The organism is Bifidobacterium dolichotidis (assembly GCF_003951975.1).
GTDB lineage: Bacteria > Actinomycetota > Actinomycetes > Actinomycetales > Bifidobacteriaceae > Bifidobacterium > Bifidobacterium dolichotidis.
This window is the reverse complement of record NZ_QXGM01000002.1, coordinates 173014-230684: the sequence shown is the minus strand read 5'-3', so window position 1 is coordinate 230684 and position 57671 is coordinate 173014. Positions and strand designations below refer to the sequence as shown.

40 protein-coding genes and 1 tRNA gene are annotated in these 57671 nt (G+C 49.7%); 32 read left to right on the top strand and 9 right to left on the bottom strand.

Going from position 1 to position 57671, the window contains the following annotated elements:
- The first annotated feature begins 490 nt into the window (after nucleotides 1-490).
- The 6 genes from ettA (at nucleotide 491) to D2E26_RS04765 (ending at nucleotide 11018) form a co-directional block, all read left to right on the top strand.
- Nucleotides 491-2167, top strand: coding sequence for an energy-dependent translational throttle protein EttA (gene ettA, locus D2E26_RS04790; protein WP_125963915.1), 1677 nt, complete (start codon nucleotides 491-493; stop codon nucleotides 2165-2167).
- A gap of 521 nt (nucleotides 2168-2688) precedes the next feature.
- Entirely contained in the window at nucleotides 2689-3975 is a 1287-nt protein-coding gene (locus tag D2E26_RS04785; protein ID WP_125963569.1) for an O-acetylhomoserine aminocarboxypropyltransferase/cysteine synthase family protein, read from the top strand.
- 196 nt (nucleotides 3976-4171) lie between these two features.
- Nucleotides 4172-4600 carry a peptide deformylase gene (locus tag D2E26_RS04780; RefSeq protein ID WP_125963568.1) on the top strand — a complete coding sequence of 143 codons (429 nt, stop codon included), beginning with the start codon at nucleotides 4172-4174 and terminating at the stop codon, nucleotides 4598-4600.
- A gap of 1150 nt (nucleotides 4601-5750) precedes the next feature.
- Nucleotides 5751-7817, top strand: a complete 2067-nt coding sequence (locus D2E26_RS04775; RefSeq protein ID WP_206432070.1) for a sialate O-acetylesterase — start codon at nucleotides 5751-5753, stop codon at nucleotides 7815-7817.
- Nucleotides 7818-8904: 1087 nt separating this feature from the next.
- The gene (locus tag D2E26_RS04770; protein WP_241218879.1) at nucleotides 8905-9993 is read left to right on the top strand and encodes an ROK family protein; all 1089 of its coding nucleotides are present in this window, start codon (nucleotides 8905-8907) and stop codon (nucleotides 9991-9993) included.
- Between the two features lie 335 nt (nucleotides 9994-10328).
- Complete coding sequence (locus D2E26_RS04765; RefSeq protein WP_125963565.1) at nucleotides 10329-11018, top strand: ECF transporter S component; 690 nt, start codon at nucleotides 10329-10331, stop codon at nucleotides 11016-11018.
- 348 nt (nucleotides 11019-11366) lie between these two features.
- On the opposite strand, the gene D2E26_RS04760 is transcribed toward D2E26_RS04765, so the two are convergent.
- From D2E26_RS04760 to D2E26_RS04735, 6 genes are all read right to left on the bottom strand, one after another.
- Entirely contained in the window at nucleotides 11367-12848 is a 1482-nt protein-coding gene (locus D2E26_RS04760) for an MFS transporter (RefSeq protein WP_164515877.1), read from the bottom strand.
- Between the two features lie 831 nt (nucleotides 12849-13679).
- Nucleotides 13680-14984: a pyrimidine-nucleoside phosphorylase gene (locus tag D2E26_RS04755; protein WP_125963563.1), complete on the bottom strand. Its 1305-nt coding sequence runs from the start codon at nucleotides 14982-14984 to the stop codon at nucleotides 13680-13682.
- A 178-nt stretch (nucleotides 14985-15162) separates the two neighbouring features.
- Nucleotides 15163-15870 (bottom strand): purine-nucleoside phosphorylase, encoded by a 708-nt coding sequence (gene deoD / locus D2E26_RS04750; protein WP_125963562.1) that lies wholly within the window; start codon nucleotides 15868-15870, stop codon nucleotides 15163-15165.
- A gap of 593 nt (nucleotides 15871-16463) precedes the next feature.
- The gene (locus tag D2E26_RS04745) at nucleotides 16464-17675 is read right to left on the bottom strand and encodes a phosphopentomutase (protein ID WP_241218878.1); all 1212 of its coding nucleotides are present in this window, start codon (nucleotides 17673-17675) and stop codon (nucleotides 16464-16466) included.
- A gap of 420 nt (nucleotides 17676-18095) precedes the next feature.
- Nucleotides 18096-18770 (bottom strand): deoxyribose-phosphate aldolase, encoded by a 675-nt coding sequence (gene deoC / locus D2E26_RS04740; protein ID WP_125963560.1) that lies wholly within the window; start codon nucleotides 18768-18770, stop codon nucleotides 18096-18098.
- Nucleotides 18771-19100: 330 nt separating this feature from the next.
- Entirely contained in the window at nucleotides 19101-20426 is a 1326-nt protein-coding gene (locus tag D2E26_RS04735) for a NupC/NupG family nucleoside CNT transporter (RefSeq protein WP_241218877.1), read from the bottom strand.
- Nucleotides 20427-20885: 459 nt separating this feature from the next.
- On the opposite strand from D2E26_RS04735, the gene D2E26_RS04730 reads away from it, so the two are divergent.
- From D2E26_RS04730 to D2E26_RS04665, 14 genes are all read left to right on the top strand, one after another.
- Nucleotides 20886-22544 (top strand): hypothetical protein, encoded by a 1659-nt coding sequence (locus D2E26_RS04730; protein ID WP_125963559.1) that lies wholly within the window; start codon nucleotides 20886-20888, stop codon nucleotides 22542-22544.
- 425 nt (nucleotides 22545-22969) lie between these two features.
- Nucleotides 22970-23043: transfer RNA gene (locus tag D2E26_RS04725), tRNA-Ile, on the top strand.
- Nucleotides 23044-23466: 423 nt separating this feature from the next.
- The gene (gene rpmE, locus D2E26_RS04720) at nucleotides 23467-23679 is read left to right on the top strand and encodes a 50S ribosomal protein L31 (protein WP_125963558.1); all 213 of its coding nucleotides are present in this window, start codon (nucleotides 23467-23469) and stop codon (nucleotides 23677-23679) included.
- A gap of 320 nt (nucleotides 23680-23999) precedes the next feature.
- Nucleotides 24000-25091: a peptide chain release factor 1 gene (prfA, locus tag D2E26_RS04715; RefSeq protein ID WP_125963557.1), complete on the top strand. Its 1092-nt coding sequence runs from the start codon at nucleotides 24000-24002 to the stop codon at nucleotides 25089-25091.
- A 123-nt stretch (nucleotides 25092-25214) separates the two neighbouring features.
- Nucleotides 25215-26213 carry a peptide chain release factor N(5)-glutamine methyltransferase gene (prmC, locus tag D2E26_RS04710; RefSeq protein WP_125963913.1) on the top strand — a complete coding sequence of 333 codons (999 nt, stop codon included), beginning with the start codon at nucleotides 25215-25217 and terminating at the stop codon, nucleotides 26211-26213.
- 66 nt (nucleotides 26214-26279) lie between these two features.
- A complete protein-coding gene (locus tag D2E26_RS04705) occupies nucleotides 26280-26945 on the top strand; it encodes an L-threonylcarbamoyladenylate synthase (protein WP_125963556.1) in 666 nt (221 codons plus the stop codon).
- A 48-nt stretch (nucleotides 26946-26993) separates the two neighbouring features.
- Entirely contained in the window at nucleotides 26994-28157 is a 1164-nt protein-coding gene (locus tag D2E26_RS04700) for an MraY family glycosyltransferase (protein WP_125963555.1), read from the top strand.
- Nucleotides 28158-28783: 626 nt separating this feature from the next.
- Nucleotides 28784-30322, top strand: a complete 1539-nt coding sequence (gene guaB / locus D2E26_RS04695) for an IMP dehydrogenase (protein ID WP_125963554.1) — start codon at nucleotides 28784-28786, stop codon at nucleotides 30320-30322.
- Between the two features lie 394 nt (nucleotides 30323-30716).
- Nucleotides 30717-31367 carry an oligoribonuclease gene (gene orn, locus D2E26_RS04690; protein ID WP_125963553.1) on the top strand — a complete coding sequence of 217 codons (651 nt, stop codon included), beginning with the start codon at nucleotides 30717-30719 and terminating at the stop codon, nucleotides 31365-31367.
- 334 nt (nucleotides 31368-31701) lie between these two features.
- Entirely contained in the window at nucleotides 31702-32595 is an 894-nt protein-coding gene (locus D2E26_RS04685) for an HAD family hydrolase (protein WP_125963552.1), read from the top strand.
- Nucleotides 32596-32699: 104 nt separating this feature from the next.
- Entirely contained in the window at nucleotides 32700-34133 is a 1434-nt protein-coding gene (locus D2E26_RS04680; protein WP_125963551.1) for a PIF1 family DEAD/DEAH box helicase, read from the top strand.
- A 219-nt stretch (nucleotides 34134-34352) separates the two neighbouring features.
- Nucleotides 34353-34784 carry a permease gene (locus D2E26_RS04675; RefSeq protein ID WP_125963550.1) on the top strand — a complete coding sequence of 144 codons (432 nt, stop codon included), beginning with the start codon at nucleotides 34353-34355 and terminating at the stop codon, nucleotides 34782-34784.
- A gap of 375 nt (nucleotides 34785-35159) precedes the next feature.
- Complete coding sequence (locus D2E26_RS04670; protein ID WP_206432069.1) at nucleotides 35160-36968, top strand: proline--tRNA ligase; 1809 nt, start codon at nucleotides 35160-35162, stop codon at nucleotides 36966-36968.
- Nucleotides 36969-37482: 514 nt separating this feature from the next.
- Nucleotides 37483-38454, top strand: a complete 972-nt coding sequence (locus D2E26_RS04665) for a single-stranded DNA-binding protein (protein ID WP_164515876.1) — start codon at nucleotides 37483-37485, stop codon at nucleotides 38452-38454.
- Nucleotides 38455-38559: 105 nt separating this feature from the next.
- Here the strand turns inward: D2E26_RS04665 and D2E26_RS04660 are convergent, their stop codons facing one another.
- Entirely contained in the window at nucleotides 38560-40638 is a 2079-nt protein-coding gene (locus D2E26_RS04660; protein WP_125963548.1) for a M13 family metallopeptidase, read from the bottom strand.
- A gap of 219 nt (nucleotides 40639-40857) precedes the next feature.
- On the opposite strand from D2E26_RS04660, the gene D2E26_RS04655 reads away from it, so the two are divergent.
- The 3 genes from D2E26_RS04655 to D2E26_RS04645 all read left to right on the top strand — a co-directional run bounded on the left by D2E26_RS04655 (nucleotide 40858) and on the right by D2E26_RS04645 (nucleotide 44371).
- Nucleotides 40858-41490 carry an HdeD family acid-resistance protein gene (locus tag D2E26_RS04655; protein WP_241218876.1) on the top strand — a complete coding sequence of 211 codons (633 nt, stop codon included), beginning with the start codon at nucleotides 40858-40860 and terminating at the stop codon, nucleotides 41488-41490.
- A 406-nt stretch (nucleotides 41491-41896) separates the two neighbouring features.
- Entirely contained in the window at nucleotides 41897-42673 is a 777-nt protein-coding gene (gene map, locus D2E26_RS04650; protein WP_125963547.1) for a type I methionyl aminopeptidase, read from the top strand.
- Between the two features lie 402 nt (nucleotides 42674-43075).
- Nucleotides 43076-44371 (top strand): citrate synthase, encoded by a 1296-nt coding sequence (locus tag D2E26_RS04645; RefSeq protein WP_125963546.1) that lies wholly within the window; start codon nucleotides 43076-43078, stop codon nucleotides 44369-44371.
- Nucleotides 44372-44428: 57 nt separating this feature from the next.
- On the opposite strand, the gene rlmH is transcribed toward D2E26_RS04645, so the two are convergent.
- On the bottom strand, nucleotides 44429-44908 hold the full coding sequence (rlmH, locus tag D2E26_RS04640; protein WP_125963545.1) for a 23S rRNA (pseudouridine(1915)-N(3))-methyltransferase RlmH: 480 nt from the start codon (nucleotides 44906-44908) through the stop codon (nucleotides 44429-44431).
- A gap of 334 nt (nucleotides 44909-45242) precedes the next feature.
- Nucleotides 45243-46259 carry a 2,3,4,5-tetrahydropyridine-2,6-dicarboxylate N-succinyltransferase gene (dapD, locus tag D2E26_RS04635; RefSeq protein WP_125963544.1) on the bottom strand — a complete coding sequence of 339 codons (1017 nt, stop codon included), beginning with the start codon at nucleotides 46257-46259 and terminating at the stop codon, nucleotides 45243-45245.
- A 423-nt stretch (nucleotides 46260-46682) separates the two neighbouring features.
- Between dapD and prfB the strand changes: the two genes are divergently transcribed.
- The 9 genes from prfB to D2E26_RS04590 all read left to right on the top strand — a co-directional run bounded on the left by prfB (nucleotide 46683) and on the right by D2E26_RS04590 (nucleotide 57507).
- Nucleotides 46683-47813, top strand: coding sequence for a peptide chain release factor 2 (prfB, locus tag D2E26_RS04630; protein ID WP_125963543.1), 1131 nt, complete (start codon nucleotides 46683-46685; stop codon nucleotides 47811-47813).
- A 268-nt stretch (nucleotides 47814-48081) separates the two neighbouring features.
- Entirely contained in the window at nucleotides 48082-49560 is a 1479-nt protein-coding gene (gene ftsE / locus D2E26_RS04625; protein WP_206432068.1) for a cell division ATP-binding protein FtsE, read from the top strand.
- The gene (gene ftsX, locus D2E26_RS04620; RefSeq protein ID WP_125963542.1) at nucleotides 49557-50480 is read left to right on the top strand and encodes a permease-like cell division protein FtsX; all 924 of its coding nucleotides are present in this window, start codon (nucleotides 49557-49559) and stop codon (nucleotides 50478-50480) included. Before ftsE ends, ftsX begins: the two co-directional genes overlap by 4 nt.
- Before the next feature lie 179 nt (nucleotides 50481-50659).
- The gene (locus tag D2E26_RS04615; RefSeq protein WP_125963541.1) at nucleotides 50660-52042 is read left to right on the top strand and encodes a CHAP domain-containing protein; all 1383 of its coding nucleotides are present in this window, start codon (nucleotides 50660-50662) and stop codon (nucleotides 52040-52042) included.
- 164 nt (nucleotides 52043-52206) lie between these two features.
- The gene (gene smpB, locus D2E26_RS04610; protein ID WP_125963540.1) at nucleotides 52207-52707 is read left to right on the top strand and encodes an SsrA-binding protein SmpB; all 501 of its coding nucleotides are present in this window, start codon (nucleotides 52207-52209) and stop codon (nucleotides 52705-52707) included.
- A gap of 396 nt (nucleotides 52708-53103) precedes the next feature.
- A complete protein-coding gene (locus tag D2E26_RS04605; protein WP_125963539.1) occupies nucleotides 53104-54069 on the top strand; it encodes an ABC transporter substrate-binding protein in 966 nt (321 codons plus the stop codon).
- Nucleotides 54070-54335: 266 nt separating this feature from the next.
- Nucleotides 54336-55262, top strand: coding sequence for an ABC transporter substrate-binding protein (locus D2E26_RS04600; RefSeq protein ID WP_125963538.1), 927 nt, complete (start codon nucleotides 54336-54338; stop codon nucleotides 55260-55262).
- A gap of 403 nt (nucleotides 55263-55665) precedes the next feature.
- Nucleotides 55666-56649, top strand: coding sequence for an amino acid ABC transporter permease (locus tag D2E26_RS04595; RefSeq protein WP_125963537.1), 984 nt, complete (start codon nucleotides 55666-55668; stop codon nucleotides 56647-56649).
- Nucleotides 56650-56709: 60 nt separating this feature from the next.
- Nucleotides 56710-57507, top strand: coding sequence for an amino acid ABC transporter ATP-binding protein (locus D2E26_RS04590; protein ID WP_125963536.1), 798 nt, complete (start codon nucleotides 56710-56712; stop codon nucleotides 57505-57507).
- Nucleotides 57508-57671: the final 164 nt, after the last annotated feature.

The following is a 57671-nucleotide window of genomic DNA, read 5'->3' as shown; positions in this document are numbered from 1 at the left end:
TATGAGTTTGCGACACATACCGAAAACATCATGCTGTACAGCCCCTAATTTTGTTGCTGCTAGTTTTTCGAGCCTTTGCACAGCGGGCTTCCTCTGATTTCTTCTCTTCATACGCTCACGGTATGGTGCGGCTTTACGCATAATCAATCGGATCTGATTGATGTGGATAACAGAGCTTACGGCCAGCTATTTGTGGATAATTAATCCTGTTGCTTGTGTATTGCTTGCGTGTTGCTTGCGTGCACGTTCTTCCGCCGCATATAAGCCATTTACTTACCGCATATAAGCCAGTTACTTTACGTGCGTCAGAGCAAAATATTTCTTTGGCATACACTATTTCTTCACGACACACCAGTACTAACAGCTATTTTGCTTGCATTCTGTATGTCCCTCTTGGAATAATGTCTGTTGCATTGTGACCACTTGATATGCCAAAGCGTATAGCCAGTATGAGCTGCGCTTCGTGGCAGACCGAAGATTGGAATCAGGTTTGGCTGAGTTTATTTATCAGATGATCAAGGCACGCAAGGCCTACGGCGACCGCGTGATTCTTGATGACGTTACGCTGAGCTTCCTGCCAGGCGCCAAGATTGGTGTCGTCGGCCCTAACGGTATGGGTAAGTCGACGCTGCTGAAGATTATGGCTGGCTTGGATACCGTCAGCAACGGTGAAGCATCGCTGACCCCAGGATACACGGTCGGCATTTTGCAGCAGGAGCCACCGCTCGATGAAGATAAGACGGTCGGCGAGAACATTAAGCAGGCTTTTGGCGATATCGCAGCTAAGGTGACGCGTTTCAACGAGATTGGCGAAGAAATGGCCAATCCAGACGCTGATTTCGACGCGCTCATGGAAGAAATGGGCAAGCTGCAGACTGAGATTGATGCTGCTAACGGTTGGGATCTCGATTCTCAGCTCGAGCAGGCAATGGACGCACTGCAGTGCCCAGACCCAGATACGCCAGTGTCTGTGTGCTCCGGTGGTGAGCGTCGTCGTGTTGCTCTGTGCAAGTTGCTGCTCGAAGCTCCAGATCTGCTGCTGCTCGACGAGCCTACTAACCACCTCGATGCAGAATCCATTCTGTGGCTCGAGAAGTTCCTGCACCAGTACAAGGGCGCAGTTATCGCCGTTACCCACGATCGTTACTTCATGGATAACGTTGCTGAGTGGATCTGCGAGGTCGATCGCGGTCAGCTGTACCCATACAAGGGCAACTACTCCACGTACTTGGAGACCAAGGCCAAGCGTATGGAGATCCAGGGTGCTAAGGATGCCAAGCTTGCTAAGCGCCTGAAAAACGAGCTCGAATGGGTTCGCTCGAGTCCTAAGGCACGTCAGGCTAAGAACAAGGCTCGTCTGGAGCGTTACGACCAGATGGAGCAGGAGGCACGTAACTCCAAGAAGCTTGACTTCTCCGAGATTCAGATTCCACCAGGACCACGTCTGGGCTCCACGGTTCTTGAGGTCGAGCATCTGCACAAGCAGTTCGGCGACCGTGTGCTCATTGACGATCTTTCGTTCACGCTGCCTCGTAACGGCATCGTTGGTGTTATCGGACCTAACGGTGTTGGTAAGTCGACGCTGTTCAAGACGATTGTTGGTCTTGAAGAGCCAACTTCCGGCACGGTGAAGAAGGGCGAGACGGTCAAGATCAGCTACGTTGATCAGAACCGAGCAGGCCTCGATCCAAACAAGAACCTGTGGGAAGCAGTGTCTGACGGCCTTGACTACATCGAGGTTGGCGGCGTTGAGGTTCCTACTCGTGCTTACGTGGCAAGCTTCGGCTTCAAGGGTTCCGATCAGCAGAAGCTGACGGGCGTGCTCTCCGGTGGTGAGCGCAACCGTCTGAACCTTGCACTGACGCTGAAGCAGGGTGGCAACTTGCTGCTGCTCGATGAGCCTACGAACGATTTGGATGTTGAGACGCTTGAGTCTCTGGAAAATGCACTGCTCGAGTTCCCAGGCTGCGCAGTGGTTATTTCCCACGATCGTTGGTTCCTTGACCGCATTGCAACGCACATCTTGGCTTGGGAAGGTAACGACGAGAATCCAGCAAACTGGTACTGGTTCGAAGGCAACTTCCAGTCCTACCAGGAGAACAAGATTGCTCGCTTGGGTGAAGACGCTGCACGTCCTCACCGCCTACACCGCAAGCTCACTCGCTGAGTTCTAGAGTTTTTCTAGTACTTCAGATCGTCGAGGTACTTTTGAGCCGTCCAATTTGGGCGGCTCTTTTTATTTTTGCTTTCTTCTCACAATTTACTGTTCTTTTCTTCTCACAATTTACTTTTCTTTTCTACACACATAAGACAGTTGCCTTACCTGCGTGCAGTGAAGCGTATCTTGCCTACTTCTCACGCACATAAGACTGTTGCTTTACATGCGGCAGGCAAAGTAATGTGCATGAGTTTCCTTTGCCACAGATAAGCCAGTTGGCTTATGTGTATAGAGAAGCATGAGTGCAGAGAGAAATGGGTGTGCGAAGAGAATGAAGTTGGATATATATCTCAATATGAGATAGGGGAGGGTATCGAATTGTGGCGATGCTAGGGTGTTCGTCACTGCCCTGAAATGTACCTCAATCTGTAATCCTTACATATGGGTATTCAGCATGACCGTTCAGCAGTGATGTTGATCTCAGCGGCAGCGTCATCATAGTCCCGACTAAACGATGAGGAGCTGCAAGCATGTCAACTCATATCGATACTACGTGTGTACAAGGTGGCTATCACCCAGGTAATGGTGAGCCTCGCACGCCTCCTATTGTTGCCTCGACGACGTTCAAGTACACGTCGAGTGAGCAGATGAGTCGTCTTTTCGATCTGTCAGAAAGCGGCTACTTCTACACGCGTCTATCGAATCCAACCAGTGATACCGTCGCGGCTAAGATTTGTGAGATGGAAGGCGGCGTAGCAGCTATGCTGACTTCCTCTGGCCAAGCAGCGAACTTCTTTGCACTATTCAACATCTGTAATGCTGGAGACCACATCGTGGCTTCGAGTGCAATTTATGGTGGTACGTACAACCTCATTAATGTGACGATGCGCAAGATGAATATTTCTTGTACGCTCGTCAATCCGGACTGCACGCCAGAAGAGCTTGAGGCAGCATTCCAGCCAAATACGAGGGCTGTGTTCGCGGAATCGCTTTCTAATCCATCGGTGATGGTACTTGATTTTGAAAAGTTTGTATCGGCTGCACATAACCACGGTGTGCCAATCATTGTTGATAATACGTTCCCGACTCCAATCAACTGCCGACCTATTGAGTACGGCGTCGATATTGTTACGCATTCGACGACGAAGTATATGGATGGTCATGCAACAGTCGTTGGAGGTGCAATCGTTGATTCGGGTAACTTCGACTGGATGGCACATACAGAAAAGTTCCCTGGAATGACTGAGCCTGACGATTCTTACCATGGCGTTACCTATGCCAAGGATTTCGGTAAAGCTGGTTACATCATTAAGGCGACTGCACAGCTTATGCGAGATTTTGGCTCGACTCCTGCACCTATTAATGCTTGGATCCTAGGCACTCATCTCGAGTCTCTGGGCGTGCGTATGCATCGACATTGCGAAAATGCTCAGAAAGTTGCTGAATGGGCAGCACAAGATCCTCGTATTTCTTGGGTAACGTATCCAGGCCTTCCTGGTGATAAGTATCATGCACTTGCTGAAAAATATATGCCGAATGGAACTTGTGGTGTGATTGCACTGGGTATTCCGGGCGGTCGCGATCATGTGTCTGCAGTACTGGACTCACTTAAGCTTGTTTCGATTGCAACGCATGTGGCAGATGCACGTTCGTGTGTTCTGTATCCAGCTGGTACTACGCACCGCCAGTTGACTGATGAACAGCTCGAAGAAGCTGGCGTTGGTATCGATCTGGTTCGCTTGAGCTGTGGTATTGAGAATGCAGAAGATATTATCGCTGATCTTGATCAGGCTCTGACCGCTGCTGAGACAAAGTAACAGTAGTGCTCCTATAAATCTTGTTCCTTATAGATATCATTACTTCCCGCACATAAGGCTCTTACGTTATGTGCGGGAAGTTTTTGTGTGTTGCACTAGCTTTACAGTACTCACATAAACTAAATACCTTACGTGCAAGAAATGTACGAAGGCACAATGCGACTATTCGGGAGCTGCGGATAATACACTGAAAAGTATGCAGCGACCAATTGAAACTAATGTATCTATTCTGAGTAAAGTTGCCCGAGATGCTGATCCAAGCAATCCAGAAGACCTGAGTATTGCTCAGGATCTAAAGGATACGCTCGAAGCTCATCGCGATGGATGCGTTGGTATGGCAGCCAATATGATTGGCGAACCTGTACGCATTATTGCGTTCGTTGATGAGATGCTGGGCGGCAGAATTACCGTGCTATTTAATCCACGTATTACCGCATCCGCAGGGCTCTATGAGACCTCTGAAGGCTGCCTTTCCCTCGATGGCATGACAAACGTACGTCGTGCTGAGCGAATTGAAGTTGATTACATGAATCGTAAAGGCAAGAACCGTCACGCCATATTTGACGGATTCACGGCGCAGATTATTCAGCATGAAGTCGATCATTGCGATGGTATTCTCGTCTGAACTAGCAGGCATGTTTCACCTGGCATAAAGATGTCATGGGGTAAATGCATTTAACTTTTTCAAAATATAACGCGTTTATACGGGTATGAAGCCTTTTTGATTCCTACTACCAATTGGTATTTGCTTCTTCACAAGATCGTGAATATTGATATTAGCCTTGGCTCTCTTATGGATATTCCAAGGAGGTTGGTCCAAGGCTATTCTGTTTTTTATTTCGGGCCAGTATTGTTAACTTCGGTTTGAAGATCCTTGGGCAAAACCTCGGGATCGACGAACTTCTTCGGGTGCGTTCTTTGTGTGGCAGGTGTCCTGACGCACTTCAACCTGGTACGCAAGAGAACAAATCCACACTGCTGACACTGTAGAGTGTGTTTACATATTCACACGGGCACACTGTCATATGGCATTAGCGATGTGACCCGTGAGCTCGTGTGAATTTTATAGCGTATTCTGGCGCTTGAGATTTTCGATTGATATTAGGCTACGTCTCATTTGTAGCCTATTTATCATGCCTGTTTACGCGTATATTCCGCATGTAAGTTGATTCGCTTATGTGCGATGGGGATATGTGGGGTGAAATTTCGACTAACCACACTGTGAGTGGATTGAGTTCGTATTTACTTGCACGCCCTAGATGTGTAGGTAGCAACGCGGCTACACATAAGCATGATCAGAATGCACAGAGAAGGGTATAAAGATGTCTAATGAGCTACGTTTAGCTTCAATTTTCAGCGACGGTTGTGTAATACAGCGAGGCATGCCCCTAAAAGTTTGGGGTTGGGGAACGCCACATGCTGAGGTCGAAGTTACGCTTGGCTCTCAAAATCTTCGTAAGACTATTGACTCCAATGGCTACTGGGAAGTCTGGTTTAAACCAGTACGGGGTAATGAACACTTGTCATTAGTAGCGCAGTCATACATTTCGCTATACCGCAAAGAATATGACGATATTGAGTCTGTTCAACGCCTAAAAACATATAGGCTGCCAGATCCAGAAAATCTACCGGATTATATGGAGGAATGTGCAAGAGACCTTGGTCTAATTTCTTCTGCCGAACGAGTTATGCAGAAGCAAGGTTTATGCATGAGTGAGATCGTGCTGTGTACTTGTTATGTGGGCGAGGTATTCGTTTGCGCAGGCCAGTCGAATATGGAGCTGCCAGTTTCTTGGGCTTCAGCATCTGACCCATCGTTATTGCAGTGGGAAGACTCGTTATTACGACAGTGCAAGATTTTTACGCATGCCCGATTCGAAGGCTTACTTGCAGAGCCACATGAATCTCTTTGGGACAGCTATGTAGGTTCAGAACGCCGTCGATTTTCAGCACTAGCAGCTTGGTTTGGTCGAGCAATGCGGCGTATGTTGGGCGTTCCTATTGGAATTATTAATATTTCTGCTGCTGGTTCACCTATTGAGGCCTGGATGGACCACCGTTCAGCCTCGTCATTCACTCACCTTGGCGATCAGCTCCGCAAGTTTAGAAGTACGCGCTCTGCAAGAGCGCTCGCTGAACAGAGCGTGCAGGACGTTAATGATTGGCGCGAGCGTTGCGTTCAACAGCGTCGTGATGAGCAGGATCTTTCTTGGTTTTCTATTGAACTTCCGGGATCCCTTACATCGCAGTCCGAAGCGTTGAACGAGTACCACGGCGAGCTGCTGATTAAGCGCAATATTGTGCTTCCTAAACGATGCGCCATAGATAATTACAAGCAAGTAAGCGCATTACTTGATCTTGGCACTATGACTGATGCAGATGAAGTGTGTATCAATGGAAACAGTGTGGGACAAACCTCGGATCGCTATACGCCGAGGCTATATTATGTGCCGGCTGGTGTACTTCATGAGGGAATCAATGAAATCGTAATTCGTTTACGTGTGGAAGGGGAAAATCCGCACGTTGCTTATGGCCAGCAAATGGTGTTGCGCGTCGGCGATGGAGCTCAAGATTTAGATAATATCGAAGAGTTATGGAAACCAAGAGATGTTAAGTATTACTTGGCTCGCCGCCATCGCGTAGATCGTTCTCGTGTAGTACGTCGCCAAACTCGTTACGTGAAGGCAAAACGAGCGCTACCTAATGAAGTTGAACAGAAGATTGTTCGTGGGCATGTTCGAGATGGATTCAGCCATGATAAGGAGCTTCCTGAAATCCAGCATATGGATTTCTCGCGGTCGGTGCAGGTAATCGACTTATGTGGGGAATGGCAGTGCGCAGTATTGTCATTGATACCAGACGCATGTCCTTCGGAAGTTGTTGTTGATTGGCAGCCTACGGCTCTCTACTATGGCATGGTCTCTGGGTGCTTTAATTTCGCTGTTCGAGCTGTGCTGTGGTATCAGGGAGAGTCCAATACGGGTGAGGATTGCCGATGGTACCAGCCCATGTTGGAAGCAATGATGAAAGCTTGGCGAAAAAACTGGCAAGTAAAGCAATTGCCTTTCTTTATTGTTCAGCTACCTGAATATGAGGATCAGGCTGCATCATTAGAGGGATGGGCAACAGTCCGAGACGCACAATGGCGAGTTATGGATGCATTCCCAGGTGAGTCACTTATGCTCTGCAAAGAGGAACAAGAAGATGATCAGCTTTCACCACCTTGCACGATGCGTGACTATACGGATTTCATAGCGAAGAATGACACTGACACAGCTATAAAGGTGGACTGTGAAGAGGTGAGTGGTGCTGTAGAAAATGTGGTTACTGTTGTGTCCCTGGGCTGCGGTGATCCTTATGATTTGCATCCTTCAAACAAGCGATCTTTAGGTGAACGTCTTGCTAGCACAGCGATGGCTGTCGTTATGGGTGAGGATGATACAACGCCAACGCCTGTTGCAGTTGGTCTCGAACGCGCACAGCAGAATGGCAAGCCTGTTAAGAACTGGATGCGTGTTGCAGTTGAAGCGGATCAGTTTCACTATGGCAAGGTAGTACGCGTTTTGTGGGATGAACAGCTCTGCACTTACAGTGGAAAAGCACCTCAAGGATTTGAATGGGTGCTCACAGATGGCACTATTGTGCATGCTCAGGCTCGAATTACCCAAGGTGAATTGTGGGTTAAAGATCCAGTAAAACCATGGAATGAGATCCGCCAATTACGTTATGCGTGGATGAACAATCCTCCTCGAGAATTTGTTATCGGAACGAACACTACGCCAATGCCACCGTTCCGGCTGCATAACGAAGGCTGGCCTGAATCAACTGTTGCTTCTGTATAACGAAAAGATTTGATTCGCGCTCCTCTGTTTATGCATATCAACCATTTGCTTTATATGCGGGGAGACAATCCCTAATCACTCCCGCACATAAGACAGGTAGCTTATGTGCGGGGGTAGGGAAGCCCCTTATTTCGCATATAAGGCATGTAGCTTATGTGCGGGAGTAGCGATGAAAAGGGGAAACTCAAAATTAGACAAATTCGTCGAAATATCTAAATACAGGCCTAATTTTTGTATATCGTATGGGTCGGCGTGTCGTGCGGTGATTGGGTATGCATGGCCAATAAGGGGTGTATGAATCTATAGTAAGACATTTTCATTCAATCATTTAACTAAATAGGCAAGAATGTATAAATAATGCGATTTTTTCAACAAATATTAATGGTTGGATAAACGTTCCGAAATAGAAATAAGAAAATTTGGTTCGGAAGGTGACCTATGACTTCTAAATGGAGTAAGAACACAGTGATCGCAACGAATGTATAAAAAATGCGAAAATATTATTGCTTATTCTGAGCATGATGCTACTGTATTAACTAGGTTAATCAATAGAGAATACTGTAAAGGCGCAGGTGATATGTCGAAAACATCGAAAATGAGTTGAAAAGCATGGGCTCAAAACCTGGAAGAACTCCATATGGCGGTAGATAGAAATGCTTCGCATTTTTATAAGCTGCTGCATTATTTGAGTTTTATATAACCTTTTGAATTAATTTATCCAATTAATTATCTACCGAGTGTACTATGCCGGTAGATGTGAAATGCGAAGTATCACAGAAATCAAAATGATTCTGGACTCAAAAGAATCACGAGATTTCTTCTGTACTCAGAGCTGAGCTCGGCCCGACGTTGAGTAGAACAGAAGTGAGCGCATGAACGGACATGTGCTGCTGTGATGGCGCAGTTAACGGAGTAGTTAATAGACGGCAAGGGGGACGGATTGGCTGCATTAAAAAGAATTAATCAGGATGATTTAAGAAACCACAATTTATCAGTAATGATGTCTACGTTACTGAGGTCTGATCACCCTCTAAGTCGAGCTGATATCTCCAAAGAAACGGGACTGACTAAAGCAACAATTTCGTTGTTGACTTCGTTGCTTTTGCAGTGCGGCATTTTGAGTGAAGGAAGGCCTTCGTTTAATGCAACATACGGTCGTCCAAGTACGCCGTTAACGATTAATCGTGGAATTGTTTGCGGTATCGGTATTCAAGTCAACGCGGATGGATACGGCATTATTGCTATCGATTTGGATGGCACAATTCTTGCCGAGCAATGGCGAGGCGCCGATCTGCATCTGGCTGATCCACGGTATATCTTCTCGGACATTGAATACATGCTGCGTGAGCAGGAAGATGTGCTCCGCTTGCATGGTTATCTGATCGCCGGTACGTGCATGGCATTGCCTGGTCTCGTCACCGATGGCAGGGTTCTTGTTGAGGCACGTAATCTTAACTGGCGCAATCTTGATCTGTCGACCGTTCCATTCGTGAATCGAATGCACGTGTTGGCTGGTAATTCAGCAAGTATGGCTGCGGTTTCTCAAATTCCTGGTTATGCAACGCCGATTCAGCCTGATATGCCGCTGAACTCTAATAGCTCGTTCATCTATGTCTCCTCTGATGTTGGTATTGGTGGCGCACTGGTACGTAATGGTGTTCTGATCAAGGGCGATCATGGTTACGCTGGTGAGCTTGGCCATCTATCGGTAGATTTGCATGGTCCAAAGTGCGTTTGCGGCCGTAACGGGTGCTTGGAAGCAATTGCCGGTCGTCGCTCAATGATTAAGCTTGCTGGTGTTGCTGAGGGTGTTGAGGCGGCAAGTCTGGAATCGTATAACGAGTTCCTGCAACTTGCGCAACAGGGACAGCCTGAGGTTATTAAGACTCTGGACCAAGGTGCAGAGGCAATGGCATCGGCATTGGCATCGGTTGTTAATCTTTCTGACATTGACACCATCGTGGTTGATGGCGTGTGGGCAAACGTTGCGGGTAATTATCTGCAGAAGATCCAGGATATGATTCAACAGCAGATTTTGGCTCGTAACAACGTTCAGGTCAAGGTAATGAGTGTCTATGGCCGTGTTCGCCCAGCTATTATCGGTGCGGCACTTACTGGCCTGCACGGTTTCCTTGATACTCCAACGAAGTACATGATTCCGCCGATTATCCTCTGATTTGAGAATGATTTAGCGGTTTCCTCTGCGGTTTTCATTCATGATTTCTCCCCGCGGCTCTGCCGTGGTTTCTTCCGCAGTAACTCCCGCACATAAGCAAGTTGGCTTATGTGCGGGAGTTTTTCTTTAGTTAAAACTCCTCACTGAACATTACCCATAACGCACGTAACGGCGATGCATTGTGCATGCTTAGGGATTCACCGATAAGACGCACGTAACCGAAACGCCTGCTGCAGCTGCTATGGTGTGCTTGGTATTCCCGCCCGGGTTGCGCAGGTCAAGGGATGCCCGCGGAAACAAGTACTGTGCGCAACGGCAGTGGTAGGAGCGTTCTGATGTCAGCTACTCATCCATCCTCAAATAACAAAAGTTCGTATTCGGGTTCATCTAAGATTTCTTCGCTACGTGCGGCCACTGTTCCGGTTCGGCCACTTTCGTTACGTTGGACGACGGCTGATATTGCTGTAGCGGCGGCACTTGGTGTGGCATGTGGTGTGATTTTCTGGGGTTATAACTTTGCATATGCTGCGATTTCCCCATTCCTTGCAGCAATTCTTCCTGGCGTCAGCAGTATTCTTCACGCCGTCTGGTATTTCTCTGGACCACTCGCCATGCTAATCGTGCGTAAACCTGGTGCAGCTATGTTCGTAAACGCTATGGCAGGTGCAGCTGAAATGGTTCTGGGCAATCAGTACGGCATTACACTGACCTTTATTTCTGCTATTGTGCAGGGCCTTTTTGCTGAGGTTCCGTTCTATATCACACGTTTCAAGATTTTTAATCTGCCAATCACTGTAGTCTCTGGCTTCTGCGTTGCAGTTGAGTACGGCTTCTATCTGCTGCTATTCCGCTACCAAGGCGTCGCCTTGCTGAGTCCTCGAGGACTTACCCATATGACTATGGAGATTATTGGCGGCGTTCTGATTGCTGGCGTTTGCACTTGGTATTTGTTTGTTGCGATCGCCCGTACTGGTGCGCTTGATAAGTTCGCTTCCGGTCGTGCTGTTCGTGCTCGAGTTCAGTGAGCAGATATTTTTATTTCTCTGTATAGCAGCAGATACGATAAACGCCCGCACATTCGTTGTTTTGCAACTCTGTGCGGGCGTTTATCTTAACCCGTTCTCTCTTCTAGGCTTTAGTTAACCAACGTATGTGTAGAAATAGAAGAAAGATCTCATATAGTAGACAAGCATAAGTATGCTCACTGCATTTAAGCTACATCGCTTACGTGTGTGAGCCTGCATAAGGAATGTGCCGCACATAAAGCAACTAGCTTATGTGCGGCACATTGAGAAACAGAACAGGCACAAATATGTAACTGTCTGTATTACATGTAATCGGGTAGGCTACAAAAACTCGCTTACATGCGGGAATTAGTTTTCGTGGTAGAACTTCTTGTGATGAAGCTGCAGCCACAGCACACCGACGGCGACAATAACGCCGAACAAGATGAGCATTGTTGCGGAGCTTGCGTAAGCGCCTTCAGGTCCGAGCACGGTATTCCAACCAAATGCATGAGCGGAAATAGGACCGCCGAACAGAGCGATACCAACAGCGCCAGAACCCTGCATTGCCAAATCGTTCATGCCCACACCGCGACCAGTTTGTTCTGGAGGCAGCGTACCGAGCACAGTATTTGCGGTTGGGGAGTAAATCGTTGCCATGCCTGCATAAATCAGTGCAGCGCAGAAGCCGATAAGAATAGGACCAAGGCGCAGGAACAGACCGCCAAGGATGAAGCCTGCTGCCATCATGCCAGCGCCAAGTGTAATAGACCAGCGCTTACCAAGCTTGCTGACGATACGGCCAGAGAAGCAGCCAGTAATCGTTGCAATGATCAGGCCAGGCAGCAGCATCAGCGAAACCTGCGTGCTGGACATGCCAAACAGTGCTGCGCCAAAATCGTTGCACAGTGGCGTGATTGCAAAGTTGATGAAGTAGAAGATAACGATCAGCAGTACCGATTCACGCCATGGCACATTCTTGAAGAATGCAGGAGTGACGAATGGGTCCGTGGCCTTCGAAATATAGATGGCGAACAGCACGAGGAATGCTGCAGAAACAGCCAGCATCCACCAATCGAGTACCGAGAAGAACAGCGTCAGGAACAGGATTGCCATGCCGAACAGACCGAAGCCAGGAACATCGATATGGGTCTTGCCGCCGGTCTTGCCAGGTAGATACTTGATGAGTGGGATCAGGAACACCACAGCAACGACTGGAATGAGGAACAGGAACTTCCAATCGATTGCAGAGAAAACGCCTGCAGAAACGACACCGATTGCGGTTGCAAGCTGGTAATCAGCAGTAAACAGACCGAAGTACAGCAGCTTTTCTCGCTCAGTCAGATAGCGAGCAACAACCACCAGATATACCGAGCCTGCAGTCTGGAAGCCAATCGTCTGGATAATACGGAAGATAATGACGAGGATCAGCGACTCGTGCATGAAGAAGCCGCCGACGGAACCGAATACCAGTGCGATAATGCCGAAGACGGTCATGGTCTTCAAGCTGGCAAAGTCACCGAGCGAACCATAAATGAAGCAGACAATAGCGAGGACAACGCCAGGAATTGCTGTAATCAGTGATGCGTTAGTAGCGGCACCAAGGTCAGAACCAATTTTGGCAAAGACCATGTTGAATGCCTGCAGGCACAGTGCACCAAGCAGATAAATACCGAGCAGAGGGAACAGCGTCTTACGAGCGCGGTTTGCAGTTTCGTTATTTGCGGCAGCGTCGTTCTTGTTGTCATTATTGACATTCAAGTTTTTACCACCATTGTTACCATTCAAAGCGGTTGTGCTTGCGCCGGTCGATTCGTCCGACGAAAGCACGGGTGCTGATGGCGTCGTCATAGCTGCTCCTTGAATTTGTTGTTGCTTCATAGGTTGCTGTCAAGAAAGTTATTCGTAGTAGTGCGCTACGTGTGTTAGTTAGTGTAAGTGGCTTATGTGCGGGACCAATTCCGCTCATATTCAATTACGCTATGTGCGGGGTTCTTCCCGCATGTAACGCAACTATCTTATGTGCGGGGCGATAAACCAACGAAATACAGCGCTTTTATTGCGGTATTAGGAAGTGCATGGCGCGCACAGTAAGAGCATTGCGTTAATAAATGCAGAGAGGTGGTCTTTCAGCCCTCATCCACACGTAACGTATATGTATTACGTGTGGGAACGGACGTTTGTGTAGCTATTTCATATGGTGATAAAACGTTTTCAGATTGGAATATCTAGGTAAGAGAACAGATAAAGGGGTGAGAGTGTCGTGGCGGTAATCCGCATGAGGTTCCATGAGAAAGTGGAGCACCGTCACGGCACGATTCAGGACAGGAGTACGAATGGAAATAAAACTATGTTGTACCCATTAAGGTAACGACGGACCCATTCAGATGGCCTGATAAGGCATAACTTTCGTTGCACGGAGAAACGCCGCGACACCAATACAACGAGCCGTCACAACTCATCATTATTGAGCGTTGCAAGATCTATTCAGCGGCTTCAAACTATCTGGCTTACTTGCTGGGCGCGAGTATGGCATCGCGTCAGCAAGCAGTTCCAAGTGCAGTTTCAAGTAGTGTTACGTGCTAGCCAGAATCGAGCTATTACGACTAGCACGTAACATGAATAGTCCCAGACAATATAACTACTCAATATGGCTACCTCAACGGGTATGTACCAATATGACTACTCAATAATTTCGTGAATAAGCTTGAGTTCTGGCACCTCCTCCTTCTCACCAATTTCAATATTGTTTTCGAGCAGTTCAATAACGTCATCGACGTCTGGACGGTTCGTGTGAATCGTCAGAATGCATTCGCCCTCTTCGACAGGATCGCCGACCTTCTTGTTGAGGACAAGGCCAACGGCGTAGTCGAGCTTATCTTCCTTAGCTGCGCGACCGCCGCCGAGCATCATCGATGCGACGCCCAGTTCATCAGCCTTCATGCCAGTGATATAGCCGGCACGGCGAGCAGGGAGTGGCACATGATACTTGGCCTGAGGCATGATCGAGTAGTCCTCGATAACGCTGCCATCGCCACCTTGTGCCTCAATCATGCGGCGGAACGTTTCCAGAGCCTGGCCATTATCAATCTGTGCCTGCAACAGTTCACGTGCTTCAGCAAGGGTTTCTGCCTTACCTGCCATAACAACCATCTGGCTGCCAATCGTCAGCACGAGTTCCTTAAGATCCTCTGGTCCACGGCCCTTGAGCAGTTCAATAGATTCCTCAATCTCAAGCGCGTTACCAATGGCCTTGCCAAGAGGCTGGTTCATATCAGAAATCACAGCCATGGCGTTCATACCAACGCCCTTACCGATGTTAACCAGCGTACGTGCGAGTTCTGCAGCCTGCTCCTCACTCTTCATGAATGCACCAGAACCAGTCTTCACATCCATAACCAGAGCATCGGTACCACTTGCAATTTTCTTGCTCATAATAGAGCCTGCGATCAGTGGAATAGAATCCACGGTATCGGTCACATCACGCAGTGCATAAATCTTCTTATCAGCAGGTGCAATATTTCCGGTTGCGCCAGCAATAATGCAGCCGACGTCGCGTAATTGCTGCTTAAAGTTTTCTTCGCTGATTTCAACCTGATAACCAGGAATAGCCTCGAGCTTATCGAGCGTGCCGCCAGTGTGGCCAAGGCCTCGACCAGAAATCATTGGAACAGCGATGCCAAGGGAGGCGACGAGAGGAGCCAGCGGAATACTGGTCTTATCGCCAACACCGCCTGTGGAGTGCTTATCGACCTTAATACCGTCAATATCGCTCAGATCAAGCTGATCGCCAGAGTGCAGCATATCCATAGTGAGGCGCTGCATCTCATGCTGGTTCATGCCGTTCAGCCAGATGGCCATCAGCAGAGCACTCGTCTGATAATCAGGAATCGAACCGTCCGTGCATCCTTGCACAAAGAAATCAATCTGTTCGTCACTCAGTGCGTTCTTGTTGCGCTTCGTGTCGATGACGTCCACCATACGCATGGTGTGCCTCCTTTAGTGGGCCGGCAAAGTTGTTCTGCAACGCTGCAGTGATCCCCGCACATAGCGAGTTTCAAAACCGAGCCCGTATGTCGGGCAGAAACAAGTGCGTTATTCTGCCCGACAGGGGTTGTGTTTACTGTTTTTTTATTTCTGTGACACCAACAATCGGTATCAAGTCTCACGCAATGGCCGTTTCCAGCGACAGATGGATCATGTCGTTGAAGCCAGTCTCACGTTCCTTGCTCGTGGTGCTTCCTTCACGGAGCAACAAATCCGAAACCGTCAAAATTGACAGTGCACGGAAGTGATATTTAGCACCCAACAAATAGAATCCAGCGGATTCCATTTCGGTGCCAAGCACACCATAATCAGCAAGTTTTTGAACATCGAGCTCGTCGTTATAGAAGCGATCAGCAGCGAAAATATCGCCTGCGCGTACTGACAGACCCATCTCTTGTGCCTTCATATAAGCCGTATGAAGCAGCTCAAAGTTGGCAAGTGGAGCATAGTGCACGCCTGCTTGGAACGTATTCTCAACAACGTTGGAGTCCGTAGAAGAACCCTGAGCAAGCAAGATATCGCGGATATTCACTGATGGATCGATACCACCGCAGGAACCCACGCGAAGCATCGTCTTAACGCCATACACTGTTGCCAGCTCAGTGACGTAAATAGACAAGCTAGGGATACCCATGCCAGTGCCCTGCACGGAGACTGGATGACCCTTATACGAACCGGTGAAACCTAAGCAATTGCGCACGCCGTTCACTTGACGAACATCGTCAAGGAAGTTCTCTGCAATATACTTTGCGCGCAATGGATCACCAGGCAGCAGTACTACTGGAGCGTAATCGCCAGGAGCGGCTTCATTATGTGGGGTTGCCATAAAGAATGTCCTTTCAGTAATGCGTTTGGTACGAATCCCGGTTTTGTACCCGTATCTGTTCCGTAACCGCGTTACGTGCGGTTATGTCTACTGCTATTAAGGTCAATGATGAGCCAATAGCAGTCACCAATGAGTCACTAATAAGTCATTAGTGAGCAGCAGTAACTACCTCATAAATGACTATGAATAAGGCAGCAAATAACAGCGTTAGCTGCACGGTATAGATAACAAGTGGTGGATTCTTCTCATATGACATTCGAATGTAATCGGCTTATGTGCGGAAGAGGAGGGGTTTGAGCTTATGGCTGCTCAAACTGCGTGTATTGTTCTTACGCTTCTTACTTCTTCTCACGTATATTCACGATGAATTGGGAATGCCTTATGTGCGGGAAGAGTCACACACTACTTCGCGGGATTCTCTCTGTAGTTGTAACAAGATTGTTGCGTACCGATTGGCATGAGCTCTCTCATAACTCGTACCAAGCGCATGATGAATGTTTGTATAGGGCTGAGAAAATGCGGCGTGGAAAAGCAGTGGGGCAAAGCAAATAAAGCTTTTCCACGCCGCAAGTTTTTCAGTTCAGCTCCTGAGGTCAGCTAATAGCCTCGAAGAAGCTCGTTCCATTGCCATTACCCTCAACGTGGAAGTTCTCGAGGATCGTGGCGCCCATATCGGAAGCAGTTGCACGAATACCAAGTGATTCACCTGGGTGCTTCATGCTTGGCGAGTAGGCGAGCAGTGGTACAAATTCACGCGTGTGATCCGTGCCCTCATACGTTGGATCGTTACCGTGATCTGCAGTAATAATGAGCAGATCATCATCACGCATGTTGTCGAGCACCGTGCCAAGTCGACGATCGAAGTCCATCAGAGCCTGAGCATCGCCTTCGGTGTTGCGGCGGTGACCATACATAGCATCGAAATCAACGAGGTTCGTGAAGCACAGACCAGTGAAGTCAAGGCCCATAGCTTCATCAACGTGATCCATGCCATCCATGTTGCTCTTGTTGCGCCAATTACGATCGAAACCGTGGCCAGAGAAGATGTCGTACGTCTTACCAACAGCCAGCACATCAAGACCTGCATCGTGCAAGAAATCAAGAGCGGTTGGCTCAGTAGGCTCCAGACCGTAATCGTGACGGTTCGAAGTGCGCACGAAGTGATCCTTATCTGGACCAACATATGGACGAGCAATAACACGGCCCATAATGATCTCTGGTCCGTTAATCAGCGTACGTGCGTATTCGCAAATGCGGTACAGCTCATCGACTGGAATAACATCTTCGTGAGCAGCAATCTGCAGCACAGAATCACCAGACGTGTACAGAATCAGATCGCCGGTTTCCATCTGGTGCTCACCGTAGTCCTTAATAACTTCGGTGCCAGAGTATGGCTTGTTGACAATAACCTTGCGGCCAGAGAATGCCTCAAGCTTGTCGACGATCTCCTGAGGGAAGCCCTCTGGGAAGAACGACATATCGAAGCGCACTGGCAAGCACATCATTTCCCAGTGGCCATCGAGTGAATCGTTACCCCAGCTCGTGACAGTCATCTTGCCGAAGGAGCCGATAGGCTTCTCAATAGGCTCGACGCCCTCAATTGGATTATCTTCGCGAATGTTACCAAGACCAAGACGCTGCATATTAGGCAGCTTCAGGCCGCCCTTCATATAAGCGCCAATGTGACCCAACGTATCTGATCCGACATCATTGAACTTGGCTGCATCTGGTGCCTCGCCAATACCAATGGAGTCCAGTGCGATCGCAAAAACGCGAGGGTAACGGTAGTCGGTTGGATTCGCCATAGTGGTGTGCCTCATTTCATCGTTGAAACAGAGGAACGTCCGCAGTGCCGCCAGTCAATATATCTGAAGCTATTTCAACGGTGAAATAGCCCTGCAGCACTGTTGCATACTCAATAGTGCTGCACAACGTTTGTATGAAGAATAATGAAAAACATCTGCGGCGGTGTTTTTCTGAAGTACTGTGCGATCAGTGCTCCACGCAAACGACGTACCAGGTATTGTCTGACGTGGTCTGGGAGGAACGGCAACGTCTATGTTCCGTTCAGGTTCCAGAGATTAATTTACTTATTGTTTGATTTTTCAAAAATCAAGAAAATTGCTGCCGGTAGTGAGGCTTTGAACGGAACCTCACTACCCACAACTCACGCCGCGAGTATGCACTCCTTAACTCAAACCCGCGAACGTTGAGACTGAAAAGTCTCAGGCCTGCTTAGCTTCCTCGAGAATCTGCACGTGAGCAGAGACACCGAGACGCGTAGCACCAGCCTCAATCATGTCGTAAGCTTCCTTGAGCGAGTGGATGCCGCCTGCAGCCTTCACGCCGAAATCAGGGCCAACAGTCTCGCGCATCAGAGCGACGTCTGGAGCCTTTGCACCAGCAGTCGAGAAGCCGGTGGAAGTCTTGACGAAGTCAGCGCCGCCATCAAGCGTCATCTTGGTTGCACGAACCTTCTCATCCTCGGTCAGCAGAGCGGTTTCGATGATGACCTTGAGCAGAGCGTGCTTAGCGTGTGCAGCGTCAGCAACAGCCTTGATATCAGCAAGCACAACGTCATCGTGACCCGACTTCAGCTCACCAATGTTGATGACCATATCGACTTCGTCGGCACCGTTATCAATAGCATCGTTCGTCTCGAAAACCTTGGTTGCTGTCGTGTTAGCACCCAGAGGGAAACCAATAACCGTGCAGATCTTGACGTCGGTATCAGCAAGAACCTTGGCGCAGTGGGAAACCCAGTAAGGGTTCACGCACACAGAAGCGGTGTCGTACTTCCTAGCTTCTTCGCACAGGGCATCAATCTGAGCTTCGGTTGCGTCAGCCTTGAGCTGCGTTGCATCCATGTACTTCGCAAGTTCCTCGACGGTGAGGTCCATTGTTATTTCCTTCCGTTAGTGGATTGTGTTTATTTATTTGTTTTGCTTGGCGTGCGGCGGTGCAGTCCAGGCAAAAGTCTGAAATTTGGAATCTACCGGAGTTCAAAATCTACAGTGATTTGGAGGCTCCGCTCGGGTTCTGTGAGTTCAAAAATCTACCATGATTTCAGAACTCTAAAGTTTTTTATTTATGGAATTGTTGGGTAGATATTGGTGCGGGCAATATCTGTTGGAAAGAGATGAGGGATCGCGCGGGATCGAACGAATCAATCCATATGCACGATCCCTCATGAATATGTAGGGTGGGTGAGCCGCTAAGCGGCTACATCATCACCAGACGAACAGGCCGACCATCGATGCGGAAAGCAGCGAGACCAGGATGCCCGAGAGAAGGATACGACCAACCTGCTTGGAGATGACGTCGTTCTTCTCCTTGGAGACCATGCCCTTGAAGGTACCGATGATCATGCCCAGCGTCGAGATGTTTGCGAACGAGGTCAGGAACACGGTGAGCACAGCCTTGTAGTGAGGTGCGAAGGTTGCGATGGTGTCGGACACGCGACCCATAACCACGAACTCGTTGGTGACGAGCTTGAGGCCCATGAGCTGCGAGAAGTCCCATGCAGTGCCGCCGTCGAGGCCCATGAGCCAAGCAGGGATGAACATGAAGACACCGAGGATTGCTTCGAGCGTGAGGTGAGGGTTGATGAGGCCGAGGAGCCTATCAATCAGACCAGCAAGTGCGACGAATGCAATAACGTTTGCCGTAATGATCAGGATCAGGCGGCCAGAGGTGAGGATCGAATCGCCCAGGAAGGAGAAGAATGGCTCCTTCTTTGGCTTGGATGGATCGTGCTTGAAGAACTTCTTGATCTTTGGAAGCTCCTGGTAAGCCTTCTCTTCTGCGGTCAGCTCAGCGCCAGCCTCAGCAGCAATTTCATCCTTGGTATCAGCGATCGTGTAGATCTTGTCCTCTTCAGCAGTCACGGTGACTGGGTAGAGCATGTGAGCAACGATCAGAGCGTTAATGCAGTTCAGTGGGATAGCGGTGATAACGAACTCACCTGGGACCATCTGAATGTATGCACCGACGATAGCTGCGGTGATGCAGCTCATCGACATCATAGCCAGCGTAAGGTTACGACCAGCCTTCATCTTCTTCAGCTGGATCTGGGAAACAGCAAGTGCCTCAGTGTTGCCGAGGAACATCATCTCAACAGCGAAGAATGCTTCGAACTTTGGACGACGGGTCACGAAGCTCAGGCCGCGGCCGATCCACTTGATGAGCCATGGCAGGAAGCCGATGTAGGTAAGAATGTCGAACAGTGGAACAATCAGCAGAATTGGCAGCAGAGCGCTTGTGATGAAGTTCACAGGAGCAGGATCTGCACCGTTAGCACCAACCCAGTTAGCAATAGCGAAGTTGATGCCCTGGTAAGACACGTTGACGATCCAGCTGAAGCCCTCAGCGAGAGCGTGCACAGCTGCACGACCCCATTCGAAGCTGGTGAGCAACCAGGCGATGACCAAGTTGAGCAACACCATGCATCCAACTGACTTCCACTGAATTTCCTTGCGGCTGTGCGAGAAGAGCCAACCTAGTGCAAGGAAAACAAGCAGTCCCACAATGTTGACCACGAGGTACATGGGATTCATGGGAACCTTCTTTCCTCTTGATTCTCTATGCAGCGACATCGCTGCAGCTTTGCCCCTGTGCAAGAAGGAATGGCAACCGGTTGATTGCAACCTTGCGATCATCGCCACGGCCTTGATGTACCCAGGAGATTTTCTGTTCTGATTTCTCTTGTCCGGGGATTCCAGCGCTGTTTCTTTGCAGCTCTTTCACTCCCTTTTCACTTTCAGCCTAGTATTGGGTACGAAATTGCGTCTGTGGCACAAGTGGACACGCCCACGTCAAAAGTGAGCTATAATAAAACGATTTAGCAAAAGGTTTCTCAGTAAATTGATATGCAGCATTGCACGCTAAAACCTAGTGATATTTACAGTGTTAGCGGCAAAACCTGTGAAAACCATGAGAAAATTGCAAACGGCTCCTTGACACTATGGTGAAATGAAAGTTCAACGACGCGCGCTCAGCATAGTAAGGACAGAACCGTGCATGATAACCGCCCTGATAATCAGCAGGATGTCAATGACGACGTTCGCGATGAAGCACGTGATAAACAAGACAATGAAGCTTTAGAGGCACAGCAGGCTCATAGCGTCAATACACACGTAAGCGATATGCGTACAGAAGAGTCAGAACAAGCAACGCAGTCTGCCGATACGCACGTAAGCGATATGCGCACAGAAGAGGCAAAACAAGTAACGCAGTCCGCCGATACGCACGTAAGCGATATGCGCACAGAAGAGGCAAAACAAGCAACGCAGTCCGCCGATACGCACGTAAGCGATATGCGCACAGAAGAGTCAGAACAAGCAACGCAGTCTGCCGATACGCACGTAAGCGATATGGACGAAGAGGAAGCTGCAGTATCTGCTGATGCAGTCACCGCTACTGATGTATCTACTTCTGCTAATCCATCTATTACTGATACGCACGTAAGCGATATGTCTACCAAGAAAAAAGCTTCGTATGACATTGAATCTGCAGTGGTGCTTGGCTCTGACGATCAAGAAACGACGCAGTTTAATGTCGGCGCAATTGCACAGCAATCTGATGAGCAGCCCACGACGAATTACCATTTCTCCTTTAATGCTGATGCGTCCAATACTGCAGATGCGATGGATCTGGCCATTAATGATGAGCCTGGAGTGGGAGAGAGCACAGAGGATATTCCTCTGAATAGGTTTGGCCGGTCAGGCTTGGGTCTAGATGATGAGTCGCAAAGCCCTGCATTCTCAGACGTAACTGAAGCTGAGGAAGAGACTCCTATTGATCCTGAGCATGCGACGAGTGAAACCCAGATTTTAGATCCTGCTGATATGCGCCAGCTTGCCGCAGCACATAAGCGCAGGAATCATCAGAATCAGGACGTAGTTGCCGGTAAGAATCTGAGCCGTTTATTAGTAGCGATTGCTGCATTCTTGGCTTTTGTTGTTGTTGCGTTTGGCGTTGCAGGAATAGTCCATGCTAATGCGCGTCATCGCCTTGAAGAAGCACGCCAGACCTGCATGTCTGAGTATAAGAAAGCGAAGCAGCAAAAGCAGAAATTCGAAGACTACTTAGGAAAAGAAGCACAGGAAGCGGAACAGATTTCCGATCAAGATGTTGCCGATCCGTCAACAGTGAAGGATCTGGCGAACGAGATGAAGGCGCAGGGACCGCAGCTAACGCACTGTAATGTGCCGTCGATGGACCTGATGCAGAAGCATATCGAGACGCTGCAGCAGCAGGAGAATTGGTATGACTACCACTACAAGAAGCTTGAACAGGGCGTTCAGCGAGTGAAGGACTCCAATGAAGAGCTACGTGTAGGCCAGGTCCAAGAGGAATTGTCTGCTGCGATTCAGAAAGCACGTACGACGCTTGTTTCTTCTGAGGGCCATGTGACTGATCAGTACTTGTGGGATCATCTGAATGATCTGATTATCAAGGCTGACGAGGCTAAGAATAGTCACAAGTTGCTTGAGCTGACCAAGATTAAGCAAGATCTTGAGAATGTGGAGCAGTCTGTTATTGACTCAAGGAACGAGCAGATGCGTATTGAAGAGAACGCTGCTCGATACCGTGCTCTGCAAGAAGCTAATCGTAGGGCGTTCAATCAGCAAAGGACTCAGCAGGACCAGCATCACGATAAGAATACTGACTAAGCCGATTCTTAAGAATCTGCACAGATCAAGTATGTGCTGGTAAGAGAAGTGTGCTCGTGTACCTCGCTTATGTGCGGGGAGAAGCGTGGGCATTCTATTTATATAGGTATGTGCGTAGGTGCTTAATCATCTACTCCTTCTTTCGTGCATATCTTTTCACGCACGTAAGCGAGTTATTACAAATATCTCTTCACCAAATATCTCTTCACGCACGTAAGCGAGTTATTGAAATATCTCTTCACGCACGTAAGCGAGTTGTCAAAAATATCTCTTCACGCACGTAAGCGAGTTGTTGAGCAAGGGGATTACCCCTTAGAAGTGTTGATTAGTTTGTGCGGTCTTCGAAAAAGAGTTGATTGGGTCCGTTAAACCTGATACAGTAAGCGACGCTGCATCAGCGGCGGTAAAACGCCAATCTGTTGCACGGGACGGTAGCTCAGTCGGTTAGAGCATCGGACTCATAATCCGCCGGTCCAGGGTTCAAGCCCCTGCCGTCCCACTCCATTTTTTCTTCTATATTTACTTCAGAAATCCCTTAAATTTCGCCGTTTTGCTGGTTCTCGTTTTCTTTTTAATCTGAGCGATTGGATTATCGATGCACTGTTCATCGGCCTGTTATGTGGCGTAGTTATGACTTGCTTGAGATGTATTGCTGTGATTGATTCCTTGCTTACATAGCATCATGCGACACGCCGTTTCATATAGATGGAATAGCTCGAGGTGTTCCCTGTTGAAGCAGATGGAGCGCGGTTGCTGCACAGAAAAATCTAGGCTCAACTTATTCGGCCTGATTGCTGGGCTTGGGACATTCTTGAGAAAGTCCCACTCGGGTCCGGCAGCTACTGTATACTCCTTGAAGTCCGGTTCACGCCCACCATAGGGGTGTGGCGACCCGGGTCGCCTGTATCTTTAGGAGACAATAATGCAGAAGGATATTCATCCTAACTATCAGCCCGTGCAGGTTACCTGCTCGTGCGGCAACACTTTCGTCACGCGTTCGACGTATGGCAAGGATCACATGACGGTTGACGTGTGCTCCAAGTGCCACCCGTTCTACACCGGTAAGCAGAAGATCATGGACACCGGCGGTCGCGTGGCTCGTTTCGAGAAGCGTTACGGCAAGAAGTCCAAGTGAGCTTAAGTCTCGCTTAACCTGCCGAGAAGAAGCGTCATCCTTTTTGGGTGGCGCTTCTTGCGTTTTTGAGCGCTGTTATTTATCGCATGTAAAGCAATTGCCTTATATGTGGGAGTACTGGCTGGAACATTATGCCGCACATAATGCAGTTGTGTTATGTGCGGGAAGTGAGCAGCGCTCCTCACCGCACATAAGGGATTTGCTTTATGTGCGGCAGAAATCTGTAGGGAAGCAGAGATAAACTGATAAACTGTTTTCGCGCACGCAACATGCGGCGCTTACCTAGTTTTAACGGTATTAAGTAGCATCAGGAGCAGGCAGTGGCAGACGACGAACAGTTCCCCGCAGCACGTACGGCGCTCGAGGAGTATCACGAGCTTGAGAAGCGCATGGCGCAACCAGACGTGGCGTCTGATCCGAATGCAATGAAGAAGCTGGGTCGTCGTCATGCTGAGCTGGCTAGCATTGTGGCTCCATATAATGAGTACCTCACATTGATGAGTGACCTCGAAGCAGCACGTGAAATGGCTGCTGAAGATCCAGATTTCGCACAAGAAGCTGATGCACTTGAGGCTCAGCTGCCTGCTGTTCAGGAACGTCTGCGTATGGCATTGATCCCTCGCGACCCTGATGATGCACGTGACGTCATTATGGAAATTAAGGCTGGCACGGGCGGTGAAGAAGCTGCTCTATTCGCTGGTGATTTGCTGCGTATGTACACGCGTTATGCCGAAAAGCGTGGCTGGTCCGTTACGATCCAGAACGAGAATTCGACTGAGCTGGGCGGCATTAAGGATGTGCAGCTCGCTATTCGCGCTCGCGGCACCGTTGCACCAGAAGATGGTGTGTGGGCAAGCCTGAAGTATGAGGGCGGCGTGCACCGCGTGCAGCGTATCCCTGTTACGGAATCGCAGGGTCGTATTCAGACCTCGGCTGCTGGCGTGCTGGTGTTCCCAGAAGCTGATGATGACGATGACGAGATCGAGATCGATCCAAAGGATCTGAAGATTGATATCTTCATGAGCTCGGGTCCTGGCGGTCAGTCGGTGAACACGACGTATTCTGCAGTGCGTATGACGCACATTCCAACCGGCATTGTGGTGAGCATGCAGGATGAGAAGTCGCAGATCCAGAACCGTGCAGCTGCTTTACGTGTGTTGAAGAGTCGTCTGCTCGCTATGAAGCATGAGCAGGAAGCCGCCGAGGCTGCTGATATGCGTCATTCTCAGGTGCGTTCGCTTGACCGTTCGGAACGTATTCGTACGTATAACTTCCCTGAGAACCGCATTGTTGATCACCGCACGAACTACAAGGCATACAACCTTGACGCTGTGCTTGATGGTGATCTGCAGGCTGTTATCGATAGTGACGTGCAAGCTGATGAGGCTGATCGTTTAGCCCGTCAGAAGTGATATAGATTCACTTTTTGTTCTCTGACTTCAGTTTGAGGGTTACATATGTGTGTTGCGCATGATGCCATGACTCAATCAGATGCAACAGATCAGTCTAGTAATGGGGCTCAGAAGGGCGATGTTATGCAGCCTGAGCTCGATCCGCTGACATCTACTGATGTTGATGTTTTACTGAGGCAGGCAACATCTCGCTTATCTGCGGCTGGAGTAGATACTCCGGCTAATGATGCGAAGCTGTTGCTCGCTTCTGCTGTCCAGGTTTCGCCTGCTGAAGTTGAGAAGGCTAAGCTGCTGGGCCGCTCACTTACGCAGCTTTTGGCATCGTCCGGAGCTTTAGCTGGCCATGACGAAACTGCAGAAATTAATCTTGATTTATCTGCTGCACACGTAAGTGAGATACTGGATCACTTCAATACGATGCTGCTGAGGCGTCAATCAAGAGAACCTCTGCAGCATATTACTGGTCATGCACCATTCCGTTATTTAGATCTGCAGGTGGGCCGTGGCGTATTTATACCTCGCCCTGAGACTGAACTTGTTGTGCAGAGTGCGTTGGACTGGATTGCTGAGCAACAACTGACTGCCGCTCGCGTAGTTGACTTATGTGCGGGAAGCGGAGCAATTGGCTTAGCTGTGGCAACGGAATTACCACACGCACATGTATGGGCAGTGGAAATGGATAGCACTGCAGCCTCCTGGACCGCACGTAATCGAGATGCATTAGCTGAGCAATATAGCGATCTGATGCAACGCTACGAGTTACAACAAGCGGATGCTACGAATGTATTGACACTTGCGGCGCTTGATAACACGGTCGACGTGGTGATTTCGAACCCTCCATACATCCCAGAAACCGATATTCCTGAGCAGGAAGAAGTGCGAGAATATGACCCGAATCTTGCACTGTATGGTGGTTCTGCAGATGGCATGATGATCCCAGAACGCATCATTAGTAGGGCTTGGTCGTTGCTGAGACCTGGCGGTTTGCTGGTTATGGAGCATGACGTTACGCAGCCGGTTCGTACAAGAACGTATGCAACAGCTTGTGGATTTATTCAGGCAACTACGCATAATGATTTAACTGGTCGTCCACGATTCTTAACGGCAATAAAACCGCGGTAGACGGTTATTGATGATGGATATACCATCGTTATTGAGGTAGTTGAAGAAGAGAGGGTCTAGATCATAATGAATGCACCAGTTCAGCCAATTAATGAGCAGTCATTAGAACAAGCAAAGCAAATTATTCGCGATGGTGGTCTTATTGTGCTGCCAACCGATACGGTATATGGCATTGCATGTGACCCATTCAACGAGCAGGCAATTCGACGTATTTACGAAGCTAAGCAGCGTCCTGCTTTCAAGGCTTTGCAGATTTTGGTTGCTGATGTTTCGAACCTGGCCAAGCTTGGTCTTGAACTTCCAGCTCCGCTGGATCGACTGGCTGCACAATTCTTGCCAGGTGCATTCTCTCCAATTGCCGTGGCAAGTTCTGATGATTGCAAGCTGTGCACGCTGAGCCATACGCCATCTGGTCAGCTGACGCAGGGCATTCGTGTGCCAAATTCCGCTCAGTGCCTGCAGACGCTGCGTGCTGTTGGTCCAGTAGCTTGCTCAAGTGCTAATCGTTCGGGCGAGGAGAGTGCTCAGAGCGTGGAACAGGCAGTTGAAGCATTCGGCGATTCTGTTGACTTGTATCTGGATGGTGGTCCAACTGCAGGCCACATTGCAAGTACTGTTGTTGAAGCTGATCCAACTGCTACGGACGGTATTCGTATTGTGCGTGAAGGCCGAATTCCAGCTGTTGTAGTGCGCAAGGCTTTGCATGTGAATGGTGGTTCTCTGGGCGCCTGATTCTGAGGAATAAACACCGGTGCACATACAACGCGCTACACTCAGACTGTGCGAATATATCTCTTCATAGCTGTAGTAGCTGCGTGTGCAACGTATTTGCTTACGCCGCTCATTAGGCATCTTGCTATTCAACTTGGTGCAGTTGGCCAAGTTCGTAAGCGCGATGTACATACGATTCCAACGCCTCGAATGGGCGGCGTTGGTATGCTCTGCGGCTTTGCTGTAGCTATTTTGTTCGCTTCACGAATCCCGTTCTTACAGCCAGTGTTTCATGCCAATAAACAGGCATGGGTTGTGCTTATCGGAGCAATTCTCATCTGTTTGTTGGGTGTCGCCGACGATGTTTGGGATCTCGATTGGATGCTCAAACTTGCGGGTCAGTTGTTGATTTCTGTGTTTGTGGCATGGGGTGGCCTGCAAATTATTACGCTGCCTCTGGGTACACTGGTCACCGCTTCTCCGACGCTATCTATTGCAATTACGGCATTGCTGATTGTGGTGTCTATTAATGCCGTGAACTTCGTTGATGGTCTTGATGGTCTGGCAGCAGGCATTGTTGCAATCGGCGGCATTGCATTTGGTATTTATTCGTATAAATTAGCCCAAAATTCGCCTTCTTACGCATCGCTTGCCACGCTTATTGATATTGCCATGGTTGGTATTTGCTGCGGCTTCTTGCTGCATAATTGGCATCCGGCAAAGCTGTTTATGGGTGATTCTGGATCGATGCTGCTCGGTTATTTAATTACGTGTGGCTCGATTATTGTTACGGGACGTATTGATCCTGCATCAATGCATTCGTCAGTGTATTTACCGGCATTCATGCCAATTCTGCTGCCTATTTTGGTGCTGTTCTTGCCGGTACTCGACATGATTATGGCCATTACTCGTCGTCTGGCTAAGGGACAGTCGCCAACACATCCTGACCGCATGCATTTGCACCACCGTATGTTGCGTATCGGCCATGATGTTCAGCACGCTGTTCTTATTTTGTGGGGTTGGGCTGCACTTATTGCATTCAGCTCGCTGATGCTGCTGTTCTTCCGTCCTCTCTATGTACTTATCGTGTTCCTCCTTGCCGGAGCACTCCTCACCGTGGCTACGCTGCTTCCATATTTGAAGCGTCGCTGGGAAGAAGGAGATTTCGACGAGCAAGACAAGCAAACAATTCGTGCAGTAGCTCAGCACGTACGTTCGCATAGGCATCACTAATTTGCTTAAGAGCAAGCACTAAAAAGCTATTTTTCTTCCGCACATAAGCTAGTTGGCTTATATGCGGAAGTTTTCTTTTTCCGCACGTAGGACAGTTAGCTTATATGTGGCATGAGCATGATTAGATTTCTCGCACGTAAGGCAAATAGCTTAGGTGTGGCATGAGCCTTATTTGATTCCCGCACGTAGGACAGTTAGCTTAGGTGCGGCAAATATCTGATCTCTTGCTTGCATATAAGGCAAATGGGTTAAGTGCGGAGGATGCGCCATAAATCGCGCACATAAGCTACCTAGCTTATGTGCGGGATAACGATGGAGTGATGGAATGTGACTGTTGCAGGTACAGAAATAACAAAGAACTCCTGACTGTTTTCGTTGTAAACAAGATTGTGCCAACACGCCGTAAGGTGACACACATAAGGACGATGCACTGGGGTGAGAAGAACAAGAGCTTGAAACTTGCAAATAATGAATTTCATTTCAACAGTGCGGCTCAAATTTTGAGATTGCTTACGTGCAAGATGAGGTTGTAAAAATATTGAGAAGCTAGAAAAAGCAAGCTGTTTGAACGATATTATTATGAGATTTGAGAAAAGCCTGTCACGTCGAATCCCTATATTGTGGATATGGCTACAAATCTAGGTATGAATGACAACTCGTACACCCCTCTACCACCTATTTTCGCACCGCTAGGCCTTGCATATGATGATGTGCTTTTGCTGCCTAACGAAACTGACGTGATCCCATCTGAAGTGGACACGACTACTCATTTAACTCGCAACATTACGATGAAGGTCCCAGCTATTTCGGCTGCAATGGACACCGTCACCGAAGCTGATATGGCAATTGCTATGGCTCGTAACGGCGGCATCGGCGTGCTGCACCGCAACCTTTCTATTGATGATCAGGCTGCTCAGGTTGACGTTGTGAAGCGTTCTGAATCCGGCATGATCACGAACCCATTGACGGTTGGTCCTGATGTGACGCTGGCTGATCTTGACAAGCTGTGCGGCAAGTTCCACATCTCGGGTCTGCCTGTTGTTGATGCTGATGGCAAGCTTGTTGGCATCATTACTAACCGCGATATGCGCTTCATTGCTTCTGACGATTACGATCGTCTGCGCGTGCGCGACGTGATGACTCACGAAAACCTGATCACTGGTCCTTCGAACATCTCTAAGGAAGATGCTCACCGTCTACTTGCCCAGCACAAGGTTGAGAAGCTGCCACTCGTGGACGAAAGCGGCAAGCTGACCGGTCTGATCACGGTGAAGGACTTCGTGAAGACTGAGCAGTACCCAGATGCAACGAAGGATGAGCAGGGTCGTCTTCGCGTTGCAGCAGGTATCGGCTTCCTCGGTGATGCATGGCAGCGTGCAACGTCGCTGCTCGAAGCTGGCGTTGACGTGCTGGTTGTGGATACGGCAAACGGTGAGGCAAAGCTTGCTCTCGATATGATTCGCCGCATCAAGGCTGATTCCGCATTCAATGGTGTGGATGTTATCGGCGGTAATGTGGCAACGCGTCAGGGTGCTCAGGCCATGATCGATGCTGGCGTTGATGCCGTGAAGGTTGGCGTTGGCCCAGGCTCGATCTGCACGACTCGTGTTGTGGCAGGCGTTGGTGTTCCTCAGCTGACTGCCGTCTATGAGGCATCGCAGGCTTGCAAGGCTGCTGGTATTCCTTGCATCGCTGATGGTGGCATTCACTACTCCGGTGATATTGCTAAGGCTCTGGTTGCTGGTGCATCCTCGGTCATGTTGGGCGGCACGCTCGCAGGCTGTGAAGAAGCACCAGGTGAGAAGGTCCTGCTGCACGGTAAGCAGTACAAGATCTACCGTGGCATGGGTTCGCTGGGCGCAATGGCTCCTCGTGGTAAGAAGAGCTACTCGAAGGATCGTTACTTCCAGGCTGACGTGACGAGCTCCGATAAGGTTGTTCCAGAAGGTGTTGAAGGCGAAGTTCCATACCGCGGCCCACTGAATGCAGTGCTGTACCAGATGATTGGTGGTCTGCACCAGTCGATGTTCTACATCGGTGCACACAACATCTCCGAGATGAGCGAGAAGGGTCGCTTCATTCGTATTACCGATGCTGGTCTGCGTGAATCGCACCCTCACGACATCGTTATGACGGCAGAAGCTCCTAACTACTCGGCTCGCTGATAGAGACTGAATAGATATAACGCTGTTATAGAAAGAGGCCCGATTATGGGCCTCTTTTTCTATGTTGAGATGGTTTTACTTGCTAGGTGTTTAAATATTTCTTTCTCCCGCACATAAAGCAATTGAGTTAAGTGCGGGAGAATTGTCACACATAAGGTAATCGAGTTATGTGCGGGAGCACTGGTGCACATGACATAAGTGCCTTATATGTGTTGGTAGTTGAATACTCCGCACATAAAGCAATTGAGTTAAGTTCGGGAGAGATTTTTCAGTGGCGCCGCGCGTAGTGAATCTAGCTTATGTGCGGGATAGTGAGAGGGAACCACGTATAGAGGTTGAGATAGCTTGATATGTTCGTGATAGAGCGACATGCATCATAAGGAATGAGGTTCGCATGGTTGATATTCATGATGATTTGACGTATTCAGCAAAGGAATCAAGGCTGATTTGGATCGATTGCGAGATGACCGGTCTTGATATCTTCCACGATGAATTGTGCGAGATTTCTGTGGTTCCTACGGATTTTGAGCTTAACGTGCTCGATGAGGGTATCGATTACGTCATTAAGCCAAGCCAGGCTGCAGAAAATCATATGAATGATTTCGTGCGTAATATGCATACCCGTTCTGGTCTTATTGAAGAGTGGAAGACCGGTATGGACGTGAAGGATGCAGAAAAGGCTGTTATCGAGTACGTCAAGCGCTTCACTCCAGACGGCGTGAAGCCTCTGCTGGCTGGTAACTCCATTGGCTCCGACAAGAAGTTCCTCGATCGTTATATGCCAAACCTGATGGAGAACCTGCACTATCGCGTTATTGACGTCAGCACGTTGAAGGAACTGGCACGTCGCTGGTATCCAGCTGTATACCTGAACCGTCCAGCAAAGGCTGGCGGCCATCGTGCTCTTGCCGACATTATTGAGTCGCTTGATGAGCTTCGTTATTACCGTGAAGCATTCATGGCTGCTGAACCTGGCCCAGACGAGGCACAGGCCAAGGCAATTGCTGAGCACATCACGAGCACGAGCATCCTGAACAAGGACTGATTGCGCAGCTAATTTGCTTATGTGCGCGCAGAATGAATGAGTCAGTTATTCAGCTCAACAGGGGATCGCACAGTTATGTGTGGCTCACTGTGATCCTGCTGAGTAACTGGTTTATGTGCGTCTACGTGTATAAGTTAATTTGTGCTGAGCTAGTTCATCGGTGTTTGGTCAGTTGATCAATGTTTAGTCAGTTGACCTGCACTATGACATAACTAGCTTACGTGCGTAAAAGATTTATTCATGGCAGTGCAACAGGGGAGCACAATGTAGTGCAAAGCATCGCAACTCTGCTAGAGCACTGCTGCTACAACCACTAAGTATGAGAGGAAATCGCATGGCCACGCGGCAATGGGATGAGATTGAAGTCGAACCTACCGAGAAGCGTCCAGATATTCGTCTGGTCGTGGCAGATATGGATGGCACCTTATTAGATGCCAATTCGCAAATTCCAGATTCGTTCTGGCCTATGCTTTCCAAGCTTGAAGAGCGTGGCATTGCTTTCGTTCCTGCAAGTGGTCGTCAGTTCCAGACGCTGGAAGATATGTTCGGTACTGATTCTGCAGATGGCAAGGATCGCTCCGATTCCATTAGCCTGATTGCCGAGAACGGCAACGTGGTGTGCTATCGCGGTGACATTATTGGCGTGAACGGCATGGACTTCGATTTTGCTCGCCAGATTATCGATACCGTTGACGCAGCAACAGCACCTACCGCAAATCCTCGCTACAACATCGGTTTGGTGGTATGCGGTCTGCAGTCGGCTTATGTGCAGCGTGATGATGAGCCATTCCTGCAGGAATGCCGTAAGTATTACCATGCACTGCGCATTGTTGACGATCTGCACGAGGTTCTTGAAGACGAATCAGAAACGATTCTGAAGCTCGCAATCTTCGACTTTGATGCTGCTGAACCAATGGCAAAGGCACTGTTCAGCAACTTGCCAGAGAAGTACTGCATTCAGGTTTCTGCAAAGCACTGGGCTGATATTATGCGTGCTGACACCGATAAGCGTACTGGTGTGGAATCAATTCAGGAACACATGCATATCACTCCTGATCAGACTGCAGTATTCGGCGACTTCCTGAACGATGCAGGCATGCTGAGCGATGCAACGTGGTCATTTGCTATGGAAAACGCGCACGACAAGGTCAAGGAAATCGCTAACTTCATTGCGCCAGCCAACACTGAGGAAGGCGTTATGCAAGTGGTGAATCGCCTCGTCGCTTGAAACAGAAATAAAAACAGACAACTCAGCCAAGAATAATTGACTGAGCGTGATAAACAAACGGAAGTATTCGTTATACAAACTCAGTAGAACGGAAGGCCGCGCTAATGCTGCAAACTGAGGCGCTCGCGATTATGCAAGCAGGTGCAAGTGTGTTCTTAACGGGTGCACCTGGAGCTGGTAAAACGTATGTGCTGAACCAGTTTATTGAGCAGAAACGCAAGACTGGTGCATCAGTCGCTGTAACAGCTTCTACGGGAATTGCTGCGACGCATATTAATGGTCGCACAATTCACTCGTGGAGCGGTGTTGGCGTGGCTACCGCACTGAGCGAACCTCTACTGAGCATGATTCGCAAGCGTCGTCGTCGCAAAATTGTGCAGACTGATGTTCTGGTGATTGATGAAATTTCAATGCTTCCGGCATGGTTATTTGACATGGTCGATCAAGTTTGCCGCATTATGCGCGAGGATGATCGACCATTTGGTGGGCTGCAGGTCGTTATGTCTGGCGACCTATTCCAGCTTCCTCCAGTCAGCAATAGATCAAGTCGTCATGAAGTGACACCAAGCCCTGAATTTATTGAACAGCGTGCAAAATATCAGGAAGCTGGACGTAATGCAGACGGATTTATTACTGAATCTTTTGCATGGGATGAATTAAACCCAGTTATCTGTTATTTAACGGAACAACATCGTCAAGATGACGGTGCTTTGCTCTCAATTTTGACCGATATTCGTAAGTCGCAAGTGACGCAAGCGGATAGAGATATTCTAGCTTCGCGACTCAATGTATTGCCTGATTCGCAGCAACAAGCAGTCAGTTTATTCCCCGTGAATCGTCAAGCAGATGCCTTGAACGAGATGAAATTGGCCGGCATTGACGAGGAAGAGCATATTTTTGAAGCACAAACTTCTGGACCAAAAGATTTAGTGAAGCGACTGCTGAAAAATATGTTGGCGCCTGAACGACTGGTGCTCAAAAAGGGTGCAGTAGTTATGGCCGTGCGTAATGACACGGATCAGCAGTATGTCAACGGTTCTATTGGAACAGTTGTCGGCTTTGCAAGTGAAAAGCGTGGCGGATGGCCAATTGTGCAGTTTGAAAATGGCCATCGCGTAACGATGCGCCAAGCCGTCTGGGAAATGCTTGATGGTGAAACGCCCTTAGCTGCGGTGAATCAGGTTCCACTGCGTTGTGCTTGGGCTATTACGATCCATAAATCGCAGGGCATGACGCTTGATCGAGCAGTTATGGACCTGAAACGAACGTTTGCACCAGGCATGGGCTATGTGGCGTTGTCGCGAGTGGGCTCATTAGACGGCTTGTATTTGCAGGGTGTAAGCGATCGAATGTTCATGATCTCGCCAGAAGCATTCTTGGTAGATGGTCGTATGCAGTCGTTGTCACAGAAGGCATCAGAAGAACTTGCGACCGAGGGTGCTGAAGCATTTGCGGAGGATAATGCTGCTTCGAAGAGCGGTCAAGATGAGATCGCATTTGAAGATGAATTTGGCCAGGGCGGCCTTGACCTGTTCTGATCCCTTGTGATCGGGCTTCTAATTGCGGAGTTTGCTGCCGATTTAATGCCAGTTTTGCACCGATTTTTCATACCGCACGTAAGTTAATTACGCTACGTGCGGGAGAAGTAGAGAACCTTCAGATTGCGTCGAAGGCGTGGCGATAAACTGGGGCCATTACAAAAGTTTGACTGTGACAGCTTGCTGTATCAGCGCTGCGACAGATAAATGGAGGCTTACATGAAAATCTGGGAAGCAATTGTTTCGACGCTGGGCATGCTTGTGTTGTTCGCAGCGTTTCTTGTGTACGGTTCGGCCTCGAACACATCGTGGGGCACCGTGAAGCTTACCGATATTTTGACGATTATTGGTGGCCTGATGTTTGTTGTGCCAATGTATCTGGCTTCGGTGCGCCGCAAGTCCGAACACCACGCACCTAATGCATGGATTTGGCAAGGCCTCCCAGTTGTGGGTATGGCTTTGATCATCGTAGGCTTGCTGATTCCAAACGGTCAGCCACTGTGGAGCATGTTCTCCCTGCCTGACTGCTTCTACTTGATTGGCGTTTTGCTGCTGCTCTTCATCCCTTGCTATCCACTTGGTGCTTTGAAAGAGAGCATGATTGAAGATGAGATCGAGGATGAAACCGATCCAAAGGCAAAGCTCGTCTGATCAGTGCATTGCAGTCAGCGGTAACCCTGTACAAACTTGATGGCGACTTAATAACAAGCTGAATAACAGGCTGAATAACAAGTCGTAAGTAGCTCATTAACCAGCACATCAAGGTCGTAATGAACGTACGTTTTCGAGTTACTGCCAGCAAAATATCTTGCGTATACAGCGCAAACTGGGGGTTTATTTTCCTTCAGTTTGCGCTGTTTTGTTATGGCTGAGTTACGCTCTTTTCTTCGTTCGAGAGTTTGCGCTTTTTCTTCCCGCACGTAACGTAGTTGTCTTACGTGCGGGAAGAAATAAAGACGTAAACTCATACCCCCATGCACCACTCTCAGCGCAAGCTCGTCTGCTCAACTGAGTAGCTTGTTAAACATGACTCAAGCTCTTCGTATGTCTACATTGTTCTTGCGTACGCTGCGTCAAGATCCAGCTGATGCAGATGTTGTTTCCGACAAGCTCCTGCAGCGCGCAGGCTATCTTCGTAAGGCCGCTCCTGGTATCTGGACTTGGATGCCACTGGGCCTCGCAGTTCTTAACAAGATTGAGCGTATTATCCGCGAAGAAATGAACGGTATTGGCGCTCAGGAAGTGCATTTCCCAGCACTGCTGCCACGTGCTCCATATGAAGCAACGCACCGCTGGGAAGAGTACGGCGAGAACCTGTTCCGCCTCAAGGATCGTCACGCAGCTGATTACCTGCTTGCTCCTACGCATGAGGAAATGTTCACGCTGCTCGTCAAGGACCTGTACAGCTCGTACAAGGACCTGCCTGTTACGCTGTACCAGATTCAGACGAAGTACCGCGATGAATTCCGTCCTCGCGCTGGTCTGATCCGCGGCCGCGAGTTCATCATGAAGGATGCTTACTCGTTCACGGTTGACGAGGAAGGCATGAAGCGCTGCTACATGGAGGAGCGCTCCGCTTACGAGCGTATCTTCAAGCGTCTCGACCTGAAGTATGTGCCTGTGTTCGCAATGTCTGGCCCAATGGGCGGCTCGGCATCTGAGGAGTTCTTGGCTCCTCTGTCGATCGGCGAAGACACGTTCGCACTCGCTCCATCCGGCAAGGCATGGAACGTTGAAGCTCTGAAGACTCCAGAGGTTGCTGAAATCGATGCTTCTGCAACGCCTGCAGCTTCGAAGAAGTCGACGCCAAACGCTGGTTCCATTGATGAGATGGTTGCTTTCGCTAACGAAACGTACCCACGTACCGATGGCCGCGAATGGCAGGCTTCCGACATCCTCAAGAACGTCGCTATTGTGATCAAGCACGCTGAGGATGACGATCACGATGAGCCATGGCGTGAGCTGATTGTCGTTGGCGTTCCTGGTGATCGTGAAGTTGATATGAAGCGTCTGGAAGCTCAGTTCGCTCCTTCCGAGCTCGAGGAAGCAACGGAAGAGGATCTGAAGAAGCATCCAGAACTCGTGCTCGGCTACATTGGACCTATGGCTGTTGGTCCACAGGCTCGTGAGCAGGGTAAGGAAGACGCTGTTCGTTACTTCGTCGATGCTCACGTTGCTAAGGGTTCTGCTTGGTTTACCGGCGCTGATGAGAAGGACGTTGACTACTACGATCTCGTCTACGGCCGCGATTTCCAGGCTGATGGCACGGTTGAAGCTGTTGTTGTTCGCGACGGCGATATGAGCCCTGATGGTTCCGGCCCTCTGAGCTTCGAGCGTGGCGTTGAGATCGGTCAGGTCTTCCAGCTCGGTTTGAAGTACTCGAACGCTCTTGATCTTAAGGTGCTCAACCAGAACGGCAAGACTGTTCCAGTGTGGATGGGCTGCTATGGCATCGGCGTCAGCCGCGTGCTCGCTTGCATCGCTGAGTCCCATCACGATGAGCACGGTCTCGCTTGGCCTGCAAACATTGCTCCTGCTCAGGTGCACGTTGTTGCTGCTGGTAAGGATGCAGTTGTTGCTGAGACCGCTGAGAAGCTTGTTGCTGATCTGGAAGCTCGCGGCATTGAAGTTATCTTTGATGACCGTCCAAAGGTTTCCCCAGGCGTCAAGTTTAAGGATGCTGAGCTTATCGGTGTTCCACTGATCGCTGTTGTTGGCCGCGACACCGTGAACAACGGTACGATCGAGGTCCGCAAGCGCGACGGTTCCGATAAGGAAGCCGTGCCAGCAGATTCTGCAGCTCAGGTTATTGCCGACCGCGTCGCCAATCTCTGAGTTCAGTAAGCTATTGAGCTACTAATTTTTCGTAGGAGCCTCCCGCCCTCGTTAACAGAGTGGGAGGTTCCTTTTTATTTCTGTTTATCCCGCACTTAGCGATTTATCGTGCTTAGGCTCAAGTCCCTCACATAAACCAATTAGCTTATGTGCGTTGCACTCCCACACATAAGCTCATTACCTTATGTGCCTCTCGCTCATGCATATAGCCCAGCCACCTTATGCATCCCACTCCCGCACATAACCCAATTACGTTATAGGTGCTTCATTCCCACATGTAGCCCAGTTGTCTTATGTGCAGTGTTCCCGCACATAAGCGATTTATGTTTTCAAGCAACGTCGGCCGCACATAAGCCGATTGAAATTATCCACATGTGAATGTTCTGACTGAGCAGTTAACCACATTGATTGAATCCGTTTGTCTGTGATGGTCATCAGACGTCATAGTTGGCATATCGCAATTCTGATTGCGTATTGCAAAGAAGCAATGCACTTAGAGAGATAGGGGATCATGATGGCAATGCAGCAGGCAATGGTCACAGTTAATGGTTTCTTGGGTTCGGACGTACAAGAATTTGGTAGCGTCCCTTCGCACTCGGGCAGTATGTTCAGACTCGGTAGCACCCGTCGATATCAGGACAAAATGGGTGAGTGGAGGAATCTACCTACAACATGGATTACCGTAAAGGCATTTAGGACATTGGGTCAGAATGCTGCAATGTCATTGCGCAAGGGTGACCCAGTTATTGTTATGGGACTGCTCAACACCGAAAGCTGGCAAGCACCAGATGGCACAGGTCGATCGAGGCTCGTGCTTGATGCCCAAGTTATTGGACATGATTTAAGCTTTGGTATTTCTAATTTCAAGAGACCGAAAGAGGCTAATGGACAACGAGTACAGGATCAATCGCAGCAGGTAACAGCATCAGAACAATCAGGAACTGAACCGAACCAGCAATCTGGCCAACAGGAGGACTCCTCGAATACTCAAGTAGAGCAGCAATCACCGGTTCAGAGTCAACAAATATCTGACTCGAATCAGCAGATAGGCCAATCTCAGCAGCCCATGCAATCATCGCGTACGCAATATAACGGAGCTAAAGAGGCAAGCGATACTAATGACGCCAATGATGATCGGGTATATGAGGAGGATATAGATACCTCAATTGATGAACTCAGAGGTCGTGATCGGGCCTCGATTAGTAGCCTGACTAATTCACAGCAGAAACAACAATCTTCTGTGCCTTCGCAGCCTGGAGTACCAGCAGATCAATCAGCTGAGCAACTATCAAATGCTTCATCACAGTCAGCCGCTGATGCATCCGCAAAGACGTCCACTCGAGCGCGAGCAAAGGCTCGATCCTCGCAATCAGCTCCACGGAAGTCATCATCTACGCAGCGATCCACCGCGCAAAACAAAGGTGGTTCCACTCAACACAATGTGAGTGGAACCACCGAAGATGAATTTGGTGTGCCTGAGATGTAAGTGTGTACAAGCAGATTTAGTGCTTATGCATCACATCTATCCGCAGCTATCCGAAGCAGCACGAAGCTATCCGAAGCAGCATGAAGCTATCCGAAGCAATCACCGTCACCAGATGTGAACGCGCTTCTCAGGATCGAGCCACATGCGATCGTTATCCGTGACGCCGAATGCCTTGTAGAACAAGTCGACGTTGCTGGAGATACCGTTCACGCGGTGCTCACCAGGGGAGTGAGGATCGATCTGCAGGTACTGCTCTGCGAGTTCATCGCGGTTCTTACCACGCCAAATCGAAGCATAGCTCAGGAAGAAGCGCTGCAGACCTGTGAATCCATCGAGCACAGGAGCATCATCAAGCGATGCTTCAATTGCGCGTGGATCACCGTCGAGTGCACGGCCGGCCTTCTTATCAAGCGAGAATGCGTAGGCCTTCAGAGCAATATTGACGCCAGAAAGATCGCCAATATTCTCGCCAATCGTCAAAGCACCATTGACGTGTGGTGCCTTGCTTGGGTCGTCTGCATACTTCTCCAGCAGCTGCTGTGGCACAAAGCCGTTGTACTGCTCAATCAGTGCTGCGGTGAGCTCTTCGAAGCGATGACGGTCTTCCTCAGTCCACCAGTTAGCCAGCTTGCCGTCGCCATCGTATTGCGATCCCTGATCGTCGAAACCATGGCCGATCTCGTGACCGATCACGCATCCAATACCACCGTAGTTCGCTGCATCCTCAGCCTCAGGGTTGAAGAATGGAGGTTGCAAAATAGCAGCAGGGAACACAATGATGTTGAGCGAAGGCTCGTAGTAAGCGTTCACGGTCTGTGGGTTCATGAGCCATTCGCCCTTGTCCACATGCTTACCGCACTTGGCCATCTGGAAGCCGAACTCGTAACGCGAAGCAGCGCTGCTGTTCTCGATCAGGCCACGGTCATCAGCCACGTCCAATGCCGTGTAATCGCGCCACTGATCTGGGTAGCCAATCTTGGCCTCGAACTTATCGAGCTTAGTGAGAGCCTTCTGCTTGGTCTCGTCGCTCAGCCACGTGCTGTTCAGAATCGACACATGATAGGCCTCAATGAGGTTGTTCACGAGCTCAGTCATGCGTGCCTTTGAAGATTCAGGGAAGTGCAGCTTAACGTACACTTGGCCAACATCTTCGCCGCTAATGCCGTTGACAAACGAGATACCACGCTTCCAACGGTCACGCTGTTCCTTTGCGCCCGAAAGCACCTTGCCATAGAAGTCGAAGTTCGTGGTATCGAATTCCGAGCTCAAGAGGCTTGCGTGGCCAATAATGACATGAACGCGTGCCCACAACTTGAGATCCTCAAGATCGGAGGTCTCCCAGAAGCTGTTAATGCCTTCCAAGAACGAAGGCTCGTGCACAATTGCGCGCACGAATGCACCGCGCACATCAACAGGAATCGACTTGCTTGCCGTAGAAGCGTCATAAGCCTGCTGCATAGCATCAATCCAAGTGCTCAAATCGAAGTGCTCGAGCATTGCCGCGAGCTCCTCGTACGACTTTGGATTGTTCGTCTTCTGAGGATCACGCGTAGCCACGTTATCCCAGTGGTACGAAGCAATCTTCGTCTCAACTTCCAAATAATGCTTTGCCAGTTCCTGAGCTTCGTCAGCCTGTGCATAATGAGCATTCTCAAGCTGCTTAGCCACCATGTTGACATATGCTTCGCGAATTGGAGCGTAATGATCCTGACGATAGTAAGCCTCATCAGGCAGACCAAGGCCCGACTGCTCAATGTGCATCACATTCGTATTTGGATCAACAGGATCACCATAGATGCTGAAGCCCAGCAGATCAGGGCCGCCAGAAGGGCTCAGCGTACCAAGTACGCGCGTCAGCTCGGTCTTCGTGCTGGCCTGATCAATCATCTCCAGATCAGCACGGATTGGCTCCATGCCTGCATCCTGCACTGCCTGCACATTCAAGAAGGAGCGGTACAACGCCTTGGACTTGATTGCCTCATCGTTATCAGACTCGAGAATATCGCGAATCTGATTCTCAGCGTCCTCCGCCAAACGGTCGAAGGAACCATAGCGAGAGCGGTCATCAGGAAGACGATACGTGTCAATCCAAGGACCATTTACATAACGGAACAAATCGTCCTTCGCACTGATAACAGACGAGAACGATGCCGGATCAATTCCGGATTTCAATGCTTCACTCATGCCCTCACCGTAACCGGCTTTTATGACATGTACAAGTCCAGTGAACAACCTAATTCACAATACCCCCGACCATCAGGCATGTTCGTACCAGAGTTTCAGCTTACTGTCAGATTCGGGGGCGTAGTGTGAGTAGGCACACTAGTGATGGCGCCGTAACTCCGGCCCCGCGCTGAAATCGGGTGTCTAACGGTGCCCACATCTAGGAGAGGAAAACAGCAAATGACTGATCCAAACATGAATCCAAACATTATGGGTACTGACCCATACCGAGGCTATGGCCCATTCCACCTCGTCGAAGAACACCTGCCAACAGGCGCAAAGAACATGATCCGCGCAGCTTATGCCATTATCGGCATCGTCGCTGTGGCCTGCGGTGTTTGCCTGCTGGTGTGGCCAGGAGCAACGCTCGTTGTGGCTACAGTCATTCTGGGTATTTACTTCCTCGTTTCTGGTGTTGTCCGTGTGATCAGCTCGATTGTTGAGCTTGGTCTTCCAGCAGGTTGGCGCGTTCTCGGCGTCATCGTCGGTATTCTGCTCGTCATCGGCGGCATCGTTGTTCTCAAGAACATCACGCTTTCCACCGGCATGCTTGCCGTTATGTTCACGCTGATCGTCGGCATCGGCTGGATCCTCGAGGGTGTTATGGCACTCGCCGAATCGTGGAGTCTTCCAAACTCGGGTTGGGCAATTGCTTACGCCATCATCTCGATTCTCGCTGGCTTCGTTCTGCTGTGCATGCCACTGGCTGGCACGCTCTGGCTCATTCTCTTCGGCGGTATCGCCCTCGTCGTGCTCGGCATTTTCGCCGTCATCCGTGCGTTTACGTTCGGTCGCGCTAAGAAGAATGCATGAACTTATTCATCGCAGTGCACCATCGCGTATCGTGCTCCATTAGGCGAGACGATGCGTAAACCGCACCGCTAAACAGAAGGACCTCCTGCGCTTAGGTGTAGGAGGTTTTTTTATGTCTAAATTTCAGTGCTATTCAATCACTCCATATTTTGCCTTACGTGCGGGAGCTGGTTTCAGTGTGCGGGAGTTGTTGGTAATCGCGATTCATGATTAGGCTGATCAGCTGTTTTGCCTTACGTGCGGGAGTCATCGATTTGATGGGGTAGCGGTTTAGTCGCTGAGTGTTTCTCGCTTATGTGCGGCATGAGTTGATCAGTGGCGTATCGAGAATGATATGCAAGAACAACATCGGGCATTGTCAGTGGTAGGTTGGAAGTAATTAACCGAAGGTAGAAAGACCCTTACGATGATTGAACTGAAAACTCATAAAGAGATTGAAGAGATGAAGCCAGCAGGCCGCTTCGTTGGTGGCATTCTGCGTGAACTTCGTGAGACGACCAAGGTTGGTACGAACCTGCTCGAAATTGATGAGTTCGTGCACAAGAAGATTGTTGACCGTAAGGGTGCAACGTCTTGCTACGTTGACTACGCTCCAGATTTCGGCACTGGCCCATTCGCTCACTACATCTGCACGTCGGTGAATGACGCTGTGCTGCACGGTGTTCCATACGATTACAACCTGAAGGATGGCGATCTCGTCAGCCTCGACCTCGCAATCAACGTTGACGGCTGGGTCGCTGACTCCGCAATCAGCTTCGTTGTTGGTGAGCACCAGGATCCATCGGATCTGCGCATCATCAAGTGCACGGAAGAAGCACTGGCAGCAGGTATCGATGCAGCTCGCGCAGGCAACCGTCTTGGCGACGTTTCCCACGCAATCGGCGATGTGGCTCGTGAATATGGTTACCCAATCAACCTTGACTTCGGCGGTCACGGCGTTGGTCACATTATGCACGGCGATCCACACGTTCCAAACGATGGCAAGGCACACCACGGCTACAAGCTGCGCGAAGGCCTTGTGATCGCAATCGAGCCTTGGTTCTGCAAGTCGACCGACGACATTTACCAGGATCCAAAGGATGGCTGGACGCTCAAGAGCGAGGACGGCTCCCGTGGTGCACACAGCGAGCACACGATCGCTATCACCGAGCACGGTCCAGAAATCCTGACGGTTCGCGACTAGTCTGTTCGAATGGTCTTGGACTCCTCATTCTGAGGAGCTGCATTTCAGCCAAGTTCAAGATGCATTTCAGACACCTCAGGCCATTGAGCTAGAGACCTCATAGCCGCATATAACTTCAATGCCTAGCAGTATCACGCTGCTAGGCATTTTTTGTTTCTGCAGTTGCAACTCAAGTTCAGTTGCAACTCCAGCTCAGATACAACTCAAGTTCAGTTGCAATCCAAGTTCAGCTGTAACTCGCATTTAGTTGCAATAACCAATCAGCCACAACTCCCACTCGTTTACACAATGAGACGCAGCAACGTTTGGCAATACAAGCTCACCTATAGTGGGCACATCCATATCGCCCGATGCTGATGCCGATATGGCCAACGATTGCCGAGGAAAGGGTTGACGCTTCTGATGACCAATGCTCATCTCCATTTAGGGTCGCTGCGTACGGAACTTCCTTTAATCAAGTCGACCGAAGGACCAAACGGTGTTCTTATGTCGCCAATGCGTAATGATGACATTGTTTCGCTCGACCCAGGCTTCTTAACCACCGCACAATGCACATCGGCCATTACCTACATTGATGGCAAGAACTCGATTCTGCGGTATCGCGGCTATCCAATCGAGCAGTTGTGTGAACAATCTGATTTTCTTGAAGTCGCCTGGCTGCTGCGCTATGGCGAATTACCAACGCAAGAGCAGTATGACACATTCGTCAACGGTATTAACCATCGCACTATGGTGGGCGAGGACTTCCGCTCACTTATGAGCTCATTCCCGCACTCTGCTCATCCAATGAGTGTGCTGGCTTCAGCAATTAACGCGCTCGCAGCGTTCTACCCGGAAACAACCGATGTTTCTGATCCAGAGCAGATCGCAGAAGCAGCCACCATCATCATGGCCAAAGCGCGCACCATCGTGAGCTATGCCATGCGCCGTCGTCTTGACGAGCCAATGATGTATCCCGACTATTCACGCGGATATATCGACGATTTCCTACGCATGTGCTTCGCCGTGCCTTATGAAAGCTACGATCCTGATCCGCTGCATGTACACGCATTAGGCCGCTTGCTCATTATTCACGCTGATCATGAGCAAAACTGCTCCACATCAGTGGTACGTATTGCAGGATCCGCACACGCTAATCTCTACTCAGCAGTCGCAGCCGGTATTAACGCACTGTCCGGTCCTTTGCATGGTGGTGCTAATGAGCGTGCGCTGCGCCAGCTCGAAGATATTGCACAATCGGGTCTAAGCGTGAAACAGTACGTGGAACAGGCCAAACAAGAAGGACGACGCATTTCTGGCCTTGGTCATCGAGTCTACAAGTCGTATGATCCGCGTGCTGCGATTGCTAAGCAGTATTTAACAGAAATCATGAAAAATCCAAGTCAGCTGCACTTAAGCGAGGATGAGTGCCAACTGTTCCGCGTCGCAACTGAACTGGAAGAAATCGCGCTGAACGATGACTATTTCATCTCTCGTAACCTGTACCCGAACGTTGATTTCTATACGGGCTTGATTTACCGTGCGATTGGTTTCGACGAGTCGATGTTCACGCCGCTGTTTGCGCTCGGTCGTATTCCAGGCTGGATCGCGCAGTACGTTGAGCTCATGAATGATCCGATGACGAAAATTGGCCGTCCGCGTCAGGTCTACGTGGGGGAGCGCCTGCGCGATTACGTGCCAATTGATCAGCGCGGATAAGTTATAGCTGATTTCGCGAAGTACTGTCTCTATCTGACCAGTTTGCAGCGCTCAGTATTACTTGTGATACGGCTCGCCAGCGTTGATTTTGTAGGCGCGATAAATCTGCTCGAGCAAAATCACACGCATCAGCTGATGGGGGAACGTCATACGGGAGAAACTCAGCAGCATATCGGCACGCTTAAGCACGCGCTGATCAAGGCCCAGTGAGCCGCCAATAACAAGTGCAATATTGCTGTGACCATGCAACCCGAAATCATTAATCGTCTGCGCAAGCTGTTCGCTCGTCAGCATTTTTCCTTCAATTGCCAGCGCAATCACGGTCTGCTGCGGCTTGATATGACTGAGGATGCGCTCGCCCTCACGCTCCTTAATCTGCAGTTCCTCGGCCTCACTTGCATGTTCCGGCGTCTTTTCGTCGGCCACTTCCACAATCTTGAGCTTGCAGAATCGAGAGAGTCGCTTGCTGTATTCGGCAATTGCGTCGCGCAAGTACCGTTCTTTCACCTTGCCTACGGCAATAATTGTGATATTCATGCTGTGCCTCTTCTCAATTCCAAGCAACTGTTGGCGGCCGTTTCATACTGACTTAACGACGCTCTATACAATAACGCCGCCTCAAACCTTGACCGAACATTGCCGAACAATACCAAGTCCATTGTTGCAGCAACCAACGGCGGTTGAGACGGCGTAGAGCCTGTATAACAGGAGAGTTTTATGACAGTGGAGTCAACATAACAGTGGAGCCTTTACATCTGTAAAGGCTTGAGAACACTAGTGCACAGTAGAGCAGCATTGCATAGTAAAACATCAGTGCGCAGTAGAGCAGTAGTGCATAGCAAAACACCGGTACACAGTGCAGCACTCCACACTAGTTCTTATGCAAACTCGAGTTCAGCTCAATACCAACTTTGCGGAAACGAGCCTGTACAGCACCTGTCATCGAGTTACGAATAAACAAAATATTGTCTTTGCCAGAGAGCTCAGCACCCTTGACGACTGTAATATCCTCGCCACTATTGAGCTTTTGCTTATTGACCACTTCAATCTTGGTACCAGCAGTCACATAGAGACCAGCTTCAACAACGCAATTGTCACCAAGAGAAATGCCAATACCAGCATTGGCACCAAGCAGCGAATGCTCACCAATTGAGTTGCGCAGCTTGCCGCCGCCCGAAAGCGTGCCCATAATCGAAGCGCCACCGCCAACATCGGAGCCATTACCAACAACAACGCCCTGCGAAATACGGCCCTCAACCATCGAAGTGCCCAGCGTACCAGCATTGAAGTTCACAAAGCCAGCATGCATAACCACAGTGCCTTCAGCGAGATGAGCGCCCAAACGAACCTGATCCGCATTAGCTACGCGAACGCCCGTTGGTACCACATAATCAAGCATGCGAGGGAACTTATCAACGCTACGCACTTCAACACCAACCGGCATTGGCGTTGGCATCGGCATAAGGCCAGCGCCGCCAGCATTCGCTTGGAACAGACTCTGCTCAACATCGTTCTTACGCAAGGCAAAGTCCTCAACAGCAAATGGACCATAATTCGTCCACACCACATTGTTGAGCTTGCCATAAATACCATCAAGATTCAGGCTATTTGGCAGAGCCAAACGCATACTCATTAAATGCAGACGCAAATACGCATCAGCAGCATCCACAATTGGCTCATCAATATGACTCACTATGAACACAGGAACACGACGCACACCTCGGGCATCAGCCGTTTCATGTACTAAAGCACCGAATTGATGATTTGGTCGTTGCACATCGGATGGGGCAGTACCAAGTTCGAGTTTTGGATACCACACATCAAGTGTGCGATTCTGCGCATCAATACTTGCTAAACCCCAGCCCCATGCGGTACGTGGTTCACTCATATCAACAGCTCCTTCATACCAGCAAGCAACAGCTCGCCGTTGTGGTCACAGTTGTTTGTATTGCTGCCACTGTTGCGATGTTCAGCGCAAATGGCTCGTATCGTAAGTGGCTTGTATCAAGTGCAAACAGGGCATCATATGCCTCATGCAATTGAGTATTGCGTTCAACTGTAATGGAATCAGTATGGGCGTCTACTGTGGGTGCACGATATGGACACATTCTTACAGGCGAATCAGTGGAATGGGACTACAGTTGCGCGTACACTTGCGACGTATGAGTGCGTCTATGAATCATGCAGGACTTTGACCTTTTTATCTATGAGCCGCTCACTTGCACAAAGTGAGTAATTGCAAGGCTCATATCGTTCTATACCCAATTCATCCATAGACATTTCACGCAACAAGAAGAGAATATAGAGAATCATGGCAGAATTTGATTTTTCCCAAGCCATTGCCGATGCGCGCGCAAAATATGAGGAAATTGCACTCGCACTCGATACCGATCGCTTGAAGTCCCAGGAAGCAGAACTTGAGAAGGAAGCTGCAGAACCAGGACTTTGGGATGACCCAGAGCATGCACAGAAGGTTACGAGCAAGCTGTCGGCTGTACAGTCCCAGCTCAAGCACCTCGCTTCTGCTGCTTCGCGCATTGACGATGTAGAAACCCTCGTTGAACTCGGTAAAGAAGAGTCCGACCAAGACACGCTTGATGAAGCTCGTGCAGAAGTGGATTCGATTAACAGCGATCTGCGCGATATGGAAATCCAGACGCTTATGGACGGCGAATACGATGAGCGTTCAGCCGTTGTAACGATCCGCTCCGGTGCAGGCGGCGTTGATGCAGCAGACTTCGCACAAATGCTGCTGCGCATGTACCTGCGTTGGGCTGAGCGTAACGGCTTCAAGGCTAAGGTCATGGATACGTCGTATGCAGAAGAAGCTGGCATTAAGTCGGCAACGTTCCAGGTCGATGCTCCATACGCCTACGGTCGTCTCTCGGTCGAAGGTGGTACACACCGTCTGGTCCGTATTTCTCCATTCGATAACCAAGGCCGTCGTCAGACGAGCTTCGCAGCTGTCGAAGTGGTCCCACTCGTTGAGGCAACCGATCACATCGAAGTCCCAGACTCCGAGATCCGCGTTGATACGTACTGCGCTTCTGGTCCTGGTGGCCAGGGCGTGAACACGACGTACTCGGCTGTGCGTATTACGCACATCCCAACCGGCATCGTCGTGACGATGCAGGACGAGCGTTCGCAGATTCAGAACCGTGCAGCCGCAATGGCCGTGCTGCAGTCTCGACTGCTCGTGCTGCGCCACGAAGAAGAAGCTCGTAAGAAGAAGGAACTGGCTGGCGATATTAAGGCTAGCTGGGGCGACCAGATGCGTTCGTATGTGCTGCACCCTTACCAGATGGTTAAGGATCTGCGCACTGGTGAGGAGACGAGCCAGACGCAGGCTGTGTTCGATGGCGATATTGACGCATTCATTCAGGCAGGTATCCGTTGGCGTCACGAGCAGCGTCGTCAAGCTGCTGAAAACGCTGAAGAGTAAACAGCCTGCCTTATAACAACCCCTGCAATCGGCTCGAGCTGCACACCATATCAGCTCGAGCCGCTCGCGCCAAAGGTTGCTTCGTGGAACCCCAACCACCACCGGCTAGTTCAGATCGCAACAATCTGTTCCACGATCACAGTGTGAACGGTTTGAACAGATACTGGTCTGAACTGGAACTTTTCGCCAAAAAGTGGTTTGAATGATGTAGCAGCCGAGCTGAGAGCAGTTTGTTTTGAGTAGCAGTTTGGAAACGGAGTAGAACACCATGGCTTTGATTTCGCTGGAACATGTCAGCAAAATCTATCCTCGCGCAACGCGACCTGCGCTCGACGATATTAATTTAGAGATTGATCGCGGCGATTTTGTGTTCCTCGTGGGCTCGTCGGGCTCGGGTAAGACTTCGCTGCTGCGCCTGATGCTGCGCGAAGAGGAAGCCACGGATGGCGAGATTCGCATTGGTGGTTACGATCTGCGACGTCTGCCTGATAAGCAGGTGCCTCATTTCCGCCGTACGGTCGGCACTGTGTTCCAGGACTACAAGCTGCTGATGAATAAAACAGTCTGGCAGAACGTGGCCTTTACGCTTGAAGTTATTGGTACGCCTCGTTCTACGATTCGTTCGCTCGTGCCTAAGGTGTTGCAGACGGTTGGTCTGACGGGCAAAGAGAAGAACATGCCTCACGAGCTCTCCGGTGGTGAGCAGCAGCGTGTGGCAATTGCTCGCGCTTACGTCAACCATCCTCAGATTCTTCTGGCTGATGAGCCTACTGGAAACTTGGATCCTACAACGTCGCTCGGCATTATGGAAGTGCTCGATGCTATTAACCGCACGGGCACGACGATTGTTATGGCAACGCACAACGAGGAAATTGTGAACTCGATGCGTAAGCGCGTTGTTGAGCTCAATAAGGGCAAGATTGTGCGTGATGAGCGCAACGGTCTCTATGATTCTCAGCTGTACTTCCCAGATGCTCAGGTGCAGGCTCAGTCGCACGACGCCATTGCTAATACGCGAGCTGTTATTGCTGAACTTCCTCACCAGCAGCGCCTTGATTCTGAGCGCGATGCTGCTGGTTTGGTGCAGGCTGTTTCTGCATCGTTGAATGCTGAGCATGCTGACGAAGGTATCGCTCGTCTCGCACGTTCGGTGCACGCTGGCAATACGGGTCGCTATGGTGATGCATTCGCCCCAGTCGAGCAGACCTTGACGTGGGGTAAGGGCCTGAATCTGCAGAGTATGAAGGATGATGAGTCTGCAGCGGCAACCTCTTCTGATAGTGCATCTGAGGTCACTTCCGATTCAGCTTCGGACGCTGCATCCGATTCGGCATTCAACTCGGCTTCCGAGTCCACTTCGACTGTTTCGTCCGAGGCTGCCGACTCTGCTACAGCTACTGCTTCTGCAGACTCTGCTGCAGTTCCAGCCGCACCAGCTACTTCTGATTCGTCAGCTGTACTCTCTGAGACTGTGGCCATGGCGCCAATCGTTGACGACTCTTCAGATACTGCTTTGAATTCTTCTGATACCGCACTGGCAGCTTCGTCCGAAACTCATGTGGCCGCCGTGCCTGCACCACCAGCTCCGCCAGTGCCTCCAGCACCACGTGCGGTTCCGGTGCCACCTGTACCTGTTACCCAAGATTCAACATCCATTCCAGTTCCTGCACCGCAGTCATTGAACTCCGATGAACATGCGTTCGCAGGCCAGTCCCAGGAGCCACAGGCCCAGGAGGAAACCCGATGAAACTGCGATTTATTCTGTCTGAAACCGCAACGAGCTTACGGCGCAATGTTCCTATGCTGCTGTCGGTTATGCTCGTGACGTTCATTTCATTCCTGTTTATTGGTGCTTCGTTACTAACTCAGGCTCAGATTACGAAGGCTAAGGGCGATTGGTATGACAAGGTTGAGGTCGTAGTGTGGCTCTGCCCAGATGGTACGAGCTCATCGGCTAACTGTGCAGCAGGTACTGCAGCAACAGCAGCTCAGATTAATGATATTCAGAAGGTTATTCATACTGAGCTCGCTGATGATGTTTCTGACATCACGTTTATGAGCAAGGATCAGTTCTACAAGGATTCGTTCCTGAAGCAGTATCCAAACGGTCAGTACCAGGGCCGTACGCTTACGGCAGATGATATGCAGGACTCGTTGTGGCTCAAGCTAAAGAATCCAGAAAAATATAAGGTTGTTTCCGAAGTATTATCTGGTCAAGAAGGCGTAGAAGAAGTTGTTGATCAGCGACAGATTTTTGAGCCAGTATTCGCTGTGCTCAACCGCGCTACGGTAGCAACTGCTGGCTTGGCTGTGGTGATGGTTATTGTCGCAATTATGCTGACGGGTACCACAATTCGTATGTCCGCTGCTTCCCGCAGTGAAGAGACAGAAATTATGCGACTTGTTGGTGCATCAAATTGGACGATTCGACTGCCATTCTTACTCGAAGGTGCAATAGCATCATTTGTGGGATCGGTACTTTCTTGTGTCGCACTCGGTATCTTCGTCAAGGTATTTATTACCGATTGGCTTGCCGATTCAATTAAGTGGATCCCGTACATTGGTCAAACCGATGTGCTGCTTATTTCACCAATTTTGATTATTGGCGCAATTCTTCTTTCTGTTATTGCATCGAGTGTTGCTCTTCGTAGATATTTGAAGGCTTAATAGCAAAGAATTCGATTTTGTTAACAGGAATAACATTCTCGTTATTTTTGTTAAGTTCGTGAAACATCGTTGCACGCTGTTCACCAACTATTGCATCCTCGTAGCGAAGTGCTACCGTTGGTCACGTCTGGATTGCTGGTGCGTCTGCGCAGCAACGATGTACTAGCGGAAAGGGAAAAATGCCCAAGGTAAAAATGATGAAACCCCTGATTACTGCTTGCGCAGCAGTTTCCCTGGGTTTACCTTTAGCCCTCGTGTCCTCGGTACCTTTTGACCAGGTGGCGTACGCTAACACGTACAGCAATTTGTTGAATGCACAGAACCAGCATGCTGCTAGCCAGCAGCGTGAGGCTAATCTGCGTAAGCAGTTGGCAGGCGTTGAGTCGTCGCTGGCTGATCAAATTGTTGAGCTCGACACGTTGACGAACGAGCAGATTCCTGCAGCTCAGGCAAAAGTGGAGTCCGCAAATAATGCGGCCGCTGCAGCACAAACAGAATCCGATGCTGCTGCAAGCCGAGTAGAAGCTGCTCGCAAAGATAAAGAAAATCTTGAAGAGAAAATCAAGCAGACTGGCAAAGACTATGATGACGCCCATGCTGCAGTAGCGCAGATGGCACGTGAGTCTATGCATGGTTCTGACACCTCGGACATGATGAGTGTTATGACGGGTGCTCAGAGCACGAAGAGCTTCATTCAGTCCATGCAGTCGCGCGATGCAATTTCTCGTAATGAAGCCAATGCGGCTTCCGATGCTGCTAACGAACTCAATACGTCGATGAACCGTACTGAGCGTCTCGAAGCAATCGAAAAGCGCATTACCAAACTAAAGTCTGAAGCCGATAGGAAGTTGGCTACTGCACAGAGCACAGCGGCTAAGGCAGAATCAGAACGCGCACAGCTTGATGAGCTGCGAGCCAAGGGCGAAAGCGCACGTGCTTCGCTCGAAGCTCAGCAGTCGAAGCTGACTTCTGATAAGGCAAAGCAGGCTGCTCAGACTGTGATGCTGGCATCGCAGGTTGATTCGTTTAACCGCCAGTACCAGAAGGAACAGGCAGAGGCTGCAAGTCAAGTGACGCCAGTTGGCCCACAGGGCCCTTCGCAGCCAGTCACTCCTACGCCAACTCCACAGCCTCAGCCAGTCACTCCTACGCCAACTCCGACGCCAACGCCTCAGCCAGTGAACCCTGGTGGCGGATCTGGCGGTCAGGGTACGGCTAACGGCGATTATGGCAATGCTTATGCAGCAGGTCAGTGCACTTGGTGGGCATACCAGCGTCGTCTGCAAATGGGCATCCGTACGCCATCTTATTTGGGTAATGGTGGCCAGTGGGCATACACGGCTCCAAGTTACGGCTTGCGCGTTGACCGCATCCCTCAGGTGGGCGCTGCAGTTTCGTTCGCACCGTATCAGGAAGGTGCTGATCCTGTCTACGGCCACGTTGCAGTCGTCGAATCTGTTGGTGCTAATTCGATCACGATTTCCGAAATGAACGTGCAGGGCGTGTTCGTGGTTTCCTACCGCACGCTGTCCAACCCAAGTAGATTCCTGTACGTCCACTAAGCACATAGTTGCTGCACTGTGCTTATGATGGAAACAGCTGAGTAACCACTGCAGTACCGAGTATGAATTGATATGAGGTACAAGCAGAAGTAAACATAACGAAGCCGACCGTAACCCAAGCGATTGGGGACGGTCGGTTTCGTGCGATATAGATCGGACGAAACATGGCTAAGCAGAAGCCAGCAGGTCAGCGTGACGGACTGATTGCGCAGAACAAGAAGGCGCGTCACGATTACGCGATTGAAGATGAACTTGAGGCCGGCATTGTGCTGACCGGAACGGAAGTGAAGTCGCTGCGTGAGGGACGTGCGTCACTGTCTGAATCGTTCGTTTCGATTGATAGGCGCGGTGAGATGTGGCTCGAAGGCGCCAATATTCCTGAATATTTGAACGGTACGTGGAATAACCACGCACCTAAGCGCAAGCGTAAGCTGCTGTTGCACGCAGCTCAGATTGAGAAGCTTGCGCGCCAGACGCAGGCTAAGGGCTACACCGTGATTCCGCTGAGCCTGTATTTCAAGGACGGACGTGTGAAGGTTAAGATCGCGCTGGCCCGCGGTAAGAAGGAATATGACAAGCGCCAGGCCCTGCGTGAGGAGCAGGATAAGCGCGAGGCACTTCGTGTGATGCGTTATCGCAACAAGGTTGCTCGCGGCATTCAGTGAGTCCATACATTTCGTTCAAAGAAGCCTAACTTTCCCGAGAAATCGGCAGAAAGTTGGGCTTTTTCTATATCTGGCTTATGTGCGGAGGTGAAGTGCGGGGAGGGAGACGTGGAAAGTGAAGTGAAGAGAATGAGGTGCGGAGAGTGAGGTGCGGAGAGTGAGGTGAGGGGAGTACGTGAGTGAAGGGAAAATGAGGTTTCAGCGCGTTGCTAAAGGGGGTGTTCGTGACAATCGCGAATAGGATTCAGTAACTAGTGGAGATGGGTGAGCAATCGCATAGTGAGATATCTTGCGGTCAGGTCTCATATAACGAAATTCTTACCCGAGAATTCATTTTTCGTAGCATTTCATTTCTATGCTTCGTGGCAATCCGACCTGATCGGAGTACAGAGAGCGATGAGAAGGAGTGCCCCCTTGAGTATTAAGAATAATTCTTATGTAAAAACTGCAATTGCAGCGCTGATTGCTGCAGGAACTCTGGTGGGAACTGCTGCCTGCGGTACGAGTGATTCCTCGTCTTCAGATGGTGCATCGCTAACGAATTCCTCCAAGTTCGATGCGTCCACGGTTGCCAAGGATGAAACCATCGCAGCCCTTGTACCAGAACACTATAAGGCCGATGGCAAGCTGACCGTGGGCATGGATACGTCGTATGCTCCGGCTGAATTTTTAGCAGAGGATGGCAAGACGCCAGAAGGCTATGATGTCGACCTCGCTAAGGCAATTGCTGCAGTTATGGGTCTCGAAGCTGAGCCAATAACGAGTAAATTCGATTTAATTATTCCTTCGGTTGGATCGAAATTTGATTTGGGAATTTCTTCGTTTACGGTGTCTCCAGAACGCATGGATGCTGTTGATTTTGTTTCTTATTATCAAGCAGGATCACTGTGGGCGACGCGCAAAGGTAATCCAGATCATGTCAACGTCGATGATCTGTGTGGCTTGACTGTGGCTGTACAAACAGGCACGACGCAAGAGCAGGAGATCGCTGAAAAGAATCAGCAGTGCAAGGCTGATGGCAAGAAGTCGATTGAAGTGCTGTCGTCGGCTCAGCAGACTGACGTGACGACGAATGTGACGACCGGTAAGGCCGTTGCGTTCTATGCTGACTCGCCAATTGCGGAATATGCAATTGCACAAACCGATGGTGTACTTGAGCCGCTTACTGACGTAGCTGGTATTGCTCAGCAGGGCATTGTTGTCAAGAAGGGTGATACGGCAATGGCACAGGCTGTGCAGCAAGCTGTGCAAAAGCTTATGGATGATGGTACCTACGAGAAGATTCTCGACGCGTGGGGAGTGAAGTCGGGTCAAATTACCAAGGCTGAAATTAATCCAACGGACAGTAGCGCAAAGAACTAGTCGATTGCATCTCGTGAGCCAAACCAGTGCATTGCATAGGAAACTGCATATGGCGCTATATGGTGCACTGGCTTGGCAGCAGGAATGGCAACTATCCATGCATATACAGCGCATTATGCAACACGCTGTATATGCCAGTAATACAGCGGGATAAGAGCTTGTAAAGGGGTTATATTTCATGCAATGAAGTGCATATTATGCATCGTGTAGTATATTATGCACTTAAGAAGTTGGGTAGCAGATGAGAAAAGCTCCTGGAGGGTGCTATGACGATTAACGGATTGAGGAAGATTGCAAGCGCCGTGCTCTGCGCTGGCTTGCTGGTAACGGCAGCAGCATGCGGTACGACTGATGGCTCTGAGTCGAACAGCTCTGCAGATAACGCAGCAAAGTTTGATGTGTCGACGGTGCAAGAAGATAAGGCTATTGCAGCAAAGGTTCCTGCTTCGGTTCGCGATTCTGGCAAGCTAACCGTTGGTATGGAGCTGTCGTACGCTCCAGCTGAGTTCTTGGCTGAAGATGGTAAGACGCCAACGGGCTACGATGTGCAGCTTTCCGAAGCTCTGGGTCGTGTTATGGGCCTGAAGACGGAGATCAAGTCGTCGACGTTCGACACGATTGTGCCTTCTGTTGGTACGAAGTTCGATCTGGGTATTACGGCTATGACGATTACGCAGGAGCGTATGGATGCCGTTGATTTCGTCAGCTACTACAAGGCTGGTTCGATGTGGGTTGTACAGAAGGGCAATCCAAAGCATGTGAACACTTCTGATCTATGCGGCATGACGATCGCTGTACAGACGGGCACGGTTCAGGAAGAAGAGGCCAACAGCATTCAGCAGCAGTGCAAGGCTGATGGCAAGAAGAGCGTCGATGTGCAGTCGATGAAGCAGCAGACTGATGCCGCAACGAATGTGGCTATGGGCAAGGCTGATGTGTTCTATGCTGACTCGCCAATCGGTGGTTACGCTATTGAACAGTCCGATGGTCAGCTCGAGCAGCTCGGCGAGAACGAAGGCACGGTGCTGCAGGGTATTGCCATTAAGAAGGGTGATACCGCTATGGCTGAAGTCGTGCAGCAGGCTATGCAGAAGCTCATGGATAACGGCGATTATCTGAAGATTCTGAAGGCTTGGGGTGCTCAGTCTGGCGCTGTTGACAAGGCTCAGATCAACCCAGCCGTCAAGGACTGACCACTTCAAAACTGACGTAAGACTATCGTCAAACACTCATCTCAGATATGGCACAATGGTGATGTGATGCAGCGTTGCATCACCTTGTGCCATATGTTCCACCCGGTGTACCTCACCGTCCGCTCGTTATACGATCCGTTTTCATTTCTTTATTTATCTGTTCGAGTCCGTAGCAATTTTGAACACATCAGTCGTAGTTGATTCGGCCTGAGCGCAATGCCACTAACGAACAGCACATGTGAACATCACCACAGAGATTCTCTGCCACTGAAGTTTCAACAACTGAAGTCTTTATAACTGAAGACATCACTACTGAAGTCTCTACAACTGAAGTCTTTATAACCGAAGTTCTCACAACTGAAGTTCCCACAACTGAAGACACCACCAACTATGAGGAGGAGCCATGCCACATCACATTACTAAAGATGGTGAAGGCTTACCCGTACCAAACCGTATTGTTGCCAAGCCTGTTCGTCGCACGGGTCAGATTATTGCTGCCATTATTGTGGCGCTGCTCGCCGCAATGGTTATTAAGGGTCTGATTACCAACCCACGTTTCGAATGGAACATTGTTTGGAAGTATTTGTTCAATGAACGTGTGCTGGAAGGTGTGGGTTACACGCTCATTCTGACCGTACTCTCAATGGTTGTTGCCATTATTTTGGCAGTTATTCTCGCCGTTATGCGCAAGTCAGTGAATCCAGTGCTGCGCGGTGTGAGCTGGTTCTTCATTTGGTTCTTCCGTGGCACGCCAGTGTATACGCAGCTCGTATTCTGGGGTCTGTTCGCTGTGCTGATTCCAAAGCTGAGCCTCGGTATTCCATTTACGAATATTGAGTTCTGGAGCGTCGATTCCAACACGATTATTACGGCATTCAACGCAGCATGGATCGGCTTGGCATTAAACGAAGCCGCCTATCTGTCTGAAATTGTGCGTGCTGGTCTCGAAGCTGTGGATCCTGGTCAAGAAGAAGCAGCAAAGGCACTGGGTATGAAGCGTACGCAGATTATGCGCCGTGTTATTTTGCCTCAGGCTATGCGCATTATTGTTCCTCCAACTGGTAATGAAACAATTGGCATGCTGAAGACGACTTCGCTGGTGTTGGCCGTGCCATTCACACTGGATCTGCAGTTCGCTACGAATGCTATTGCTAACCGAATTTATAAGCCAATCCCACTGCTGATTGTGGCAGCATTGTGGTATCTGCTGATTACCTCGATCATGATGGTGATTCAGTCGAAGATTGAGAAGCACTTCGGTAAGGGCTATGAAGCACGTCCAGTAGGTTCGAAGGTGAAGACGCCATTGCCAGGCAAGGTTGATGGTGAACTCAAGGACGATGTAGCAAAAACCAATGAAGCCATGTTTGCTGGATTAAACGCCTAACACGTGTTGCACACGATGTTTCACGAGTGAAGCAAGCAAGTAGTACTAAGGATTTGAACGATGACAGCAACAAACTCCAATTCTGGTCACGTACCTGCTATTGAAGCCAAGCAAGTACATAAGGCTTATGGTGATTTGCATGTGCTCAAAGGTGTTGATTTAACCGTAGAGCCAGGCACAGTAACCGTTATTCTCGGTCCATCTGGATCTGGTAAGTCAACGTTCCTGCGCCTGATCAACCAGCTCGAAACACTAACTGGCGGCGAAATCGACGTTGATGGCGAAATGATCGGCTATCGCTGGGAAGGCGAAGGCAAGAAGCGTCATTTGCAGACGCTCAATGATAAGCAGGTTGCCGCACAGCGCGCCAAGCTTGGCATGGTGTTCCAGAAGTTCAATCTGTTCCCACATATGACAGCACTGCAGAACGTTATGGAAGCTCCTGTGCAAGTCAAGCGCATGGATAAAAAAGAGGCACGCGAGCTGGCTATTAAGGAACTGCAGCGCGTAGGCCTCGGCGAGCGTCTCGATTATTATCCAGCACAGCTTTCGGGTGGTCAGCAGCAGCGTGTGGCAATCGCACGTGCTTTGGCTATGCAGCCAGAAATCATGCTGTTCGACGAGCCAACCTCTGCACTGGATCCTGAACTCGTTGGCGAGGTGCTGTCAGTTATGCGCTCGCTGGCTGACGAAGGTATGACGATGATTGTGGTTACGCACGAAATCGGCTTTGCCCGTGAAGTCGCTGACCAAGTCGTATTCATGGATGGCGGCAAAGTTGTGGAGCAGGGCGGTCCTGAGATTATTACCAATCCAACATCACCACGTTTCAAGGAGTTCCTCCAGCACGTGCTGTGAGCACTCAGCAGGGAATACTTCAAAGCTGCACAAAGCAGTTGCATATATGTTGTCGCATATATATAAGGTAATTTCGGTTGTAGTAGACCTACTCAGGCATGTATTGCGCAAGTTCCATACCAGCGCAGTACATGCCTTTGTTGTTAGTTCACACTGTTTTGGTC

What these genes read in the sequence shown, in the direction of transcription:
- D2E26_RS04735 (WP_241218877.1), bottom strand. Translation starts at nt 20,426, where the DNA reads ATGAATCCCATGTACCTCGTGGTCAACATTGTGGGACTGCTTGTTTTC.
- guaB (WP_125963554.1), top strand. Translation starts at nt 28,784, where the DNA reads ATGGCTACAAATCTAGGTATGAATGACAACTCGTACACCCCTCTACCA.
- D2E26_RS04590 (WP_125963536.1), top strand. Translation starts at nt 56,710, where the DNA reads ATGACAGCAACAAACTCCAATTCTGGTCACGTACCTGCTATTGAAGCC.
- D2E26_RS04595 (WP_125963537.1), top strand. Translation starts at nt 55,666, where the DNA reads ATGCCACATCACATTACTAAAGATGGTGAAGGCTTACCCGTACCAAAC.
- rpmE (WP_125963558.1), top strand. Translation starts at nt 23,467, where the DNA reads ATGCAGAAGGATATTCATCCTAACTATCAGCCCGTGCAGGTTACCTGC.
- D2E26_RS04670 (WP_206432069.1), top strand. Translation starts at nt 35,160, where the DNA reads ATGACTCAAGCTCTTCGTATGTCTACATTGTTCTTGCGTACGCTGCGT.
- D2E26_RS04685 (WP_125963552.1), top strand. Translation starts at nt 31,702, where the DNA reads ATGGCCACGCGGCAATGGGATGAGATTGAAGTCGAACCTACCGAGAAG.
- D2E26_RS04780 (WP_125963568.1), top strand. Translation starts at nt 4,172, where the DNA reads ATGCAGCGACCAATTGAAACTAATGTATCTATTCTGAGTAAAGTTGCC.
- ftsE (WP_206432068.1), top strand. Translation starts at nt 48,082, where the DNA reads ATGGCTTTGATTTCGCTGGAACATGTCAGCAAAATCTATCCTCGCGCA.
- orn (WP_125963553.1), top strand. Translation starts at nt 30,717, where the DNA reads ATGGTTGATATTCATGATGATTTGACGTATTCAGCAAAGGAATCAAGG.
- D2E26_RS04765 (WP_125963565.1), top strand. Translation starts at nt 10,329, where the DNA reads ATGTCAGCTACTCATCCATCCTCAAATAACAAAAGTTCGTATTCGGGT.
- prmC (WP_125963913.1), top strand. Translation starts at nt 25,215, where the DNA reads ATGCAGCCTGAGCTCGATCCGCTGACATCTACTGATGTTGATGTTTTA.
- map (WP_125963547.1), top strand. Translation starts at nt 41,897, where the DNA reads ATGATTGAACTGAAAACTCATAAAGAGATTGAAGAGATGAAGCCAGCA.
- D2E26_RS04655 (WP_241218876.1), top strand. Translation starts at nt 40,858, where the DNA reads ATGACTGATCCAAACATGAATCCAAACATTATGGGTACTGACCCATAC.
- prfB (WP_125963543.1), top strand. Translation starts at nt 46,683, where the DNA reads ATGGCAGAATTTGATTTTTCCCAAGCCATTGCCGATGCGCGCGCAAAA.
- D2E26_RS04660 (WP_125963548.1), bottom strand. Translation starts at nt 40,638, where the DNA reads ATGAGTGAAGCATTGAAATCCGGAATTGATCCGGCATCGTTCTCGTCT.
- deoD (WP_125963562.1), bottom strand. Translation starts at nt 15,870, where the DNA reads ATGGCAACCCCACATAATGAAGCCGCTCCTGGCGATTACGCTCCAGTA.
- D2E26_RS04785 (WP_125963569.1), top strand. Translation starts at nt 2,689, where the DNA reads ATGTCAACTCATATCGATACTACGTGTGTACAAGGTGGCTATCACCCA.
- D2E26_RS04615 (WP_125963541.1), top strand. Translation starts at nt 50,660, where the DNA reads ATGCCCAAGGTAAAAATGATGAAACCCCTGATTACTGCTTGCGCAGCA.
- D2E26_RS04745 (WP_241218878.1), bottom strand. Translation starts at nt 17,675, where the DNA reads ATGGCGAATCCAACCGACTACCGTTACCCTCGCGTTTTTGCGATCGCA.
- deoC (WP_125963560.1), bottom strand. Translation starts at nt 18,770, where the DNA reads ATGGACCTCACCGTCGAGGAACTTGCGAAGTACATGGATGCAACGCAG.
- D2E26_RS04675 (WP_125963550.1), top strand. Translation starts at nt 34,353, where the DNA reads ATGAAAATCTGGGAAGCAATTGTTTCGACGCTGGGCATGCTTGTGTTG.
- D2E26_RS04605 (WP_125963539.1), top strand. Translation starts at nt 53,104, where the DNA reads ATGAGAAGGAGTGCCCCCTTGAGTATTAAGAATAATTCTTATGTAAAA.
- smpB (WP_125963540.1), top strand. Translation starts at nt 52,207, where the DNA reads ATGGCTAAGCAGAAGCCAGCAGGTCAGCGTGACGGACTGATTGCGCAG.
- D2E26_RS04600 (WP_125963538.1), top strand. Translation starts at nt 54,336, where the DNA reads ATGACGATTAACGGATTGAGGAAGATTGCAAGCGCCGTGCTCTGCGCT.
- dapD (WP_125963544.1), bottom strand. Translation starts at nt 46,259, where the DNA reads ATGAGTGAACCACGTACCGCATGGGGCTGGGGTTTAGCAAGTATTGAT.
- D2E26_RS04680 (WP_125963551.1), top strand. Translation starts at nt 32,700, where the DNA reads ATGCTGCAAACTGAGGCGCTCGCGATTATGCAAGCAGGTGCAAGTGTG.
- D2E26_RS04645 (WP_125963546.1), top strand. Translation starts at nt 43,076, where the DNA reads ATGACCAATGCTCATCTCCATTTAGGGTCGCTGCGTACGGAACTTCCT.
- D2E26_RS04755 (WP_125963563.1), bottom strand. Translation starts at nt 14,984, where the DNA reads ATGCGTATGGTGGACGTCATCGACACGAAGCGCAACAAGAACGCACTG.
- ftsX (WP_125963542.1), top strand. Translation starts at nt 49,557, where the DNA reads ATGAAACTGCGATTTATTCTGTCTGAAACCGCAACGAGCTTACGGCGC.
- D2E26_RS04760 (WP_164515877.1), bottom strand. Translation starts at nt 12,848, where the DNA reads ATGACGACGCCATCAGCACCCGTGCTTTCGTCGGACGAATCGACCGGC.
- D2E26_RS04775 (WP_206432070.1), top strand. Translation starts at nt 5,751, where the DNA reads ATGGAGCTGCCAGTTTCTTGGGCTTCAGCATCTGACCCATCGTTATTG.
- D2E26_RS04705 (WP_125963556.1), top strand. Translation starts at nt 26,280, where the DNA reads ATGAATGCACCAGTTCAGCCAATTAATGAGCAGTCATTAGAACAAGCA.
- D2E26_RS04665 (WP_164515876.1), top strand. Translation starts at nt 37,483, where the DNA reads ATGGCAATGCAGCAGGCAATGGTCACAGTTAATGGTTTCTTGGGTTCG.
- rlmH (WP_125963545.1), bottom strand. Translation starts at nt 44,908, where the DNA reads ATGAATATCACAATTATTGCCGTAGGCAAGGTGAAAGAACGGTACTTG.